A 55,438-nucleotide genomic window follows, 5' to 3' on the forward strand; every position below is an offset into this window, starting at 1 on the left:
TTCGATCTCGGAAATTTCGGTCAACAGGTGCATTTCGTCTTCTGCCGTCAATACACCCTGCGTCAGGTCTTCCTCGACCGGTTCATCGTCGGATTCAATTGCTAAGTCTTCAACGTTGAGGATGTTGGGGGCATCTTCTTCGTCGAAATCGTCTTCGGCAACGTCTTCAAGATCAGCGAACAAAGGCTCGGCAGCGGACTGATCCGCCACCGGCGCGTCTTCGATTTCGTCGATATGCAGGGGCTGGGGGGTCAGGGGCGCCTGCAAGTCAACGGTTTCTTCGATCTGAGTTTCAGAAGCTTCGGGGATCAGCGCTTCTGCTGTCTCAGCCGCTTGCGGTTCTTCAGCTTCCTGATCCTGCAACTCATCAATCGCAGGCGCTGCAGGCTCTTCGGTTTCCTGGGCTTCAGGCTCAGTGGGTTCGGCAAAGTCTTCTGCGCTGAGCGCACCGGCCTCAAACGCAGCGGCCACAGCATCTACCGGGGGGGCGGTATTGGCCAGCAGCGGCGACTCTTCGTCTTCGGAATACTCGGCAGCGGGCACGTCGGAATGAGAGACGACTGCGCGAATGCGTTGCAGTTTCGCCGCGATGCTGTCAGCAGCCGGGGGCGGGGTGTCCGCGACAGGTTCTGCCTCGGCGAACCCGGTCTGCGCGGGGGCCGTATGCGGCTGAACATGAGCGGGAGTTTCGGCAGCCTTGATAGCGGCCGTGTGCGGGGCCGGTTCTTTAGCAGCGACAGGAGTTTCGGTGGTCTGAGTGGCGCGCAGCAACAGGCCGGATTCGTTCTGACGGGCTTCGACGCGCTGTGATGCATCGCGCCGGGCGATGCGGGTCAGCATTTCGGCATCCGGTTGCGGGGGTTCTGAGCCGAAGTAGCGGTCATCCGCTGCGAGATCGCGGAAATACTCGGCGATGGCTTTCATCGTTTCAAAGGAATCATCAAATCCTTCCAAAGTGCAGGAGAAGGTTCCATATGAAACGGTTAATACCTTGTTATTCTGTACCATCAGACGCACGTCCTTTACAAACTACGAGAGCCCACTTACCCGGAATCGGGAGCACACGAAGGCTCTGAACTTTATGCATGAACCTATCATTTTGTGGTCTTAATGTGTCCAAATCCGGGAAAAATGGCCAATCTTAGGAAAATCAAGCCAATTGTACGCTCTGCCGATCCAATTGGGCTGTTCGGAGGTGGATTTATCGGATCTGGAGACCTGAATCTGGTGCTGAATCGCGTCAATTCGGTCGTTGCCGCCGATGGCGGAGCGGACGTTTTGACAGAATCAGGCCGGATTCCCGATGCGGTGATTGGTGACTTCGATTCTCTGAGCAAAGCGACGCAAGCGAAAATTCCCGCGGATCGCCTGTTTGCCATCCGCGAACAGGACAGCACCGATTTCGACAAGGCTCTTCGCAATCTGCACGCTCCGCTGGTTCTTGGGGCCGGGTTTCTTGGCGGGCGACTTGATCATCAACTGGCCGTTCTGAACGTTCTGGTCCGGCGGCAGGATCAGGCCTGCATATTGCTGGGCGAACGTGAACTGGTTTTTCACGCGCCGCCAGAGATCAAGCTGCCGGTTGCACCCGGCGATGTGGTCTCGCTGTTTCCGATGCAGCCCGTGACGGGGCGCAGTACCGGGCTGGAATGGCCGATTGACGATCTGGCTTTTCGACCGGACGGGCAGGTGGGAACATCCAACCGCGCATTGGCGCCTGTCGAGCTAAAGATGGATGGGCCGGGCCTGTTGGTGATGATCCCGCGCGCAGCGCTTGATCCGCTTATGCAGGTGTTTCTGTCGGGGCGGACCGGGCGCTGGCCCGCTCGCGCAGAATGACATACAGGCCTGCGGCAATGGTTATGACGATGCCAACCGCAGCCAATCCATCGGGCAGGTCGCTGAAAATCACCCATCCGATCAGGGTTGCAACCGGGATTTCCAGATACTGCATCGGGGCCAATGTGGCAGAGGGCGCATAGCGCAGCGACCACGTCATCAGCAGATGCGCGACCGTACCCAACACCCCGATCGCAATCAGCAGCCAGTTCAAATCGCTGGACGGCAGGGTCATCGAGAGCTCCTGAATGTTCATTTGCGTGCCAATCAGAAGGACCGGAGCCAGAAGGACTGTCGCAAATACGCCGGACACAGCCTGCAACGACACCGGGTCGGTCTCTTTCGCGACTTGCCGGGTGACCAGCATGAACAAGGCAAAGACCACGGCAACGATCAGTGGCAGCAACGCAGGTGCACCCACCTCGGCAAAGCTGGGTTGAATGACCAGCAACGTGCCAATGAACCCGACGATGCAGGCGGCAAGACGGCGGGAACCGACCTCTTCCTCCAGAACATATTTGCCCAGCAGCAGCATGATGAATGGCATGACAAAGGCAATTGCAACGGCATCCGCCAATGGCAGGAATTGCAGCGCGCTGAACATGGCCGAAATGCCGATGATATGCAGCAGCGTCCGTAGCAGGGTCAGCCGCAGGATGCGTCCGCGCATCCGCCAGGGTCGCCCGGTCACCGCAACCAGCGGGATCAGGATCACCGCTTGCACCGCGAAACGGACCATGACCAGCAGACCCAGCGGTGTGGTCTCGCCCAACAGCTTCGCCATCGCATCCCCCAAGGGCGCGAGCACGCAAAAACCAAACATCAAGAAGATGCCAAAGACGGGTCTGTCCTGAGTCATGAGCGCGACGCTAACTGTTTCGCGACGCGGAGGGAAGCGCTGTTGTCAGCGGTCGGGCAGGGGCTGAACCTTGGTGTAATCCGGCCCGTTGCAGGTAGGCAAAACATCCTCCAATTTCAGCCATTTCAGCTTTTCTTCATGCGCGACATGCAACGTTGGTTCCAGCGCTTCAGGAGCGCCCAGCGTCGCCACATATAGGTGCACCACATCCGACATGGCGGTTGACCGGAAGGACATCGGCGTGCCGCAATGCGGGCAGAAGCTGCGCTCGACACCGGGAGAGGAGTTAAAGCGCTTGGGCTCTTCACCGATCCACCGCCAATGACCATCGCGAACTCCGAAATACGTTGTCATCGGCGCTGCGCATTGGCGGCGGCAACTGTCGCAATGGCAGGTGACGCATGAAAGTACCGGAGGGTCGACCTCGAACCGGATCTTGCCGCACAGACAATGCCCACGCATGTCGCCCCTCGCTTTCTGTTTCAGCAGTTCGGTACGTTCACAGCCAGACCACCCAGCGAGGTTTCCTTGTATTTCTCATGCATGTCATGGCCGGTTTGGCGCATCGTCTCGATCACCGCGTCCAGCGGCACGAAATGCTGACCGTCCCCGCGCAAGGCCAGTGAGGCGGCTGAAACTGCTTTTATAGCGCCTAACCCGTTTCGTTCGATACAAGGAACCTGAACCAGCCCGGCAACGGGGTCGCAGGTCATGCCCAGATGATGCTCCAGCGCAATCTCGGCGGCATTTTCCACCTGTTCGGGGGTTCCGCCCATCACCGCGCAAAGCCCGGCTGCCGCCATGGCGGCGGCGCTGCCAACTTCGGCCTGGCATCCCGCTTCGGCACCCGAGATTGAGGCGTTGTACTTCACCAACCCGCCAATGGCCGCTGCGGTCAGCAGGAAATCCTCGATATGGCTTTCGGACGCGCCCGGTACATGGTCCAGATAGTAGCGCAGAACAGCGGGCAGAACACCTGCGGCCCCGTTGGTGGGCGCAGTGACAACTTGCCCGCCCGCCGCGTTTTCCTCGTTGACCGCCATGGCATAGACGCTCATCCAGTCGTTGATCGTGTGCGGCGCGGTCAGGTTCATGCCGCGTTCGGCCATCAGCGCATCATAGATGCCTTTCGCGCGGCGGCGCACTTTCAAACCGCCGGGAAGGATGCCGTCAGTGGTCAAGCCACGTTCGATACAGGCATTCATGACGTCCCACAAACGGGCCGATCCTTTCGCGAAACTGTCGGCGCAGCCCCGCGCGATCTCGTTTGCGCGCTTCATCCCGGCTATGGTCTTGCCACTGGATTTGGCCATCTCAAGCATTTCTGCGGCGGATTTGAATGGGAACGGGACCGGGTCGCCTTCATTGGTATCTTTCCCCTCGGCCAGTTCTTCCTCGGTCAGGACAAAACCGCCGCCGATCGAATAATACACCTGCCGCAGGATCACATCGCCCTGTGCGTCGGTGGCCATCAGGATCATCCCGTTGGCGTGCCCGGGCAAATTGTTGTCGTAGTCAAAGATCAGATCCGCCTTGGGATCGAACTGAAGCGTCGGCAGGCCTTCGGGCGTTACGGTGTGCGTGCGGGCGATATCGGCCAGCGCGGCCTCGGCCTTTTCGTTGTCATAGGTGTCGGGAACAAAGCCCGCCAGACCCAGAATGGTCGCCCGATCGGTCGCGTGGCCGACGCCGGTGAAGGCAAGCGAGCCGTGCAGCGATCCTTTCAGACCGGTAAATTCAAAGGGGGACGCGCGCATCATGTCCAGAAAGCGCGCCGCGGCCACCATCGGGCCCATTGTGTGCGATGAAGACGGGCCAATGCCCACTTTGAACATATCGAAGACAGATAGGAACATATCAGATAGCCGAGCCTTCCGGGGGATTAGCGTAAGTAGGGGATGTGAAGGGTGTAACGCCCAAACCTTCCGCAGCGATTGCCGAACGGGTGGCAGGGCGTGTCTCAAGGTGCAGAAGCATTTTCAGCAGATGCGGCGTGTCGGCCTGTTGATACCAGCTGCGGTCAGCACTTACTGGGTACAGGGCCATCCAGCGCATCATGCAGGCGACATAATAGGTCAGAACCGATGGGACACCTGCGCGAAACCACTCAGGTCCGCGTTGCGCCAGCGCATCCAGCAGCCGCAGGTGCTGCTGCAACCGGGGTCGGATGCCCGCGCGCAGCGTGTCGGCCTGTGAGGCGTCTATGTATTTTTCAGCGTAGAACAGGATGCGCAGATCCGCATGCAACGTGTTGGACGCGAAGAACAGCCATTTCAGAAATCCGGCGCGTTCAGGATCATCCGCCGCCGGGGCCAGTTGACCATGGCGCTCTGTCAGCCAAAGCAGGATCGCCGCGGTTTCAAAGATCGGGCCCTGCGGCGTTTCCAGTACCGGGATCAGCCCGTTGGGATTAAGCGACCGGTACGCGTCGCTGTCCTGCTCGTTCTGGCGGCGGTCCACCACCACGGTTTCATAAGCTACGCCCATCTCGTCCAGCGCCAGCCGGATCACCAGCGAGGCGTTGTCAGGGGCATAGTGCAGGCGGTACGGGGTCAACATGCGCGCAACTTACAGCGCAAAGATGTGGGTGTAAGACATGATTGCGACTTTTCCGACAGGAAACGCGTAGTCCTGAGACATCTTAACGCCTGTCGGATCGCAAAATGGGGTCGCAGTCGCCTGACGCATTCCCTATAACTCCGTCAGAATAAACTGGGAAAGCTGCTATGACCAGAGATCTGTCGCCAATCGACACCGCGAAATATGTTGCCGCGTACCGTGCCGCCGACATGGTCGAAGACGGGATGCGCGTGGGCCTTGGCACAGGATCGACAGCCGCCTGGCTGGTGCGCCGTCTGGGTGAACGGGTGCGCGAAGACGGCCTGCGGATTAAGGGTGTTCCAACCTCGACCCGCACGGCGCAGCTTGCCCGCGAGGTTGGTATTGACGTCATTTCACTGGATCAGGCCGGTTGGCTGGACATGACCATCGACGGCGCGGATGAGTTCGATCAGGACCTGAACCTGATCAAGGGGGGCGGCGGTGCGCATTTGCAGGAAAAGATTGTGGCCACGGCCAGCGATCAGATGATCGTCATCGCCGATGCAGGCAAAGAAGTTGAAACTCTGGGGGCCTTTCCACTGCCTGTCGAGGTCATTCCCTTTGGCTGGCAGACAACGCGCACATTGATCGAGGAAGCCCTGGATACAATGGATGTACTTGGAACGTCCTCGGCGCTGCGCATGAATGGTGAGGCCCCGTTTGTAACCGATGAGGGCAACCACATCCTTGACCTGCACCTCAAGCGCATCGGCAACCCGCGCCAGATGGCGCTGATCCTGAACCAGGTGCCCGGTGTTGTGGAAAATGGCCTGTTCATCGACATCTGCGACAAGGTCGTGATCGGCCATGGCGATGGCCGGGTCGAGCTGCGGGATATCAACGCGGGCACGGTCGAACTGGATCAGCTGCTCAGCGGGTCGCGCGACAATCTGTTCTCCGATTTTTCGGACTGAGTTTCGTGCAGTTCCGTTCGGCAAGTGGCTATGAAAGTTCGAATTTTCCGCGTCGGGGGTTGGCACAGGCTTTTTTACGCCCAGATATCCAGAGAATTTTGAAAGTTGAACGAAGGAACCCGGCATGAGCTTTGACTATGATCTTTTTGTCATCGGCGGAGGTTCGGGCGGGGTCCGCGCGGCGCGTGTTGCGGCGGGTGAAACCGGCGCCAAGGTCGCGCTGGCCGAAGAAGACCGGTATGGCGGCACTTGTGTGATCCGGGGTTGCGTGCCCAAGAAGCTGATGGTCTTTGCCAGCGAATACTCGGGCATGGTCGGGGATGCACAGGCCTATGGCTGGGACATTCAGCCCGGCGCGTTCAACTGGAACACCTTCCACGGCAAGCTGGTGGCCGAGCTTGATCGGTTGGAAGGGGTGTATCGCAATATCCTGAAGAACAACGGAGTCGAAAGCTTTGACCAGCGTGCGCGCCTTGTGGATGCCCACACGGTCGAGCTGGCCGATGGAACCCGCAAAACCGCCAAACACATTTTGATCGCTACTGGCGGTCGCCCGGTTGTTCCGGATTTTCCGGGCTCGGAATTGGCGATTACGTCGAACGAGATATTCCACCTGGACAAGCTGCCAGAAAGCATCCTGATCGTAGGGGGCGGTTATATCGCCTGTGAATTTGCCGGGATCATGAACGGGCTGGGGGTCAGGACGACTCAGTTCTATCGCGGCGCACAGATCCTTCGGGGTTTTGATGACGAGGCGCGTGGACTGATCAGCGAAGAAATGTGCCAGAACGGCATCGACCTGCATCTGGGCACCAATGTGCTTGAGATGAAAAAGCAGGGCGACAAGATCTGGGTCAAGGCCACCAACGGCTCCGAGCAGAGTTTTGATGTGGTGATGTATGCCACGGGCCGTGCGCCGAATGCCGATAACCTTGGGTTGGAGGCTTTGGGCGTTGAACGCGGCCGTAAGGGCGAGATCATCGTGGATGAATACAGCCAGACCGCCGTTCCCTCGATCTTTGCCATTGGCGATGTGACCGACCGGGTGAACCTGACCCCGGTCGCGATTCGCGAGGGGATGGCCTTTGTGGAAACCGTGTTCAAAGGCAATCCGACACCGGTAGATCACGACTTGATCCCGACTGCGATCTTCACTCAGCCCGAGATGGGAACTGTCGGCCTAAGCGAAGAAGAGGCAGCGGAACAGGAACCGATCGAGGTCTATGCCACATCTTTCAAGCCGATGCAGAAATCCTTTGCTGGCGGCACGCAGCGGGTACTGATGAAACTCATCGTCTCTCAGGCCACGCGCAAGGTGCTGGGTTGCCATATTGTCGCCCCCGGTGCCGGCGAGATGATCCAGCTGGCGGGAATCGCCGTAAAGATGGGCGCGACCAAGGAAGATTTTGACCGCACGGTTGCAGTTCACCCGGTCATGGCCGAAGAACTGGTGACAATGCGGCAACCTGTGCGCACGGCTTGATTTGCAAGCGCGCGCACACAGGTTACAAGGGAACCCGTGATCACACGGTCCAAAACGAAGGAAAAGATACATATGGCGGGCAACAGCGGCGGCCCCTGGGGGGGCGGAGGCTCATCCGGTGGCGGAGGAAATCAGGGTAACAACGGGAACGGGCGCAAGCCTCCCGAAAGCGATGGCCCGCATATTCCCGAGATCGATGAACTGATGAAAAAAGGCCAGGAACAGCTGCGCGTCCTCATGGGCGGCCGTGGCGGCGGTGGCCGTGGCGGTAGCGGTGGTCAGGGCGGTGGCGGTCCGGCCTTTACCAAGGGCACAGTTGCGATTGGCCTTGTTGCAGCTGCAGTAGTCTGGGGGCTTGCGAGCTTTTATACTGTCAAACCCGAAGAACAGTCTGTCGAACTGTTTCTGGGTGAATTCTCGGCCGTCGGCAATCCGGGCCTGAACTTTGCGCCATGGCCGTTTGTAACCGCCGAGGTTATTCCGGTGACCCGCGAACAGAACGAAGACATGGGTGGCGCGCGTGGTAGCGACGATGGCCTGATGCTGACCGGCGACGAGAATGTGGTCGACATAGATTATCAGGTTGTCTGGAACATCAACGACCCGGCCAAGTACCTGTTTAATCTGCGTGATCCGCGCCAGACGATCCGAGCCGTGTCCGAATCCGCGATGCGTGAGATCATTGCGCAAAGCGAGCTTGCACCGATCCTTAACCGTGATCGCGGTGTAATCGCCGACCGTTTGCAGGTGCTGATTCAGGATACAATGGACAGCTACGATTCGGGTGTGAACATCATTCGCGTCAACTTTGACAAAGCCGACCCGCCACAGGACGTGATCGCCTCCTTCCGCGATGTCCAGGCTGCCGCGCAAGAACGTGACCGGTTGCAGAACGTGGCAGACGCCTATGCCAACCGTGTGCTGGCCGAGGCACGTGGTGAAGCCGCACAGATTCTGGAAGAGGCTGAAGGGTACCGCGCCCAACAAATCAATAGTGCTCAGGGTGAGGCCAGCCGCTTTAGCGCGGTTCTGGAAGAATACTCCAAGGCACCGGACGTGACTCGCAAGCGTCTGTACTTGGAGCGGATGGAACAGATTTTGGGTGACGTCGACAAGATCATTCTAGACCCGAGTTCGAGTGGACAAGGGCAGGGCGTCGTGCCCTACCTGCCGCTGAATGAGCTGCGCCGTAGTCCTTCTGGGGAGAGCAACTGATGCGTAAGACGACATTTATTTTGCCGATCGTTTTCATCGCGGTAGTCGGTGTTCTTTCCTCGATTTTCATCGTGGACGAGCGCGAACGTGCTCTGGTTTTACAATTTGGCCGCGTTGTCGCGGTGAAGGAGGAGCCAGGTCTGGCGTTCAAGATACCGGTGATTCAAGAAGTAGTGCGCTATGACAACCGCATCCTGTCCATCGATGTCCACCCGCTGGAAGTTACTCCGCTGGATGATCGTCGTCTGGTGGTTGATGCGTTTGCGCGTTATCGAATTTCTGATCTGGAACAGTTCCGTCAGGCCGTTGGCGTCGGTGGTATCCCGGTGGCCGAGGATCGTCTGGACCGCATTCTGCGTGCTGAAACCCGCGAAGTACTGGGTTCGGTTTCCTCGCGTGACATCCTCAGCTCGGACCGTGCAGCCTTGATGCTGCGGATTCGAAATAGCGCGATTGCCGAAGCGCAGGCGTTAGGCGTCACCGTAATCGACGTGCGCCTGAAAGCGACCGACTTGCCGCAGGCCAACCTTGAGGCCACATTTGACAGGATGAAGGCCGAGCGGGAACGTGAAGCGACAGATGAACGCGCACGTGGTAACGAGGCGGCGCAACGTGTGCGCGCGCAGGCTGACCGGACTGTGGTTGAACTGGTGTCGGATGCGCGCCGTGAGGCTGAGATCACCCGCGGTGAAGCCGACGCCGAACGCAACGCGATCTTTGCCGAAGCTTATAGCGCCGATCCGGAGTTCTTTGAATTTTATCGCTCGTTGACGGCCTATCAGAATGCGCTGCAAGGCGGTAACAGCTCGCTGGTGTTGAGCCCGGATTCCGAGTTTTTCAATTACCTGGGTTCACCCACAGGGCGGAGTGTTCCGGCGGCTCCGGTCTCTGAATAATGGGCATGATCCTTCTGGCCTTCGGGCTGGTACTGATTGTCGAGGGGCTGGCCTATGCGCTGGCCCCTTCGCTTATCGAACGGATGCTGGAGGCGCTGCGCGCCATGCCCGTACAGGCCCGGCGTCTGGCCGGGTTGCTTTGTGTTGCCAGTGGTTTGATCCTGCTCTGGGGGGCATATCAACTGGGCTTTTGACGGGGCGGTTTCACGTGCGGGTGATTTCGCTGCGATCCCGAGTTGCTCACCGGGTTAAACTGACTACATTGGAAACTAAGAAAGGCCGATACAGGCCTTGGCAAGATTGTCGACAAGGAGAGCTCAAGTGCAGGCAAAAGCGCGCAGTTTATCCGTCCGATGGGACGACGTGAGTGTTTGGATGCGGCTAATGTGGCTGGCCTTTGCTGGTACACTGCTTGTGCTGGCGCAGTCGGTTTCCGCTCAGGCCAGAAGCGAAAGCCTTGCGCCCTTGGCGGAAAAGATCAGCCCGGCCGTGGTGAACATCACCACAAGCACCCTGATCGAAGGTCAGACAGGTCCGCAGGGCATCGTGCCCGAGGGGTCTCCGTTCGAGGATTTCTTTCGCGAGTTTCAGGATCGCAACGGCGGCAATGACAACGGCCCGCCCCGACGCAGCAACGCCCTTGGGTCGGGTTTTGTGATCTCCGAGGATGGCTTTATTGTCACCAACAATCACGTCATTGCGGAAGCTGATGAAATCCTCATAGAATTCTTCCCCGGCGACGGGCAGCCCAAAAAAGAACTGGTGGCCAAGGTCATCGGAACCGATGAGAAAACCGATATCGCGCTGCTCAAGGTCGAAGCGTCCGGCCCCTTGAAATACGTGCAATTCGGCGACAGCGACGTGGCGCGTGTGGGTGATTGGGTTATTGCCATGGGCAACCCGCTTGGTCAGGGCTTTTCTGTATCCGCTGGTATCGTATCCGCCCGCAACCGGGCGCTCAGCGGATCTTATGACGACTACATCCAGACGGATGCGGCGATCAACCGGGGCAACTCGGGCGGTCCGTTGTTCAACATGGACGGCGAAGTGATCGGCGTGAACACCGCCATCCTGTCGCCCAACGGTGGCTCGATCGGCATCGGCTTTTCGATGGCGTCGAACGTGGTAGTGAAGGTTGTCGATCAGCTGCGCGAGTTTGGTGAAACCCGGCGCGGCTGGCTGGGTGTCCGCATTCAGGACGTGACCGAGGACATGGCCGAGGCCATGGGGCTGGAAAAGCCCGGCGGCGCGCTGATCAGCGATGTTCCTGAAGGCCCCGCCCAGGAGGCCGGTCTGAAAGCAGGCGACGTGATCATCAGCTTTGACGGTGTCGAAGTCGAAGACACCCGTGGTCTGGTCCGTCAGGTTGGCGAAACAGAAGTCGGCAAAGCTGTCCGGGTCATTGTGCATCGCGATGGCGGCACGCAGACAATTCTGGTCACGCTGGGACGCCGCGAAGACGCAGAAAGCAAAGAAGATGACGAAGAAGAAACGCAAGATGCTCCGGTCGAAGAAAACGCCGATATTCTCGGGCTGACCATCTCCCCGCTCACAGATACGCTGCGCGCGGATATGGGATTGGATGCAGATGCCGAAGGTCTGGTGATTTCGAATGTCGACGAAGCGTCTGAAGCCTACGCGAAAGGGTTGCGCGCGGGTGACCTGATTACGGAAGCGGGTCAGCAAAAGGTGGAAACCATCGCGGATCTGGAGGCCCGAATGGACCAATCGCGAGAGGCTGGGCGGAAATCCCTGCTGCTTTTGGTCCGCAGGGGGGGCGAGCCGCGATTTGTGGCGCTAAGCCTGGAAGAGTGATTAGAAAAGGCCGGGACAAGCACCCGGCCTTTTTCATTGCCTGAACACCTGAAGAGGCATGCAGAAAGAAAATGAGCCATACGCGGTAATTGCGTATGGCTCAGATACAGGGAGAGATCAGTGGACAGATATCGGGGATGATTCTCTGACCTCCTACGGTAACAACTTCACCTTAGGTCAACGCCGACCTCTTCGTATGTGAACCAGATCACACTGGGTCAGATAAGTTCGGAATCGGCCAGTTCCCGCAAAGCGTCGAAATCCTGAATCAGCAATCCGCCGCGCGAGGATTCGACAATATTGTCGCGTTTCCAGATCGAGATCGTCTTGGAAACGGCCTCGCGTGTGGCCCCGACGAATTCGGCCAGTTCGCTCTGCGACAGGGTGATGCGCTGCGTTGGGTCGTCCTGCAATTCCGACAGATGCAACAGCTTTCGGGCCAATCGAATGGGCATGGGCAAAAAGACCTGCTCGTTCAGCTGCAACCCCATCCATCGCATACGCACCCCGGCCAACCGGATCAGATCCACGGCAAGATCAGGCTGTTTTCTGATCTGGTTCATGACGTCATTGCGACGTACGCGCAAAACGCGCGATGGCTCGGCCGCCGCAATAGTCGCCGTGCGCGGGCCGTTGTCAAACAGTGCAATTTCGCCAAAGACTTCGCCAGGGCGCATCAGGGTCAGCGTCAGCTTTCGCCCGCTCATCGCCAGAAAGGACACTTCAAGCGTGCCTTCCAGAATGGCGTAGAGCGAATCGCCTTCATCGCCCTGTTCGAATAGGGTTTCGCCTTGAGCCAGCGAGATGTCGGTCGCCTGCGCCGAAAGCATCTCTCTAAGCCCGTCGGAGGCCTCCGAAAGGAAGCCGCTGGTGGGAAAGGCCGTCATGTATACACCGATCTTGGGTAAGGTGTGAGTGTGGGTGGTGGCACAACTTCCCATAGCTCGGCGGCTAAGCCAAGAATTTTGTTTGTTTTGCAGGTATTGCGACGTCAGGACAGCTATTTCTGTTCCGGGTCGTCCATATAGCGTTGCAGGATGCTGAATTGCAGCATCAGGAAGGCCATCAGCGCGATGGGAAATCCGAAGGTTTCGATTTTGACCCAAAGGTCGGTCGACATGGTGCGCCAGACAAACTCGTTTGCGGCGGCCAGAACGGCGAAACAGGCGCAAAGGCGGCGCGTCAGAATCATCCACCCTTCGTGCTTCATCGGCAGCAATTCATCCAGTACGTAGGCCAGATAAGATTTCTTTTGCAGCAACCCGATGCCAAGGATCAGGGCGAACAGGCCATAGACAAGCGTGGTTTTCATCTTGAAAAACCGCTCGTCATTGAACCATGCGGTCAGGCCACCAAAGAAAATGACCATGAAGGCCGTGAAAATCTGCATCCGGCTAAGCTGGCCGGTCAGATACCACAGGATACCCATTGCCCCCAGCATCAAAGGGACGAAGATAATCGTGGCGATGATAAAGCCGGAATACTCGGTGCCACCGATCAGAAAACTGTCATCACGCAAGCGCAGGTAGATGAAGAAGAAGGCCAGCGGCGGGCCAAGCTCCAGCACCTGTTTCAGAAATGGGTTGATATCTTTTTTGCCTGTCATCGGTATGTCCTGCTGCTTACCCGCCCATTTCAACTATTACGGCGCCGAGTGCAATCAATGCCATCAATGCAATGCGTCTTGGGCCAACGGTCTCCTTCAGGACAAGCCAGCCAATCAGCGCCGCAAAGACGGTTGAGGTTTCGCGAAGCACGGCGGCTTCACCGACTTTGTCCAGCCGTGTGGCCAGCATGATCGACCCAAATGACAAAGGCGCGATGATGCCCCCAGCCAGACCCCGCAGCATCAGCGGGCCGGGTGCAGGGCGATGTGTCATCGCGCGCCATCTGAGGAAGGCGTAGACCGGCATCGCCGCGCCGTCGATCATGAAGAACCAGGCCAGAAATGTGAACGGGTCGGCGGTGGCGCGTATGCCATAAGCGTCATAGGTGGTGTAAAGCGCTACAAACAGGCCCGTAATGATCGCCAGGACCAGCGCAATCCCCAGTGTGTCCCGGTTGGTTTCGAGAAACCGGAAATTATAGGCGGCCAGGCCAAATATCCCGGCCAGCAGGGTTGCGACGCCCAGCCACTGCACGGTCGAGAATGTTTCACCGAACAGGAGATAGGCACCAATGACCGTAAACAGCGGGCCTGTCCCGCGCACGACGGGATAGACGACCGTGTAGGACCCCTTGGTGTACGCCGCGGCCTGCAGCGTCTTGTAGGCAATGTGGATCAGCCAGACGAGGGCGAAGATCGGCCACATATGTGGTTCAGGCCAAGGCACCACAAAAAAGGCAAACGGGGCGGCCATCAGGCCATAGCTGGCGTCAATGGCACCGCGGGACAGCCATGGATCATGGCGGCCTTTCTGCAGCGCCCCGAACGCGGCGTGCAGGAAGGCAGCCATCAACGCCAGTGCCAGCGCCAGTTGGTGACCGGTTTCGGTGCCTTCAAGTGAGATCAGCCAGTCGCTCAAATACGCAAACCTTTTGCCGGGCGGAAAGGGGTGGGGGCTGTCTGCCCCCACACCCCCGAGGATATTTAGGGCCAGATGAAGTGGCGGATCAGCCCTTGTCGAGCCCGGTCAGGGCGGCGGCGAATTCTTCGGGGTCGAAGGGGGCAAGGTCATCAATCTGCTCTCCCACCCCGATTGCATGGATCGGCAGGCCGAACTTGTCGGCCAGAGCGACCAGCACGCCGCCCTTGGCGGTTCCGTCCAGCTTGGTCATGATCAGGCCCGAGACATCGGCCAGCTTGCGGAAAGTTTCCACCTGGCTCAGCGCGTTCTGGCCTGTGGTGGCATCGAGGACCAGCAAGGTGTTGTGCGGCGCGGTCTCGTCAACCTTGCGGATGACGCGGACGATCTTGGCCAGCTCCTCCATCAGATCCGTGCGGTTTTGCAGGCGTCCGGCGGTGTCGATCATCAGCAGGTCCGCGCCTTCGGCCTGTGCCCGGGTCAGCGCGTCAAAGGCGAGGCTGGCGGGATCCGAGCCCTCGGGCGCGGTCAGAACCGGAACCCCGGCGCGGTCGCCCCAGACTTGCAGCTGTTCGACGGCCGCAGCACGAAAGGTATCACCGGCGGCGATGACGACTTTTTTTCCAGCCTGCTTGAACTGGCTGGCCAGTTTGCCGATGGTCGTGGTCTTGCCCGAGCCGTTGACACCGACGACCAGCACCACTTGCGGGCGTTTGGGGTAAATCGGCAGTGGCTTGGCCACGGGCTCCATCACACGGGACACTTCCTGCGCCAAAAGCTGTTTGATTTCCCGGGTCGAGAGTTTGCGCCCAAAGCGCCCCTCGGCCATGTTCGAGGTGACACGGAGGGCGGTGTCGACGCCCATGTCAGAAGCGATCAGCAGCTCTTCGAGCTGCTCGAGCATGTCGTCATCCAGCGTGCGGCGCATTTCAGTGGCGTCGCCGCCGCGGCTGAACAGGCGGTTCAGGATGCCTTTGGATTCGGGAATTTCCGGCGGTGGGGCAATGGGCTTGGGGTCTGCCGGCGCGGGGGCAGGTTGTTCAGACGGTTCCTGCGCCGGTTCAGGGGCCGGAATTTCCGGGACCGGTTGCGGCTCGGGCTCTGGTTCGGGGAGGACTGGGTCGGGTGCGGCGATTTCCTCGCCACCATCCTCGACGATGGCGTCCAGCCCCTGTTCGAGGCGGGATGAGGATTTGAACAGCTTGTCCTTTAGCTTTGAGAAAAACGCCATATTTGGTCTCCGCAGGTGTTCCTTTCACCTAATGCGGATTTGCGGCAGTTGCAAAGGGTCACGCAAAAGCGAAGACGAACCCAAATTGCGCGCCCCAGTAGAGCGGCCAGATCAGATAGGGAGTCAGCTTGTGGGCGGGATGGTTCGCAGGCAGCAGGAACTTTTCCGTTGCAAGGATCAGGTCGGACGCGATGAAGGCGATTGCAGCCGGAAACGCCCATCGCAGGGCACCTGTCTGGGGCAGCGCCAGCACGGTGATCCCCATGCCAAGGATGATCGGTATATAGGCCAGAACAGGGCCTTTGAGATCTCCGGCCCGTGAGGCAAGCAAGGTGGCCATGACAATGCCCAGAATGATCAGAGACCACACGATCGCGGGGGCGTCCCAGATCAGGCTGGCGGAACTGGCGGGATGCGAAAGAAACAAGGCGATATAGGCCAGATGCCCGGCGGCAAAAGCGGCAATACCAGCCATGAACGTGGCATCCGTTTCACGCGACAACAGCGCGTCCCCGGTCGCGCACAGTGCAAGCGCAACGGCCAGCATCCATGGGCCGCCCTGCAGAACCGCAATGACTGCCAACACGGCGACCGAGGCGGTTTTCAGCACAGTGCGCAAGGAACTGGCTGGTCGGACCGTCAGGGGCAGGTATCCCAATGCGCAGCCAAGGGCGATCCAGAAGAGAAAGGTTGTCATGTCACCTCACCGCGGTTTTCGAATACCATCATCCCGAGTGGGGCAAATAATCAAGCGCTTACGTGGAGTTAAGCGTGTTTCGCCAACCCTCGGCCAAAGGGTGAATGGCGTCGCCGGATCGCATCTGACACAATGGGCGTATGTTCCGAGCGCTAATGATTCTCGCCTGTTTTGCCGCACCGCCCGCTGTGGCCCAGACCCCTTTGTCCGGCCCCGAATTCGACACCTATACGCGGGGCAAGACCCTGTTTTACGGGTTCGAAGGGCAGGTCTACGGGGTCGAACGCTATTTGCCCAACCGCCGCGTGATCTGGTCTTTTCTGGATGGCGATTGCAAGGAAGGTGTCTGGTATCAGCAGGAAGAGCAGATTTGTTTCATCTACGAAGACCGGTTTGATCCGCAATGCTGGGTCTTTACGCGATCCGGCGGTGGCCTCGTCGCGCAGTTTGAAGGTGACCCGCAGGCGACCGAGCTGTACGAGGCGGAAGATATCGGTGAAGAAATGGTGTGTTATGGCCCCGACGTCGGTGTCTGACTAAATCACCCGAAGCTCATCATAGCTGAGCATGACATGCTCCTGATATGCAGGTCTTTCTGTCAGCTTTTCGTAATAGCGCCGCAGGTTGGGCAGGACCCTGCGAGATATGGCGATGTCGTAATAGCGATAAAGGATATGTCCCAGCTGAATATCGGCCAGCGTCAGATCGGACCCGCACAGGTAGGTGTTTTCTGATAGCCGGGTATCGGCAAGTGCCAGTTTGCTTTCCAGTGCGGCAACGGCCTGTTTAATCGCGTGTTGGTCCTGCTGCGCCGGAGCAGTTCGCACAACCTGCCAGAACACGGGTACCGTGAAATCCATCGCAATGTTGATCTTGGCCCATTCCGCCCATTTGTCGACTTCGGCCCGTTGGACTGGGTCGCGCGGCCAGAACGCATTCCCGCCATAGGCATTCGCCAGGTAGCGCAGGATTGCGCCGGTCTCCCACAGCGGTGGGTGATTACCATCCTGGAGTACTGGGATGGTGCCGTTCGGGTTCAGCTTGCGAAAGGCATCGGTGTCCAGCCCACCGAACCGGTGCCCTGCATCGTGGCGATGAAAGCGCAGCCCCAGCTCTCCGACGCACCACATCAGCGCCTGAACATTCGATGACGTTTTGCGGCCCCAGATTGTCAGCATGGCTTAGAACAACGATCCCTGACCTGGTGCATCCGGTTTGGTTTTCCGGTTGGGCTGCTTTGCGGCTGTCCCGGTGCCAAGAATGCCATCGGCGAATTCGATGTCCAGCGCCGTATGTTTCGCGGCATCGGCTTTGGTCGTGATGACATTCCCATCTGCGCGGACCACAGCATATCCGCGTTCCAGCGTGGCCTTGTAGCTGAGCGTTTCGCGCAGGCGGTCGGTGGCCTCAAGCTGATGTTTCAGACGATCCAGCCGCGTGGTCTGCGCCGCGTTCAGCCGGTCACCAAGCCGGGCAAGGTTTTGAGCATGCTGGCCGATCTCGCGTTGAATCGGTCGCAGGGACAGGCGCGAAGACAGGTTGCGCAGTGATTCCTGCCGGGCCGAGACCAGACCGCGCAGAGTTGACGGGCGCAGATGAGCCGACAGTTCCACCACTTGCAGGCGACGGTTTTGTACTCCTCGCGTCAAAGCCGGGGTCAGGCGATCTGCAATCAAATCAAGGCGTTGTCTGGGGGAGTTCAACAGACTGTCAGGGCGCGGCAGGGCGCGGGACAAATCGCGCAGCCTTTGCGAACGGCGCTGCACCGCGTCCGTTGCCGCGCGCGACAGACGGGCGCCTTGCTCTCCGGTCCAGGCGAGCAGTTCGATGCGGACCGGCACGGCCAGCTCTGCCGCAGCTGTGGGTGTAGGCGCGCGGCGGTCCGAGACGAAATCAATCAGGGTCGTGTCGGTTTCATGCCCGACGGCCGAAATCAGCGGTATTTCCGATGTGGCGGCGGCGCGCGCGACACTTTCTTCGTTGAAGCCCCAAAGATCTTCGATCGACCCACCGCCACGGGCCACGATGATCAGGTCAGGACGGGGCAGTGCGCCACCGGGTGTAAACTGGTTGAACCCGTCGATGGCGCGGGAAACCTCGGGGGCGCAGTTTGCGCCCTGCACGGCTACGGGCCAGATCAGCACCTTGCGCGGGAACCTGTCCCGAAGCCGGTGCAGAATGTCACGGATCACCGCGCCCGAAGGCGATGTCACAACGCCGATGATCTGCGGCAGATACGGCAGGGGCTTCTTACGCTCGGGCGCAAACAGACCTTCGGCCTCAAGCTGTTTCTTGCGCTTTTCCAGCAAGGCCATAAGCGCGCCCTGACCGGCAACGGCAACTTCATCGACATTCAGGTTGTATTTGGATTGCGCGCCAAAAGCGGTCAGGCGACCGGTGACGACAACCTCCAGCCCTTCCTCTGGCACGACCGAGAGGCTGGAAACCTGACCTTTCCATGTCGTGCAGGCCAAAACGTTCCGGTCGTCCTTGATGTCGTAGTACAGGTGCCCGGATCGGGCCTTGAACACGCGGCCAACTTCGCCGCGCACGCGGATTCGCCCGAACGCGCCTTCCAGCGTGCGTTTTACCTCGCCCGAGACCTCGGAAACCGTGTATTCAGGGGTGTTTTGGCCCGGAATCGGGTCATCAAGCAGGTCGGACATTTCAGCGCCTTGTTTCAAATGCTCACCCAGCTTAGAACGCCGCGCAGGCGAGGCCAAGCAGATCGGAGACGACCCCATGAACATCCTTATTCTCGGCAGCGGCGGGCGCGAACACAGTCTGGCCTGGGCGGTGATGCAAAACCCCAAATGCGACCGTCTGATCGTGGCGCCGGGCAATGCCGGGATCGCTCAGATCGCGGATTGTGCCGCTCTGGATATCGAAAACGGCGGGGCCGTCGTCAGCTTTGCCGAAGAAAACGCGATTGATTTCGTGATTGTCGGCCCCGAGGCTCCCTTGGCAGCAGGAGTGGCGGATCGCCTGCGCGAAGCCGGGGTGCTGGTTTTCGGACCGTCTGCCGAAGCGGCCCGGCTGGAAGCCTCGAAAAGCTTTACCAAGGAAATCTGCGACGCGGCACATGCCCCCACCGCCGCTTATGCGCGGTTCACCGCGCCCGAACCCGCCAAGGCTTATATCCGCGAACAGGGCGCGCCCATCGTGGTCAAGGCCGATGGTCTGGCCGCCGGCAAGGGCGTGATCGTGGCCATGGACGAAGACACGGCGCTTGACGCCATTGACGACATGTTCGGAGGTGCCTTTGGTGGCGCGGGGGCCGAGGTCGTGATCGAAGAGTTTATGGACGGCGAAGAAGCGTCTTTGTTTGTTCTGTGCGATGGCCAAGACATCCTGTCCATCGGCACGGCACAAGACCACAAGCGGGTGGGCGAAGGGGATACCGGCCTGAACACCGGGGGGATGGGTGCCTATTCTCCGGCGCCGGTTCTGAGCGCGGAAGTTGAAGCGCGCGCGATGGAAGAAATCGTGCGCCCTACCATTGCTGAAATGAAGCGCCGGGGCACACCGTTTCAGGGAATTCTCTATGCGGGGCTGATGATCAAGGACGGCCAGCCGCGCCTTGTGGAATACAACGTCCGTTTTGGGGACCCGGAATGTCAGGTCCTGATGATGCGTCTGGGTGCGCAGGCGATGGACCTGTTGCATGCCACCGCCGAAGGGCGGCTGGGCGAGATGCGAGTCAACTGGGCTGATGATCACGCGATGACGGTCGTGATGGCGGCTAAAGGTTATCCGGGAACCTACGAGAAGGGCACGGTCATCAAAGGATTGGACGGCATGCCCGAGGACAGCAGCAATATGGTGTTTCATGCCGGCACTAGCGAGGCTGCGGGGCAGGTGCAGGCCGTCGGCGGGCGCGTTCTGAACGTGACCGCGCGCGGAAAAACGCTGCAAGAGGCGCGCGACCGGGCGTATCAGATGGTTGATGCCGTGGATTGGCCCGAAGGGTTCTATCGTAGCGATATCGGCTGGCGCGCTTTGGAGGGATGATCGGGCAGGGGGCTTTGCCCCCTCGGCCTCGCGGCCTCCCGGCGCTGCGCGCGTTCGGGGTCGAAATCGTCCACTGGACGATTTCCTTTCAACCGCTCACCCCCAGGATATTTTTGGCCAGATGAAGAGGCGGATCAGCACTTCAGGGCTAATGTGAGACTGTCGCGGTGTTTGAGCGGGCCCAGGTCCGTCAGATGCCAGCCATCTTGATAAAAAACACGGATGATCTGCGACCAGTCGGCGCTGGCAAGGATCATCTCAGGGGGTTCACCACAGCTCCTCAGGCCGCCGGAAATGAAATCCTCACCGATCTTGTGGTTGGTCAGGCCGGGCAAAGCGGCGATTTCGGTCAGGCCGCCATCTTTGAAGCGCCAGATCCGCAGGGTTTTGGCCAGGTGGGGACGGTCGATATAGGCGATTTCGATATTGCCGTCACCATCCAGATCAGCAGCACCGACCGGGGCGAGCCAGCGGAAACGTGCGCCGATATGAGGTGTGGCCGCGATTTTTTCGCCAGCGGTGTTGTAGATCGCAAGCTGAGCGCCTGTTGTGTCCTGCGTTTCAACGACAATTGCTTCAACCGCGCCGTCCCTGTCGATGTCTGCCAGACGCGGCGCGAGGTCTTCGAATACACGGTCCTGTGGCAGGCGAACCGTTACGACTGTGTCATTGACCACAAGTTCTAGTGCGCCGTATTCGATGTTGTCGCCCAAAACACCATGCGCGTATCGCGTGGTTGGTTCCGTGAAGCGAGCGTCGGTGATGGTGTCCGCCGGGACAGCGATTGGCAGCGCGCACCACATGCCAAAAGGGAGCAAAGCGCTGCGCACCCGACATTGCCACAGGCGGGCGGGTTGACGCGGCGCTTTGGACAGCATCAGATCTGCTTTTCGGGCATCTGGACAATCAGACCGTCCAGCGCGTCGGTCACCTTGATCTGGCAGGTCAGGCGCGAGCGGGCCGGGTCGGGCTCATAGGCGAAATCCAGCATATCCTCTTCCATGTCGTCCTTGGCCGGGATCTTCTCGACCCAGTCGGGGTGGACATAGACATGGCAGGTCGAGCAGGCGCAGGCACCGCCGCAATCGGCCTCGATGCCGGGAATATTGTTGTCTCGGGCCCCTTCCATGACAGTCAGTCCGTTGGCGACCTCGACAGTGTGCTCGGTACCGCCATGCTCGACATAGGTGATCTTTGCCATTGCGTGCGTCTTCCTTTTGCGATGTTCGAAACCTTCCTTAGTGAAGGGAGTTAGGTGTTTCCAGCCTCATTTGCGACTCCTTGCGCCGTGTCTGGACTTTCCTGTATTTTGTTCTATTTTTGTTCTTATGTTTACTGCCCCTTTTCACCGCGCGATTTCAAACCGGGACTGGCCGCGACCGCCGTCCTGTCTGCCCTCCGCCCAGCTGGAGGCCCCGCCCGAAGGGGCGCGTGTGGCCGTGGCCGGGCTGGTGATCTTGCGGCAGCGGCCGGGGACAGCCAAAGGCGTGATCTTTCTGACGCTTGAGGATGAGACCGGGATCGTCAACGTGGTGGTCTGGCGCAAAATCTACGAACGCTTCCGCCGTGCGGTGATCTCGGGGCGGTTGCTGAAGGTGACGGGCCGGATGCAGCGGGCGCATTCGGTGACCCATGTGATCGCGGAAGAGATCGAGGATATCTCGGGCATGCTGGACCTGCTGGTGCAGGGGCAGGGTTAGGCCTGCTGTGCGGATCAATCCGACATTGTCCGTCGCAGTGCCGCAAACCCGCGCCTGAAGGGCGGGCGATATGTTTTCTATGCCCCAAATGCGCGATTAAGGCGCTTTTCCGCCACTTGAACGCGGGATGGTCGACTCTTTGGCACCGGGCGAGTAGTGACACGCATCTTTGCGCATCGGCTTGTGTCAAAGCTCGGGCCGGATTGCGCATCACTCAACGTCTTTTCAGAGTCAGTTCGGATGCCCAACGCAACACACCAAGGATCGCTCCAAAATACCGTCTCTCTGGACGAAAGCCGGATTTCCGACCGTCTGGCTGAGCTCTCGGAACTCACGCGTTCAGCGGGATATGTTCATACCGCCCGAATGATCGATGAGGCGTTGAGCGCTTATTCCTTTGAACGCAGGCAGGTTGAGACTGCAAAAAGGCTTCGGTCGGAGTTGCAGCAACTCAAGCGGATAGAGGCGTCGCGCTCGGCGGAGAAAGCGGATCGAAAGCCGCATTTGGTCCCGAGCTTTCGGTCCCGGCGGTCGGCAAAACCCGATGGGATGCTTTTCGAAAGGGCAGAGCGTTCTGACGGCGCAGCCCAGAAAGCCGGAGCGAACAAAGGGCAGGCCGCATTTGTCCTGACAACCCGGATGCGTGTTGACGGGCGGAACGTTGCAAGGCTGCGCAATGGGCACTGGACAGGCATATCCATGTCTTTCCCCGCGGAACCTGAATTCCAGTTTCGCTGACAGGTCGCCCCGCGCCAAGGATTCGCTGCCGGGGGTGCTGGTCGTGTTGGTGCGGGGCGGAGTAACCTGGTACGGGGACAAAGCGGGCCATAACTGCACCGCTGTAAAGGTCCGCTTCATTAGACAGCTAGGCTATCCGAGTGAACGCTTATCGAGCCAGAAGCACACCAAGATAGACAACGTAAGCGAGCACAAAGAGCCCGCCCTCGCGCCGACTGATTGACCAGCCGCTTCGGGCAAACCCGATAAGGACAAGCGTTGAGGCACACAGAACCCAGATATCGAGACGAATAATCTCGCCAGGAATGACCATAGGTTGCACCAGAACAGTTACGCCAAGGATACCCAAGATGTTGAAGATGTTGCTGCCCAAGACGTTCCCGAGTGCGACATCTCCCTCACCTTTCCGAACTGCGATGATTGAAGTGACGAGTTCCGGCATTGAGGTTCCGATTGCAACAATTGTCAGCCCAATTACCGTCTCCGAAAGCCCCGCTGTCTCAGCGAGAGACACGGCACCTGTCACCAAGAGCTTTGCCCCAAATATGGTGATCGCCAGCCCTGCAACGGTGATCAGTAACGACACGGCAAGTGATGTTACTGGGCCGACTACGGCTTCTGCTTCGTTCTCGTAGACAGCTGCGGCTGGCGTGCCTTCGGACCTATACTCAGACCACAGTGTGAAGCCCAGATAAGCCGCCAAGGTGACGACAAGCCCTGCGCCGATCAGCCGGCTGATTTCGCCGTATAGAACTACGCTTAAACAAAGGAGAGTTACTATCACGACCGCCGTACCGTCCCGGCGGAGTGCTCTCGGGTTCACGGCGATAGGCGCGATGAGTGCTGCGATGCCGAGTATTAGAAGAATGTTCCCAATGTTGCTGCCGACAACATTCCCAATTGAAATGCCTGAAGAACCGGAAAGCGCGGCTTGCAAGCTTGTAACCAGTTCCGGTGTTGACGTTCCGAAGCCAACCAGTGTCAGTCCAATGACCATCGGTGAAATACCGAACGACTTGGCAGCAGAAACCGATCCGCGCACCACCAATTCGCCACCGACCACTAAGCCAACAAGGCCAAAAACGACAAATAATGCCGCGTACATCTTGAGTGGGTCTTTCTGAAGGATTTCCGTCGCTCATGTAATGATTTGCCAAACCTATACAATAGCAAAGGCGGATATTCGCGCATCACGCAGCATACGTAAGATTGACCTCAAAACCGGCCATGGAACAAGCCTACCGCTTGAACAAAACGCTCTGCGCCTGCTTGTCCCGGTGATCCCCTCGCAACTCGGCATAAAGCGCGCGTCCGGCCTGAACAGCTGGGCGGGCGCTGACGGTCTCCAGCCAGCGGGCAAAGTGCGGCTTGTCCTCCAGCACCTGCTGCTGACCTTCCCACAGGCTGGCCCAGCCCCAGATCGACATGTCGGCGATGGAATAGAAATCGCCCGCGACATACTCGTTTTCGGCCAGCCGCCGGTCCAGTACGCCGTAAAGGCGCGCGACCTCGGCGCGGTAGCGGTCCTTGGCATAGGGCAGGTCCTGTGGCGGGTCCAGTTGCGGGGCGTATTTCAGGAAGTGATGCGCCTGACCCGCCATCGGGCCAACGCCTCCCATCTGCCACATCAGCCATTCCTCGACCGCGATCCGGTCGCGCTCGGTCCTGCCATAGAACCGCCCGGTCTTGCGGGCCAGATACATCAGGATCGCGCCGCTTTCGAAAACCGAAATAGGTGCGCCGTCCGGCCCGTCGGGATCGACGATGGCGGGCATCCGGTTGTTGGGCGCGATCTTCAGGAAACCGGGGTCGAACTGGTCACCCTTGCCGATATTGATCAGATGGGTGGTGTAGGGCAGCTCCATCTCTTCCAAGGCGATGGAAACTTTCCAGCCATTCGGTGTCGGCCAGAAATACAGATCAATCGGGTCAGCCATGTGTTCTCCTGATGTTGACGGGGATCATGCGGGTTTCTGCCGGTTCGGCAAGTACCGCTTACGAAAGCGTGACCGAACCGCAGGCCGGGCTTGACCGAGAACCGCCCGAGGCGTATTGCGATCCTGAAGCTACGTGGCGATTTGTTACCGGATTGCGGGCCACGCTAAACAACACCGCTAAAAGGTCAGGATGAAAGACCCCTTTCGCTTGGCCGCGTCTGGGGTTTTTTGTTTGCCTCCACCCGAGGCTGAAAGGATTGAGATGAGCGAGAACTGGAACAAACGCACCCAAGCCGTCCATGGCGGCATCCGTCGCAGCCAGTATAACGAGGTGAGCGAGGCGATTTTTCTGACGCAGGGTTTCGTCTACGAAAACGCTGAACAAGCCGAGGCCCGGTTTCTGGAATGTGGCCCGGACGAGTTCATCTATGCCCGTTACGGCAACCCGACCGTGTCCATGTTCGAGCAGCGCATCGCGGCGCTGGAAGGCGGCGAAGATGCGTTTGCGACGGCCTCGGGTATGGCCGCCGTCAACGGCGCGCTGACCTCGATGCTGAAGGCCGGGGACCATGTCGTTTCGGCCAAGGCGCTTTTCGGCTCGTGCCTCTATATCCTTGAAAACATCCTGAGCCGCTATGGCGTGGACGTGACCTTTGTTGACGGCACCGATCTGGAACAGTGGAAGGCTGCGATCCGCCCGGACACCAAGGCCGTTTTCTTTGAATCCATGTCGAACCCCACGCTTGAGGTGATCGATATCGCCGCCGTGGCCGATCTGGCCCATGCGGTCGGAGCCGTTGTCGTGGTGGACAACGTGTTCTCGACCCCGGTGTTCTCGCGCGCGATCCAGCAGGGTGCGGATGTGGTCGTCTATTCAGCGACCAAGCATATCGATGGGCAGGGCCGTGCGCTGGGCGGTGTGATCATCGGAACCAAGGACTTCATCCGAGGAACAGTTGAACCCTATCTTAAGCATACCGGCGGCGCGCTGAGCCCGTTCAATGCGTGGATCATGCTCAAGGGTCTTGAGACGATGGCGCTGCGGGTCAATGCTCAAGCCGAAAGCGCGCAAAAGATTGCCGAGGCGCTGGAAGGGCACCCGGCGCTGGAACGTACACTTTACCCCGGTCTGAAAACCCATGCCCAGAACGCGCTGGTTCAGACCCAGTTGGGCGGCAAGGGCGGAACCGTGCTGTCGCTGGACATCAAGGGCGGCAAGGATGCGGCGTTTGCCTTCCTGAACGCAATGACCATTCCTGTGATTTCGAACAATCTGGGCGATGCCAAATCCATCGCGACGCACCCGGCGACAACAACGCACCAGCGTCTCAGTGACGTGCAGAAGGACCAGCTGGGCATTACACCAGGTCTGATCCGCTTTTCCGTCGGGCTTGAGGATGCCGGTGACTTGCTGGCCGACCTTCAGCAAGCGTTGGAAGCCTCGCAGAAATAAACCAAAGCCCCCCGCGCGCCCTTTTCGTGCGTGGGGGCTGGCTGCCTGCCCATGCGGCCACTCTGTTTCGGGCGGCAGCCACGCGCACCACCCGCTGTTCCCGCCTTCAAAAGGCGCTAACTGTTGCCAGATGACGGTTTTGCGCCGGATTTTTCAATCCGGGCTGCTATTGCCGACGTATCGGGTTAGACTGGTATTAGACCATCAGTCATATATAGTCCGACGACCAACCAAGGAACTGCCGCTGATGAACGTTCACCCGCGCGACATTGATGAAAAACCGGATCGGGACAAGGCTGCCGAGGCTTTGAACGTTTTGCGGCAATGGGCAAAGTCCGCCTCGGAAGCCGAGATAAACCAGCTTGACCCGGCTGTGGCCCGGCTGCTGCCCGGTCTGGCGGCGGGCAACTATCCGCCCTTTTCGCGCGCTTACCCCGATGACTTTTCTGTCGATGCGGCGTACCGCGCATCCTTGCCGGATTTGCAGAACGGCCCGTCCAGCCTGATCCGTGGGGCCAAACAGCAGATTCAACATGTGGGTATTTCGAACTTCCGCCTGCCGATCCGCTTCCACCGGAAAGAGGGCGAAGACCTGACGCTGGAAACCTCGATCACCGGCACGGTCAGCCTCGAGGCCGAGAAAAAGGGCATCAATATGTCCCGGATAATGCGATCTTTCTACAAACATGCGGAACGGACGTTCAGCTTTGAGGTCATGGAATCCGCTCTGGACGATTACATGTCCGATCTGGACAGCTTCGACGCCCGTATCCAGATGCGCTTTTCCTACCCGGACAGGATCAAAAGCCTGCGCTCGGGCCTTGAAGGGTACCAGTATTACGATATAGCGCTGGAACTGGTCGAACAGAACGGTGTGCGTCTAAAGATCATGCACCTTGACTATGTCTATTCCTCGACCTGCCCATGTTCTTTGGAACTCAGCGAACATGCCCGGTCGATGCGTGGTCAGCTGGCGACGCCGCATTCGCAGCGCTCCGTCGCGCGGATCTCGGTTGTCGTGGACTGTGATGCGGATTGCCTGTGGTTTGAAGACCTGATTGCGCTGTGCCGCCGTGCGGTTCCGACGGAAACGCAGGTCATGGTGAAACGCGAAGATGAACAGGCATTTGCCGAGCTGAACGCAGCCAATCCGATCTTTGTCGAAGATGCCGCGCGCCTGTTCTGCGCCGAGCTTTTGGCAGATCATCACGTTGGCGATTTTCGCGTTGTCGCAAGCCATCAAGAGAGCCTGCACAGCCATGACGCCGTGTCGATTCTGACCGAAGGCCCAACCTTCACCGCGTCCAGCCTGGACCCGAAACTGTTTACGACCCTGTTTCACGTTGGCTGAACGTCTCGGGTAAGTGGCTAGAATTTAATCAGAGATTTATCTGATCGGCGCTCATTCGCCGCAGTGCAGCAAAAATGCTGCAATTGCGTGAAGACTTCCTGTATCCTGACGGGGAATGCAGCTTCGGCACACCGGCGCGCTCAATGGTGTGTCACCCGAAAGGAAGCCGAGACGTGAGACGCCTTGGACTGCAAGACCCCTACCTCCGCCCGGACCCTCCGAGCGGGCAGGGCGCTTTACCCTCACTCTTCGGGCTGCATCGTTTTCAGAGGAGATCTATGGAATGAATCCGATTACCCAACCGCTAGAGCTTCAGGCCGCAGCTATACGCATGGCTGGCTATGCGATCGTCAACCAGATCAAGATCGCACAGATCATGACCCGTTCGGCACTTGAACTGCCGATGGTGCCGGTCCACGCCCTGCACCTGGCAGCATCAGCACCGGTTCCTGCGGTGGAAACACCGGCGGAAAAACCGGTGGCCAATCCCAAACCCGCCGCGACCCGTGCGAAACGCGTACCGGTGAAATCGTCAACGCCCAAGAAAAAGCTGGCCCGCAAACCTGCACCGTCCAAGCCGGCGGCCACACCGGTTGAGTTCTCAGCCAGTCCGCGGCCCACGGCAGCACCCCCGGCGGCAGCCAAACCGACACCAGCGGTTAGTGATGAAATAGCAGTAAAACCTGTTGAATCTACGGTGACACCTGCGACCGCAACCGTGTCGCCCGTAACGCCCAAGCCCGCCCCTGCAAAACCGGCGCCTGTTCAGGCAACGCAGGTTAAGCCGACACCGGCCGATCCTGCCCCGGCTGAGGTGCAGGCGAAATCTGCCCCGGCCACAGAGCCGCGCAAACCGCAGGCGCGAAAAACTCGTGCCCCGTCCAAACCACCCGTGATGCCCGGAGCAGATGCCAAAAACTGACGGGTAAACCGGGATCATCTGCTTGACACGGTCGGGTTGGCACGCCAACCCTGCGCGTCATGATGGATCTTCGCCCGGTCGGATATGTGATTGGCTTGCTGGTCGCCATTCTTGGGGCGACCATGCTGCTGCCTATGCTCGCGGACCTGATCGAGGGGCGCGGGGAATGGCACGTGTTTCTGGAAAGCGCGATTATCACGACGCTGACCGGGTCCGTTCTGGCGATGAGCTGCTCGAACGGTGTGGGCGAAGGGCTGACCATCCGCCAGACCTTCCTGTTGACAACCGGTGTTTGGGCGGCGCTGCCCCTGTTTGGCGCAATTCCGTTTCTGTTCGGTGAAACCGAGCTGCGCTTTGTCGATGCGTATTTCGAGGCGATGTCCGGCCTGACAACAACAGGTTCAACAGTGATTTCCGGGTTGGACACCCTGCCGCAGGGGCTTTTGCTGTGGCGCGGTATCCTGCAATGGCTGGGGGGCATCGGGATCATCGTTGTCGCCATGGTATTCCTGCCCGAGCTGCGCGTTGGTGGCATGCAAATCTTCCGCTCGGAAGGCTTTGAAACAATGGGAAAAATCCTGCCTCGCGCGCAAGAGATCGCGGGTCAGATTTCGCTCATCTATGTCTTCCTGACACTTGTCTGCGCGCTGGTTTACGCCGGTTTGGGAATGAACTTTTTCGACGCCCTGGTACATGCGTTGACAACGCTTTCGACCGGCGGGTTCTCGAATTATGACGCCTCGTTCGGAACCTTCTCGGGGCCCGCCGAATATGCGGCGTCGGTCTTCATGATTTTGGCGGCGCTTCCTTTTGTGCGCTACGTCCAGCTGGCAAACGGCCATACAGCGTCCTTGTGGAAAGACAGTCAAGTTCGCGTGTTTCTGGCGACCATTCTGGTTCTGGTCATCATCATGTCGATTTTCCTGACATCGGTCTTTCCGCATCACTGGGAACAGGCGTTTCGGGAATCTTTGTTCAACATCACCTCGATCATCTCGGGCACCGGCTATGCCAGTGTCGATTACATGGGCTGGGGCAGCTTTCCGATCATGATGTTCTTCCTGATCGGCCTGATTGGCGGCTGCGCGGGATCGACCGCATGTTCGATCAAGATATTCCGCTATCAGCTGCTGTTTGCCTCGATCAAAAGTCAGATCAAACGGATCAGGTCTCCGCATGGCGTGTTCGTGCCGCTCTATGATGGGCGGCCTGTGGGGCAGGGTATTCTGACCTCGGTGATGAGCTTCTTCATGTTCTTTGTCCTATCGATGGGCGTGCTGTCCTGGGCGCTGGCGCTGACCGGTCTGGACTTTATCACAGCCGTTTCCGGGGCAGCGACCGCGCTGGCCAATGTCGGTCCCGGTCTGGGCGATCAGATCGGACCAGCGGGCAATTTCGCAAATCTCAACGACACGGCCAAATGGTTGCTGACAATCGGGATGCTGGTCGGGCGGCTCGAGCTGTTGGCCGTTTACGCGATCTTCACTGTTCAATTCTGGAGAGGCTGATGAAAAGACCCCTTGGCGCGCAGATTTCGCATATGCTCAAGGATCGTGGCGTGGACGTGATTTTCGGTATACCCGGCGTTCACAATCAGGAAATGTATCGCGGCATCGAAGAGGCTGGCATCCAACATGTTCTGGCCCGTCACGAACAGGGGGCGGGGTTTATGGCCGATGGGTATGCCCGCGCAACCGGCAAGCCGGGGGTTGCCTATGTGATCACCGGGCCCGGCCTGTGCAACATCATGACGCCGATCGGGCAGGCCTACAGCGACTCGGTGCCGATGCTGGTGGTGTCGTCCTGCCTTGATGAAACACAGGCGCTGCGCGGCCAGTTGCACCAGATGAAGGACCAGCGCCTTGCGGCCGGAACTGTTGCCGACTGGTCGGCACAGGCCAACACGGCCGAGGCCGCCTATGCGCTGGTCGAACGCGCCTTTGAAGAATTCGAGCTGTCGCGCCCGCGCCCCAAGCACATTCAGGTGCCAATCGCGCAGTTGCAGGCCGAGGCCGACCCGGCACCTTTCCCCAACCAGCCCGCGTTGCGCACCAAGGCGTTGCCGCCTGACGTATCGCCGGTTGTCTCGATGCTGAACCTTGCGCGCAGGCCGCTGTTCATTCTTGGGGGCGGTTGCAAGTCCAACGACTGGCGGCAGATTCTGACACAGCTTGGGGCTGCATGTTTTACTACATATGCAGGGCGCGGGCTGCCGGGCGCAAACTATCCGCTGGATTTCGGCGCGTCGCTGCCGCGCCCCGGCAGCGCCGAGGTTATCGCCTCGGCGGATCTGGTCATCGCGGTCGGCGCCGAATTGGGCGAGGTCGATCTGTGGCGCAGCGACCTTGGGCATTCGTCAACGCTGATCCGCGTTGACCTTGATCCCGAAGTCCTGTCCGACCACCATCGCGCCGCGATCAAATTGCAAACCGACAGCGAAAGCTTTGCCCGCGCCTTGTGGCAGGCGACCGAAAACCTGAAACCGGCAACCGGCTGGTCGCCCGACGAGATTTCCGGAACCCGTGCCCGGTGGCGGGCCGAGGTGGATGCCGAACGGCCCGGAATTGCAGCAGTGGCCGATGCGCTGCGCGCCGCGATGCCCGCTGATACCATGATTTATTCCGACATGACCCAATTCGCCTATGTCGCGAAAGAGGTGTGGGACATGGCCTATCCGCATCACTGGCACCATCCGACCGGGTTCGGAACGCTGGGCTATGGTCTACCGGCCGGAATTGGCGGCACGGTGGCGCGGCGCGGCAAACCAACGGCGGTTATCGCCGGGGATTACGGGTTCCACTATACGATGCAGGAACTGGGTGTTGCGGTCGAACTGGGTTTGTCGCTGCCGATCATCCTGTGGGACAATGGCAAACTGAAAGAAATCGAAGACAGCATGGTCCGCAGCCAGATCGCGCCCAATGCAGTGGTGGCGCATAACCCGGACTTCTGCAAGCTGGCCGAAGCTTTTGGCGCGCGCGCCTCAGCCCCTTCATCTCTGGCTGAGATGCAGAGCGCGGTTCGCGCGGCTTTCGATGCACCTGTCCCGACCTTGATCCACGTGACCCCGGACATTCTGTAACAAATAAAAGCGCCGCAGGTTCATGCGGCGCTTTGATGTTTCAATGTCTGGTTTCAATATCTGCGCGCGTTCAATCCCAGCAATGCACCAGAACCGTCATTCCGGTCGCGCGCCGGTTCAGCTCGTTGGGGGAAATCCGGGTGGTTTCCTCGCTCGACTGACCGGAAACACCGGCTTTCGTCAGGATTTCTGTCAACCGCTCGACCGTTGCCGCAAGGCTGACTGACGCGGGCAGGGTGCGCCCCTCGGACGGTGTGGGCAGCAGCATGCCAACCACGTTGCCGCTGTCGTTGAAGACCGGCCCGCCCGCATCGCCGGGCTGTGCGTTCAGCGCCAGCCGTTTGACACCCGTCTCGCCGTTCAGGCCACGGATATCCGCGATTTGGCCGTAGGTCAGCGTCGGTGCGCCCAAAGCCCCCTGGTAGGAAAAGCCGGATACGGCCACTTCGGACTGGATGCGCGGTTGGGTGGTGCTGAAAGCAGCAACACTCATGGGGGCAAGAGCTTTTGCAGGGCGCAAGACCGAAACACCAAGCTCCGGGTCCGTCAGCGCCAGCTGAACCTCCTGATCCCCCTCCAGAGTGATCCGGGTGCAGCTTTCGGCGGCTTCGGACACCGTCAGAACCGTGCCGTCCGTACCAGCGAAAAAGCCCGACCGCGACAGCCGGGGCTTGCGGATCTGAAGACCCGAGACCAGATCGATGCGCTGTTCCGCATCCGCACCGGCGGCGGCATCCAGAACCGCGCCGGTTGTGCTCAGGCTGGTCGCCATCGCAGCCAGAACACGCAGGCGGCGCGCTTCGTCCCCTTCGGGCCAGACGAGTGTAAAGCCCTTGATCTTTCCATCATCCAGCCGCGCCTGCGTGAATGACACGATCCCATTGCCGCGCCCTTCAAGGGTGAACTGGTCGCGGCCCAGCTCGCGCGGGCCATTCAGCGGAACAATCTCAAGCGACTGCATCACCTCGTAAAGGGCGCGCAGCGTGTTCTTGTCACCCTCCTGACTGATCAAAAGGGCCTGGGCGTTCAGATCCGAGGCGCTTTTGAAATGCACGAACGGTGCCTCATAGCGGTCAAAGCTGACTGTACCCAACGGCATGTCCAGCGCAATTCCGGCCGCGTCATCGGAATACCGGTCCATCCCGGCCGAGATCAGCGGCGCGTTGTATTCATCCATCAGGGCCTTGCGTTGCACCGTGGTCAGAACGCCCGTCGCCTCATACCCGTTGAACCGCTGCCAATCGCCCATCGACCGGCGGGTTCCCTGACCGAAAGCGCCATCGATGGTCGAATTATAGAAACCCGCCGCTTGCAGGGCTGTTTGCAGGTCTTTCCGTTCCTGCGCCGTCAAAAGGCGCTCGGATTGCAACGCCTGTTCGCGGGTTTCATCCGAATCCTGTGCGGTCGTAACCGCCACGGGTTCTTCCGCCCGTGCTGCCGGTTCTGTCAGCACGCTAACAACGTCGCGGTTCACCGCGTTTTCGCCGACCGGCCAGAACTGTTGCCCCAACGCGCTTGAAAACGCGACAAAGCTGTCACGCGGGATCTGCCCCTCGGCCCGGTATACGCGCAAAACCTGCTCGGCATCGCCGCGCGAATAGGGGCCAATGACGATGGCATACCAGCCGCTGTTCAGCCGAAACCCGTTCACATCGGGCAGGGTGCTGGCATAGGCTTGCGCCCGGTCCTGCGCTTCGCGCAGCGACGGCTGCGCCTCGACCTGAACCCAGACGCCGGGATCTTGTTGTGCGGTCGCGGCGCGCAGGCCGACCAGAAGAAACAAAAGAATTGCTGAAAATACGCGTGTCATAGTCTGCCCGTGTTATGCGGTGTTTGTACTGAGGTGCAGAATACGCGATTTCATTTGCCAAATACCATGCTGTGAATGCGGGGAATTTGTGGTGTGGCCGCGCAGATACAGCCACAGCCCAAAGCCCCGTTGACGCCCCTCGGCCCCTTGCATAGGAAGGGCCAAACCGACCGGAACCGGGCGCACGGGGCGCCCAGAGGGAATGTCATGACCGAACCGACCAGTGCACCGCGTTCATTTCAGGAAATCATCCTTAGGCTTCAGTCCTACTGGGCCTCGAAAGGCTGCGCGATTCTGCAACCCTATGACATGGAGGTCGGGGCAGGGACGTTCCATCCCGCTACCACTTTGCGGGCGCTGGGGTCCAAGGCATGGGCCGCAGCCTATGTTCAACCGTCGCGCCGTCCCACGGATGGGCGCTATGGCGAAAACCCCAACCGGCTTCAGCATTACTACCAGTATCAGGTGCTGATCAAACCCAGCCCTCCGGATTTGCAGGAGCTGTATCTGGGCAGCCTTCAGGCCATCGGCATCGACATGGACCTGCATGATATCCGCTTTGTCGAAGACGACTGGGAAAGCCCCACGCTGGGCGCTTGGGGGCTTGGCTGGGAAGTCTGGTGTGACGGAATGGAAGTCAGCCAGTTCACCTATTTCCAGCAGGTCGGCGGCCATGACTGCACGCCTGTCTCGGGCGAGCTGACTTATGGGCTCGAGCGTCTGGCGATGTATGTGCTGGGCATCGACCACGTGATGGACATGCCGTTCAACGATCCGCAATCGCCCAGCCCGCTGAAATACGGCGACATCTTCAAACAGACGGAAGAGGAATACGCCCGCTGGAACTTTGACGTGGCCAATACCGAGGTTCTGCTGCGCCATTTCGAAGAGGCCGAGGCTGAATGCGCCACTATCCTGGCGCAGGCACATGACGACCCGAAAACCGGCAAGCGTATTATCATGGCGCATCCGGCCTATGACCAATGCATCAAGGCGTCACACATCTTCAATCTGCTGGATGCACGGGGCGTGATCTCGGTCACCGAACGGCAGGCCTATATCGGGCGCGTGCGGGCGCTGGCCAAGCAATGCGCGGATGCCTTTGTGCAGACCGAGGCCGCCGGGTTCAGCGCCGGATGAGGCGATCAGGCCAGCCCCGGCAACAGGGCTTTCAGGCCGTCCGCGATCATGCTGACGGCGATAGCCGCCAGAATCATCCCCATAAAGCGGCTCATGATCACGCGCGCGGTGTCGGACAGGCGTTGGGCCAGCCAGGCCGCGTTCCAGAACGTGATCAGAAGCAGGCCAACAATGGCAAGGAATACACCAGCATAAACAATGGCTTCTACGGGCTTCTTGATCTGGTGTGCATACAGGATCAGCGTGGTGATCGTGCCGGGGCCGACCAAAACGGGAAAGGCCAGCGGATAAAAGGCGACGGTATCCGGTTCGGGGTAAGCGTCCTTTTCCCCCTTCGTCCCGTGATGAGAGGTGCTTTCGTGTCCGTTCAGCATGTTAAGGCCGATCATCATGACAACCAGACCACCGGCGACGCGCAGATGATTGACACTAATGCCAAAAAGGCCAAGCGCCTGACTACCGACCAAGGCAAAGGCGCCGCCAAGGATCAGGCAGTAAACCGCTGTTTTGACCGCAATCTTGCGTTGTTCGGCGGCGGACAGGTCCTGAGTGACGCTCAGAAACACCGGCAGGTTGGTGACCGGGTTCATGATCGCAAACAATGCGCCGAAAAATCCGACGGCAAGGGTGGATTCCATCGTGTTGACCTCGTTTCTGCCTGTCCCCGGATGAAACCTGTCCTATTTTACAAGAACTTGAAAGAGGCGGCCTGAAAGATGACGGGAAAACTGCTGACAATTCTTCTGCTGCTGTCGGCCATCGTGGCAGGCGTCGGCATGTATTATCTACAGGTCTACGGCTATTATTATGAGGTCGAACCGCAACCGGGGCAGGACGTTGCCCTGATTACGGATTCGGGCGGTGTGCCCGAGCCCATCGCCTATTCCGGGTTTCAGGCAATCGACGCCGACAGTTCGCCGATCCGGTATCGTGCCTGCTTCGAAACCGAATTGTCGCCGGACCAGATGGCTGGATACGTGCCTGTCGAAAACTCCGAACCCCTGACCGCACCGGGATGGTTTGAATGCTACGATGCGGTGTCTTTGGCGGATGCGCTTGAATCCGGGCAGGCGCGGGCGTTCATGGGGGTGAAGAACATCCATTTCGGCGTCGACCGGATTGTGGCGATCACCGCGGATGGCAAGGGCTATGTCTGGCACGCGTTGAACAATTGTGGTGAAAAAGCCTATGACGGTACCGTCGTGGGCGAGGAATGCCCGCCGCGCCCGGAAAACTGAAGGAGCAGATCGTGGGCCATGTCATAGAAATCCCCGATTTCCTGACGGCCACTCTGGGGTTTGCGGTCTATCTGATCGGGGCCGAGATCAACGCACGTGTGACAACCCTGCGCAATTTCAACATCCCCGAACCCGTAACAGGAGGCCTGCTGGCCTCGCTGGTGGTTCTGATGCTCTATCTGGTATTCAGGATCGAACTGTCCTTTGGCCTGACAGCCCGCGATTTCCTGCTGGTCCTGTTTTTTGCCGGGATCGGCCTGAACGCCCGCCTGTCTGACCTCATTGCGGGTGGTAAGCCGTTAATCTTGCTTTTGATTCTTACTCTGGCGACGATTGTCTTTCAGAATGTGATCGGCGCGGCTGGGGCGGCGATCTTCGGCTATCCCGCACAGGCCGGTGTGTTGTTCGGATCGGCTGCCCTGATCGGTGGGCACGGAACGGCAATTGCATGGGCGCCGGATGTGGCGCAGGCAACGGGCCTTGACGGCGCGACCGAACTGGGTGTGGCAGTCGCCACCCTTGGATTGGTCCTTGCTGCGCTGGTTGGCGGCCCGATTGCGCGCCTGTTGGTCGAACGGCGCGGCCTGACGCCTGACCGCCCTGACGAAGAACCCAGCGTCGGATTGCCGGATGAGCATGACGGGCACACCACAAGCATCGATCATCTGACCGTCATGCGCGTCCTGCTGCACCTGAACCTTGCGATCATCTCGGGGTATGCGCTGAATGAATCAATTGCCGCCGCCGGGCTGAAACTGCCGCTGTTCGTGCCCTGTCTGATCATGGGCATCGTGATCGCCAATCTGCGGGATGCGCTGTTTCCCGGTGCTCCGAAAGTGTCGCGCACTCCATCGCTGGCGTTGATTTCGGAATTTGCGCTGGGCGCGTTTCTCGCAATGTCGCTGATGAGCCTGCAACTCTGGACCATCGCGCAGCTGGGCATGGCCATTGCCGTGATCATGACAGCGCAGACGGTGTTCGCGGTGCTGTTCGTCCTTTGGGTGCTGTTCCCGGTCATGGGGTCCAACTATCGCGCCGCCGTACTGGCCGCCGGGTTTGGCGGCTTTGCGTTGGGGGCCACACCCACCGCTATCGCAAATATGACAGCCGTGACCAAGCGATATGGCCCATCGCCTATTGCCTTTATCGTGCTGCCCCTTGTATCCGCCTTTTTTGTGGATATCGCCAATGCCATCGTCATTCAGACGATCGTCAATTTCTAAGGACCGACAATGCCCGACCTGCTGATCGAACTGTTCTCCGAAGAGATCCCCGCACGGATGCAAGCCCGTGCCGGCGAGGATCTGAAAAAGCGGATTACCGATGGTCTGGTCGAGGCCGGTCTGACCTATGCAAGCGCGGCCGCCCTGACCACGCCCCGCCGCCTGACGCTGGCGGTCGAGGGGCTGCTGGCGAAAAGCCCCACCATCCGGGAAGAACGCAAGGGTCCAAAAGTAGGCGCACCCGACAAGGCAATCGAAGGGTTCCTGCGCGGCGCGGGCCTGACCCGTGATCAGCTGGAAGAACGCGAAACGCCCAAGGGGGCCATCTATTTCGCCACCATCGAAAAGGCCGGTCGCCCTGCGGCAGAGATCATTGCCGAAGTGCTCGAAACCACCATCCGCAATTTCCCTTGGCCTAAGTCCATGCGCTGGGGCGGTGGCAGCTTGCGCTGGGTGCGTCCGCTGCATTCGATCCTGTGCATTCTGACGGATGAGGCCGGGGCGCAGGTGGTTCCAATGGATGTCGACGGCATTTCGTCCGGCGACACCACAGCAGGCCACCGCTTTATGGCGCCCAACCGCTTTTCGGTCACGTCTTTCGACGATTACGCGGCCAAGCTGAAGCGGGCTTTCGTGGTTCTTTCCCCCGAGGAACGCGCCCGGCACATCTGGAACGACGCCCAGAACATGGCCTTTGCCGCCGGTCTTGAACTGGTCGAAGATCAGGGCCTGCTGGCCGAGGTCGCCGGTCTGGTCGAATGGCCGGTTGTCCTGATGGGGCGGATCGACGACGAATTCCTCGACCTGCCGCCCGAGGTGCTGCAAACCTCGATGAAAGAACACCAAAAGTTCTTCTCGGTCCGCAATCCCAAAACGGGCCGGATTGAACGGTTCGTCATTGTTGCGAACCGCGAAACCGCTGACAATGGCGCGACCATTCTGGCGGGCAATCAGAAAGTGCTGTCGGCCCGTCTGGCCGATGCCAAGTTCTTTTGGGAAAATGACCTGCGCATTGCCAAATCGGACATTGCACAATGGACCCGCGCGCTGGAAAACGTCACCTTCCACAACAAACTGGGAACGCAGGCCGACCGGATCGGTCGTATCGCCGCGTTGGCCCGCGAACTGGCACCAGTAACCGGTGCCGATGCCGATCAGGCTGAAAAAGCCGCGCGCCTGGCCAAGGCCGACCTCAGCTCGGAAATGGTCTACGAATTCCCCGAGCTTCAGGGCCTTATGGGGCGGTATTACATCGAAGCGGCAGGTGAAGATGCCGCCGTGGCCGCCGTCGCGCAAGAGCATTACTCGCCTTTGGGGCCGTCGGATGATGTCCCCACTGCTCCGCTGTCGGTGACCGTTGCATTGGCCGACAAGCTGGACACACTGACCGGGTTCTGGGCGATTGATGAAAAGCCTACTGGCTCGAAAGACCCGTTTGCCTTGCGCCGTGCGGCGCTGGGGGTTATCCGGTTGGTGCTCGACAATGACCTGCGTCTGCATCTGGATCAGTTTTTCGACAGACAGCTGCTGCGTGCTGAAAGCGCTGCAAACGAGGCGCTGGCGGCTGAAAATGTTGACGAACTGTTGGATGAAATCGCAGATCATGGCGTGTTTGGCGCAGCCTTCCAGACTGTCAAGGAAAAGCTGGGAGAATTGTCGGGTGCCGATTTCCTGAGCCTTGAAAAGAAGATCCCCGACGCATCCGACGATCTCCTTTCCTTCTTCCACGACCGTCTCAAGGTCTTCCTCCGCGACGAAGGTATCCGTCACGATGTCATTGACGCCTGTATCGCGATGGACGGCAATGATGATCTCAACCTGCTGGTCAAACGCGCCCGCGCGCTGAACGCGGTGATTGCGACCGAGGATGGCGAAAACCTCGTGCAGGGCTTCAAGCGCGCCAACAACATCCTGACCCAGGCCGAAGAAAAGGACGGGGTGGAATATTCCTACGGTGCGGATGTGAAATTCGCCGAGACCGACAGCGAAAAGGCATTGTTTGCCGCTTTGGATGCAGCACATGCGCAAATCCAACCCGCGCTGAAATCCGAAGATTTCCCCACGGCCATGGCCGCCATGGCGGGGCTGCGCGGGCCGGTGGATGCGTTCTTTGAGGATGTGCAGGTCAACACCGACAATGACATTGTTCGCCGCAACCGGCTGAACCTTCTCAGCCAGATCCGGCAGATCTGCTCCAGCGTGGCCGATCTGACCCGGATCGAAGGGTAAACGACTGGGCGCACTGGCAGGCGCGCCCACAACGCACTTGCGTGAAGGGCGCAAGCGCCTATGCTGCAGACAAACCAAAAGGTGCTGCAGTGCAGAATAATCCGAATACAACGCTCATTACATCCGACGCGCCTGTCACCGCCCATACACATGGCGGGCGGGCCAAATGTCTGCAACGTCTGGTCCGGCTGGACCTGCCGGTGCCCCGAACCGTTGCGCTGTCATTTGATGCCGTTCACCAGATTGCAGAAGGGGCGATCCCGGATATTGCGGCGATCCTCGAACAGTTCGACCCGACCTCGTTGCTATGCGTCCGACCCAGTTCCGAAGACCCCGATTGGGGCGGCCCCGGCGCGGTTCTCAATATCGGAATGAACGACGCGCGCTATGTCGACCTGTCCGACACCATGGGAGCCGAGGCCGCCGCAGCTCTGTATCTGCGGTTCGTTCAAAGCTATGCGATCCACGTGGCACGGCTGGATGCGGATGTGTTCGATGACATCGAAGCTGATGGCCGCGAGGGGTTGCGCCACTCGCTGCGCGCCTACGAGGATGAAACCGACGAGGTCTTTCCGCAGGACAGGGGCGAACAGCTGATCGGCGTTCTGCGCTCGATGGCGCGTGCATGGGACGGGACGTCCGCGCGCTTGCTGCGGCAGGCCAAGGGGGCACCCGCAGATGCCGGGCTTGGGTTGGTCATCCAAGAGATGATCCCCGGCGTCGGGAAAGGGGAATGCGGATCGGGTGTTCTGCAACTGGTTGATTCCACAACCGGAATGCCACAAATCACCGGCCGCTATCTAAGCCAGAGTCAGGGGCGCGATGCGCTGGGTGAAGATGTGGCAGCCCTGTTTCTGGAAAAAGACCCGCGCGGCCCGTCGCTGGAAGAGGTCGCACCAGATGCTTTCGCCGAGGTCAAGGCTCAGGCCGCGCTAATGCGCGAGAAACTGCGCGAAGAGATGCAGGTCGAATTCGTCATTCAGGACGGCACCGTGCATATTCTGGATGGTGTCCGGGTGCAGCGATCGGCCCGCGCGGCCATGCGCATTGCCGTACGTCTTGCCGAAGACGGTATCATACCGCCGCAAGAGGCGGTGATGCGTGTCGACCCGCACGCGCTGAACGAACTACTGCACCGTCAGGTCCACCCCGATGCGCAACGCGATGTGCTGACCACGGCCATTGGTGCCAGCCCCGGTGCCTCGACCGGCAAGATCGTGTTTACCTCGGCCGAAGCACAGGCCAGTGCCGCCCGTGGCGAGGCATGTGTTCTGGTGCGCCGGGAAACCTCGCCCGAGGATGTGCGCGGGATGCACGCCGCCGTTGCGGTTCTGACGGAAAAAGGCGGCATGACCAGCCACGCGGCCGTGATCGGGCGCGGATTGGGTCTGCCCTGTATCGTCGGGGCCTCGGAAATGCGGTTTCAGACGAAAGACAAGATGCTGACCGCACCGGATGGCCGGGTATTCAAAACCGGCGATATTGTCACCATTGATGGCAGCTCGGGTCAGGTGCTGGCCGGTCAGCCCGCCATGCTCGAGGCCGCGTTGGATGACTGTTTCCAGACACTGATGGGCTGGGCCGATGCCGAGCGTGACATCGAAATCCGCGCCAATGCCGACACACCGGCTGATGCGCAGACGGCCCGGAACTTTCAGGCCCAGGGGATCGGTCTGTGCCGGACCGAACACATGTTCTTTGACCCCGGCCGTCTGATCGTGATGCGCGAAATGATCTTTGCGCAAACCTCGGCGGGCAGGGCGGCGGTGCTGGAACGCCTGCTTCCGATGCAGCGCGAGGATTTCGTTCAGCTGTTCAGGATCATGGAAGGTCAGCCTGTCTGCATCCGCCTGTTCGATCCACCCTTGCATGAATTTCTGCCGACAACGCGCACCGGGCAACGGGAGTTGGCCGAGGCGCTGGATCTGCCCGTGTCCGACGTCGAACGCCGGGTTGAGGCGATGACCGAATACAACCCCATGCTGGGCCTGCGCGGCGTTCGTCTGGGTGTCACTGTGCCCGAGATCTACGACATGCAGGCGCGCGCGATTTTTGAAGCCACGCTTGACGCCCGAAAAAACGGTGCTCCGGTGGTGCCCGAAGTGATGATCCCGCTGGTATCCGCCAAGCGCGAGGTTGAACTGGTCAAATCCCGCATCGACTCGGTCGCCGCCGCCGTTGAATCGGAACGGGGGCAGAAGTTCGAATATCGGCTGGGCGTCATGGTCGAAACGCCACGCGCCTGTCTGCGCGCGGAAGAGATCGCGCCACAGACTGCTTTCATGAGTTTTGGAACGAACGACCTGACGCAGATGACCTACGGCCTGTCCCGCGACGATGCCGGTCGTTTCATGTCCGCTTACGTGCGGCAGGGGGTCTTTACCGAAGATCCGTTCCATGTCCTTGATCCGGACGGGGTGGGCGAGCTGCTGAAACTCGGGGCAGAACGCGGGCGTGCCGCGAAGCCGGATGTGACCCTTTCGGTCTGTGGCGAACACGGCGGGAACCCCGAATCAATCGCCATCTGTCGCGATCTTGGGTTCGACTATGTGTCATGCTCACCGTTCCGGGTTCCGGTCGCTCGGCTGGCTGCCGCTCAACTGGCGATTTCCTCCAGACTTGGGGGTTGACACCGCGCCGAACCCCAAGGAATAGTGGGTTATACGGTCACTCGTAGGCGAAAAATATTTTCGCTACGGGCGATTTTCCACTTGCTTTTTTCAAGATACTGGACCTTTGCGTCAGTCTGGGGTATCAGCCTCGTCGCGCCCGCCGGGGGAGGGTAAGGCGCGTGATGTGCCTGTGCGAGGTTATCTGATGCTACGTTACATATTGGCTGTTGCCGCAGTGGCGGCAACCGTTCTGCCGAGTGCATCCTTCGCTGAGAAGGAAGCGACTGATACTGCAAAACAAGAACTTGTCGCCCGCAGCGAGCTGCCAGCGCAAAGTTTTCGGGACTATTTCAAGCTGTTCCAGCCCCGCAAGGCGGCTGAACCTGTCGAAGTGTCCTTCTCCAAAGACTGGCTTGACCAGCAACCAAAGGCCTCCGGTGGTGAAAACTGGAAATGCCTGTCCGAAGCCCTGTACTTCGAGGCGCGCGGCGAAAGCGTGCGCGGCCAGTTCGCGGTTGCCGAGGTGATCCTGAACCGGGTCAAAAGCAGCCGTTTCCCGGATTCCCTGTGCGGCGTGATCCATCAGGGGACCGGCAAGAAATACCAGTGCCAGTTCACATACACCTGCGATGGCCGCAAGGAAGTAATCCACGAGAAAAAGGCGTATGAGCGTGTGGCGAAAGTCGCGCGGGCAGCCATTGATGGCGTGGCGGATGAGTTGACCGAAGGGGCAACACACTATCACACGACGTCGGTGCGCCCGTCCTGGTCGCGGGTCTATAAACAGACCGCGAAAATCGGCGTGCATGTTTTTTACCGTCACAACTACCGGACAGCGAGCAACTGATTGACGCACCCGCGCTGGAAGCTTGCTGGCGTGGGGCAGGTTGCACCCTATATTGCGGGCCAGGAGGCCCGTGATGATTTTGAACCGCAGACACCTTTTGCAATCCGCCGCCGCAGCATTGCTGATGCCGCGTGTGGCCAGCGCGGGTTTTGCACCGCTTAATGCGCGTGTAGCCAAACACCCGATCGCGCCAGCAAGTTATCCTGAAACGGAAGTCTGGACATATGACGGGTCTGTCCCGGGCGTTGAACTGCGTGTCAGGCAGGGCGACCGCATCCAGCGCACCCTGATGAACCAGCTTCCGCAAGCCACGTCGGTCCATTGGCACGGAATTCGCATCGAAAACGCCATGGACGGCGTGCCCGGCCTGACGCAGGACGCAGTCGAGACGGGCGCAAGCTTTGATTACTCCTTCGTCGTTCCAGACGCAGGGACTTATTGGTACCATGCGCATAACCAGTCGATGGAACAGGTTGCGCGCGGGCTTTACGGGCCGCTGATCGTCGAAGAAACTGCTGCCCCTGATGTGGATCAGGATCTGGTATTGATGCTGGACGACTGGCGGCTTGATCCGGAAACCGCTCAGATCACGGATGATTTCGACAATGGCCATGATCTCAGCCATGCTGGTCGGCTGGGGAATATCATCACTGTCAACGGATCCCTTGACCCGCGCGTTGAGGCGCGACAGAACGACCGTCTCCGGCTACGCCTGATCAACGCCTCCAACGCGCGGATTTTTGACCTGAATCTTGACGGGTTGTCTGGTTGGATCGTCGCTCTTGACGGTATGCCACTGGAAAAGCCGATCCCATTGTCTGGGGCTTTCCCAATCGCCCCCGCACAACGCATCGATCTTGTTGTGGATGTCGTGGCTGCGGGCGATACGGCAAGTCTGGTGAGTGTTGAGCGCGATGGTGCCTTTGGCATCGTTCGGTTTGATGTTGACGAACCTCTCGCACCTGCGCCGCGACAAGGCGTGTCAGCGTTGCCGCCCAACCCTTTGCCAGTCATCGAGGATGTCTCATCCGCACCATTGCACCGGATGTCCCTGCAAGGCGGGGCGATGCGCTGGCTGGATAGCGCCCGGATCGGGGACACAGAATTGCCAGGCCAGGAACTGGCGCAGTTGGGCCGGTTCTGGGCCCTGAACGGTTATGCGGAACGCCCGTCCGACCCGTTTCTGGATGCCCGGACCGGGGGTCTTCACAGGATCGAGTTCGTCAATGAAACAGTCTTTCCACATGCCATGCATTTGCACGGTCACCACTTCCGACTGATCCAGCCGGACGGATCGCTTGGCCCGTGGCGCGATACTGTTTTGGTTGATCGCGGACAAACCCGCCAGATCGCTCTGGTCGCGGATAATCCGGGGGACTGGCTGTTGCATTGCCATATGCTGGGACATGCCGCTTCGGGTATGATGAGCTGGTTTCGCGTTACCTGACGCCGCATTCGGCGGTTGGAATGGCGTTTGTTTGAATGTTATAGGCCCTTGCAACGCCTATAGAGGGCAAGCCCTGCAACAAGCCGAAAAGGCCGGACCCATGAGTTCTGAAATCCGACTGGCATTTGCGCACCCGACCGAACGGTCCGAGGCGACCTCGCCCCGAGGGCCGCTGGACCGCATTTCCCTGCGCGACCATATTGTCGAGGTTGAAATCGGTGCGTTTCAGGCCGAGCGGGGAACAACCCAGCGGATCTGTTTCAATATCGTGGTCGAAGTCCGGCCTCTGACCGACCCGATTGACGACGATGTGGATCGCATCCTGTCTTATGACCGGGTGACGGAATCCATTGCCTATGAACTCGCGGCCGAGCGTCTGAACCTGCTTGAAACCCTGGCCGAGCGTGTAGCCGAACGTATCTTGCATGAACCACAGGCTGTAAGGGTCTTTGTTCGCATCGAAAAACTGGATCGCGGCCCAGGCGCTCTCGGGGTCGAGATCGTGCGGGGGAAAGACTCGGTTCATCACGACGTGACCGAGGAAGATCGCCCGCATCCCCGTCTGGTCTACTTGTCGAATGACGCTATCGCGTCGGACAATCTGACCGGGTGGATCGACCAGTTGCAGAACCGACAGCGCCCGCTGATCCTGTGTGTGGGGGCGTCAGACCTGGCTGCGCCGCAAACCGGCCACGCAATGACACAGCGCCGGATTGACCTGCTGGCGATCGAGCAGAACGCGTGGGTTCTGGCCGCGCGCGATCACCGCTGCAAGGTGGTTTCAACCCGGACGGAACTGGACTGGGCCACGAAGAACGGCCAGATCTGTGTCTGGGCCCCGTCCAAGATCGTGCTGGACGCGGTGGATGGTCCGTCCGCCGCGCCCTCCGACGCCGTGGCTTTGGCCGCATGGTTTGCCGCGACCTTTGAAGCCAGCGAAATGATGGTCATCGGCGGCGAATTGCCGAAAACGCCCAAAACCCCCCTGCGGGCTGTGGCCGTGGATCAGGCCGAATTGTGAGCATCTATTTCAGACCGCTGGTTCAGCACGGCCAGACCCGGCCCGCTGGCGCGTATTCTCTGGCCGGTCAGCCCCTGTGGTTTACCCATGTCGAAGCGCTTGGGCGCGATACCGCACCGCAGATCATGGCAGCATCGGATATTCCCGGTGGGGCACTGGAGCGGTTGACCCGCCCGCGCGCACCCATCGCCAGGCTGGATATGCAGGTGCCGCACATCATGGGCATTCTCAACACCACGCCTGACAGTTTCTCGGACGGGGGTGTTCACAGTTCCGTCGAGGCCGCCCGCGATGCCGCTGCAAGGATGGTGGCGCATGGAGCCACCATTCTGGATATTGGCGGGGAATCAACGCGCCCGGGCGCGGATTTCATTCCGGCAGATCAGGAAATTGCCCGCACCCGCCCGGTGATCGAGCCGATTCGCGCACAAACGGATGCCCTGATTTCAATCGACACCCGCAAAGCCAGCGTCGCCAAAGCGGCGTGTGCGGCGGGCGCGGGGCTGGTCAACGATGTCTCGGGGTTCACTTTCGATCCCGAATTGGCACCGTTTTGCGCCGACAAGGGCACACCGGTCTGCGTCATGCATATGCAGGGTGATCCAGCCACGATGCAGGAAAACCCCAGCTACGACAACGTGTTGCTGGATGTTTATGACTTCCTCGAAACCCAGATCGCTCTGCTGGAAAACTTGGGGCTTCGGCGCGACCTGATCATCGTCGATCCAGGTATCGGTTTCGGCAAGACCGAGGATCACAACCTGACCTTGCTGCGCAATCTCAGCCTGTTTCACGGGCTTGGCTGCCCGATCCTGCTGGGCGTGTCCCGCAAGGGCTTTATCGGAACAATTGGACGGGAGCCTGACAAGACTGCCCGCGCGCCGGGTTCAATTGCTGTGGCTTTGGCCGGATTGTCTCAGGGCGTGCAGATCATTCGCGTTCACGACGTCGCCGAGACCGCTCAGGCCTTGCGTCTATGGGCCGCTGTCCGGTAATCCGGTCTCACGGAAAATCACGGAGTGACACCAATGCGCAAGCTGTTCGGAACCGACGGGGTGCGGGGCACGGCCAACACGCATCCGATGACGGCGGAAATGGCGTTGCGCATCGGGGCTGCGGTGGGGCGCTATTTCCGGCGTGATGCGACCGGTGTGCACCGGGTCGTCATCGGCAAGGACACACGCCTGTCCGGCTATATGCTGGAAAACGCGCTGACCGCCGGTCTGACGTCAACGGGAATGAATGTGCTGTTGTTAGGACCGGTTCCGACGCCTGCGGTGGGCCTGATGACGCGGTCGATGCGGGCCGATCTGGGTGTCATGATCTCGGCCAGCCACAACCCGGCAGAGGACAACGGCATCAAGTTCTTTGGCCCCGACGGTTATAAACTGTCCGATCAGGCCGAGATCGACATCGAAAAGCTGATCGACGAAGGTGTCCGGCCTGCTCAGGCCCAGAATATCGGACGGGCGCGTCGTGTTGATGACGCCCGGTTCAGATATGGCGAGCGTGTAAAATCCTCGCTGCCGCGCGATGTGCGTCTGGATGGTCTCAAGGTGGTGATCGACTGTGCCAATGGCGCCGCCCACCGCACCGCGCCCGAGGTTCTTTGGGAACTGGGTGCAGACGTGATCCCGATCGGGATTTCGCCCAATGGGAAGAACATCAACCTCAACTGCGGATCGACCAAGCCGCAACTGGCCGCCGAAACCGTCGTGGCGCATGGCGCTGACGTTGGTGTCTGTCTGGACGGCGACGCGGATCGGGTTGTTATCGTCGACGAGACCGGTCAGATCGCCGATGGCGATCAGCTTATGGCGCTGCTAGCGACGGCCTGGAAAAAATCCGGGCAGTTGAAAGGCGATGCCCTTGTGGCCACGGTGATGTCCAATCTGGGGCTCGAACGGCACCTCTCGTCACACGGCATGCGACTGGAACGCACGGCTGTCGGCGACCGCTATGTGGTCGAGCGCATGCGCGAAGGCGGCTTCAACCTGGGCGGTGAACAATCCGGTCATATCGTGATGAGCGATTATGCCACCACCGGTGACGGCCTGATGGCCGGCCTGCATTTCCTGGCCGAGATGGTTCTGTCTGGTCGCAAAGCCTCGGACCTGTCCAAGCAGTTCGAAACCGTGCCGCAGCTGTTGAAGAACGTCCGCTATGCCAACGGTCAAACTCCGCTTGAAGTTCAAAGCGTTAAAGCTGCCATTGCCGATGCCGAGGCGCGGCTGAACGGGCAGGGCCGGTTGCTGATCCGCAAATCCGGCACCGAGCCGCTGATCCGCGTTATGGCCGAATGCGAGGATGACGCGCTGCTGGTACAGGTCGTCGACAGTATCGTGGCCGAGGTCGAAGCCGCCGCAGGCTAGCGCCCGAACAGAACCCTGCGCAGGCTGAACCATTGGCTGATGGCCATGCCCGTCAAGATCAGGGCCAGGGCGACGTAGAACCGCAGGGGCAGGGCCTCGGACAGGATCCAGGCCCCGAACACCATCGACCAGATCGGCACCTGATAATTCACCAGCGTCAAAAACACCGATCCGGCGCTGCGGGTGATCGAAACCCGCAGCAAATTGGCGAAAGCTGTGGGGATCAGCCCAAGGACAATCAGGGCCAGCGATGGGCGGTTGCCCTGCCAAGTAGGGACACCTTCGACCAGCAGCATGATGGGCACCAGCAGAACAGCGCCGACCAGCAGGGTCAGCGCGGCCAGCGCCAGCGGCTCGACCGGCGGGCAGCGTCGTGTCAGAATCGATGTCGAGGCATAGCAGAGGGCGGCAGAGATACAGGCCAGCTGCGCCAGCGGCTCGGTCCCTTGACCCAGCTTTGCCAGACCGGGTCCGATCAGGACCAATGCGCCGGAAAACCCAAGGCATACGCCCAGAAACCGACGCAGGTTCAGCGGCTCATCGGAAAAGAAATGCGCCAGCGGCAGCACCATCAGCGGAATTGCGGCCATGGACAGCCCTGCAAAGGCCGAGGGTACATATTGCTGCCCCCAGCTGAGCAGCATGAAAGGCACCGCAGTCGACAACACGCCAATCAGCAGGATTGATGTTGTCAGCGCGGGTGTCAAAACCGGCATACGGCGCCCGGTGATCCGCATCAGGACAAGCAATGTCATCGCACCCAAAGTGGTGCGCGATGTCGCCACGGTAATCGGGCCATAGCCTTCCAAAGCCATCGCGACGACCATGAATGTGCCGCCCCAAATAAGCCCCAGCGTGAAAACGCCGCTCCAGTCCTGTTTCGTGGGTTGTTCAACCATTCCATCCCCTTATCCCGCGTGCGCGTCGGTGTCACGGGTCGATCTTGACTTTATGTTAGTTTCTACTTACCGTAAGCAATGACTTACGATATGACATTTTCAGCTTTGGGCGATGCGACCCGCAGGCAGGTGTTCGAAGCCGTTGCCAGCCAGCCTCAGGCAGTGGGCGAACTTGCGTCAAAGCTGCCGGTAAGCCGACCGGCCGTCTCACAACATCTCAAGGTGCTGTCTGATGCTGGGCTGGTGACATGCCACGCGAAAGGGACGCGCCGGATCTATGCGGTGCGCCCCGAGGGGCTGGCAGAGCTGCGCAGATGGCTCGACCGTTACTGGAGCGACGTGATGAACAGCTTTGCAGATGAGGTGAACAGAGCGGGAGAGAGGCCATGACAGACCCGATAGTCAAGACAATTGTCGTAAGTGCCTCTGCTGCGCGCGCTTTCGACATCTTCGTCAACCGCATCGGGACATGGTGGCCGCTGGACAGCCACGCGGTTTCCGCATCGCAGGGACAACCGGCAAGGGACGTGGTTATTGAACCCCGGATCGGTGGCGCGGTCTATGAGGTCATGTTCGACGGAACCCGTGCCGACTGGGGTCAGGTGCTGGCAATTGATCCCGGCCAATCCGTGGCATTCACCTGGCATCCGGGCACCAGCAGGGAGTCTCCAACGCGCGTCGATGTGCGTTTTGAGGATTGTGGTTCGGGGCAGGCCAAAGTCACCCTGACGCATTCCGGCTGGGACGTCTGGGCGGGGGAAGCGCCCGAAAAGCGCGGCGGCTACGATACGGGATGGGATATCGTTCTGGGTGAATGCTTTGCCAAAGCGGTCTTAAAATGAAAAAGGGCGACCGCCTGGGCCGCCCTTTGCCTGACATCGGTCAGGTTTAGTTCTTTTCTTTGTCGACCATCTTGCCGGCCGAGATCCACGGCATCATGCCGCGCAGCTTGGCGCCGGTCTCTTCGATCATATGCTCGTCATTGGCGCGGCGCGACGCTTTGATGGTCGGCTGGCCAACGGCGTTTTCCAGCATGAAGTCACGGACGAATTTGCCCTGCTGGATGTCGTCCAGAACCGCTTTCATGCGGGCTTTGGTCTCGTCGTATTTCAGGATGCGCGGACCGGTGACATACTGGCCATACTCGGCCGTGTTCGAGATCGAGTAATCCATGTTGGCGATGCCGCCTTCATAGATCAGGTCAACGATCAGCTTCACTTCGTGCAGACATTCGAAATAGGCCATCTCGGGTGCGTAACCGGCCTCGACCAGAGTTTCAAAGCCGCAGCGGATCAGTTCGACCAGACCACCGCACAGAACGGCCTGTTCGCCGAACAGGTCGGTTTCACATTCTTCGCGGAAGTTGGTCTCGATGATGCCGGAACGGCCGCCACCGATGGCCGAGCAGTAGGACAGGCCGATTTCCAGCGCCTTGCCGGTTGCATCGTTGTGAACCGCGACCAGGCAGGGCACGCCGCCGCCTTTGGTGTATTCGCCACGCACGGTGTGACCGGGGCCTTTGGGGGCCATCATGATGACGTCAACGCCGTCCTTCGGCTCGATCAGGCCGAAATGGACGTTCAGGCCGTGGGCAAAGGCGATGGCCGCGCCCGGCTTGATGTTGTCATGAACGTATTTCTTGTAGGTTTCGGCCTGCAATTCGTCGGGCATGGTGAACATGATGACGTCGCACCAGGCAGCCGCTTCGGCAATGCCCATCACTTCCAGACCTTCTGCTTCGGCTTTCTTGGCCGAGGGCGAGCCTTCGCGCAGGGCGATGACCAGGTTCTTGGCGCCCGAGTCGCGCAGGTTCAGCGCGTGGGCGTGACCCTGGCTGCCATAGCCCAGGATAGCCACTTTCTTGTCTTTGATCAGGTTGATGTCGCAATCGCGATCGTAATAGACGCGCATTTTGCCGGTCCTTTCTGGTTTGGTTGGGGCGGTTCTACCTGCCGGGCGTCCGATTGGCGATAGGGTTGGGCTTGAGTATTTGTGAAAAAGATGAAGAATAATTCTTGGAAACGGAAAATACCGAAAAAATCATGCTTGACGATATCGACCGGCGCATTTTGCGCCATTTTCAGGCCAACCCAAGCCTGACCACCGCGGAACTTGCCGATCTGTGCCGGATCAGCGCTGGCGTCTGTTGGCGCAGGCTGGAAAAGATGCAGGCGGCCGGGATCATCGAAGGGCAGGAGGCGGTGATCGACTGGGCCGCAATGGGCTATGCTGTCGAAGTGTCGCTTCGGATCACCTTGGACAAGACACAGGCCCGCGCCTTTGACGAGTTTATGGAAGAGGCCCGCAACGTGGCCGAGGTGATCGAAATCCAGACCTTTCTGGGCCGGGTGGATGTCCGCCTGTCGGTCATAGCGCGGGATATGAAGCACTATCAGCAGCTTTATCGGGACCGGATCCTGACCCTGCCGCATATCGCCGATATCGAAGCGCTGATGCATATCGCGCGAGTCAAGCGGGACGAGGTGTTGCCGGTATGATCGAGTTGGACGAGATTGACCGCCGTCTGCTGCGTGCGCTGCAACAGGACGCCACCCAAAGCGCGGGTGCCCTGGGTCGGAGGTTCAATCTGTCTCAACCCGCCACCTGGCGGCGTATCCGCAGGTTGGAGGACGCCGGGATCATCAAGGGCCGAAGGTTGCGCCTGAATGCCGAGGCGCTCGGCTTTGGCGTGACCGTGTTTCTGGGGGTCAAGCTGGCGCGCAAGGGCCAGATCAGCCTTGAGGATTTCGAACGCGCCGTCAGCGCCATCCCTGAAGTTCAGACTGTCGAGCATGTTCTGGGTCTGTACGACTACCGTTTGCGCGTCGTGGCGCGGGACCTGTCCGATTTCGAACGCGTGTTGCGGCGCCGGATCATGACGCTGCCCGGCGCAGGCGATGTCGAAGCGAATGTTCTGCTGAGCGAGGAACGGCTGCCGGGACCGATTGGGTGACCTGCCTTAGTATCTGGTGCGGATGTAATATCCGGGATGATGGGTCAGGCGGGCAAACGTAATCGGTTTGTCTTCTTTCCATGTGGTGCGCTCCATCTGGATCATCGGCGCGCCCGCCGTGGTTCCCATGAATTCCGCCAGCCTTGCATCAGCGGAAATCGCGCAGAACGCAACCTCGGCATCGTTGAACGGAGCGGCATTCAACAGCCACTCATGCGGTCCTTGCTGGGTCAGGTCGGCCTTTTCCACATCGGGGACGGTTCCGATATTGATCCAGCGCTCTTCAAGCTGGAACGGGCGGTTGTCCGCGTAATGCATGCAAACGACATGCAGAACCCGCGTCTCGGCGGGGACATCAAGCTGAGAGGACAGCCAGCGGGGGCAGGCCTCGACAGTCCGTTCCACCAGCGCATAGCGATAGGCGGCATTCTGGCTTTCGACCATCTGTCGCGCCAGCGAGAATTCCAGCTTGGCGTGTTTGCTGGGTTCTTTCTTGACCCGCGTACCGCTTTTGCGCTTGCGTTCGATGAAACCCTGATCGGCCAGTTCCCTGAGGGCGCGGTTCACCGTCGCGCGGGCGCAATTGAATTCTTCCGCCAGTTGCGTTTCGGTCGGTAGCAAAGATCCCTGAGGCCACACGCGGCTTTCAATACGTCGTTTTACTTCATCTCGAACGGACTGGAAGTTAATACGCTTATGAATCGTCACAGGAAAAATATCCCTTCAAGTAAAAAGTGTGCGCATCTGTTCAGAAGCAAGCAGAAGTGTAAAGGGGAAGTGACACTGGTTGGCGTCATTTTCTTGTGTTCCCAGCGTCCTACAGCACCAAACAGGCCGATTTTACCCGCATTCCGTGGCGTCACTATTTGTCGCGAAATGGCTTTACTGGCCAAGGTAAAGAGACCAAGACTGCACTGACGATATTGAAAGGACGCCATATGCCTGCCTTGCTGAAAAACGTTGACCCGAACGGGCTCGAAGAATTCTCGGTCGTATTCACCGATCGCTCGCTGAACCATATGTCCCAAAAGTTTCAGGGGGTAATGCGCGACATCTCTGCCATGCTGAAAGAGGTGTACAAGGCAGACGGGGTGGCCGTCATTCCGGGCGGTGGCACCTATGCGATGGAAGCGGTCGCCCGGCAATTCGCGCGCGGGGCGGAAGTCCTTGTGGTTCGGAACGGGTGGTTTTCATACCGCTGGAGCCAGATCATCGAAAGCGGCGCCCTGACCAGCTCGACCACCGTGATGAAGGCGCGCGAGACCGGCAATACCAGCCCGTCCCCCTTTGCGCCCGCACCGATTGACGAGGTCGTCGCAACGATTCGCGAACAGAAACCCGGTGTTGTGTTCGCACCGCATGTTGAAACGGCGGCAGGTGTCATCCTGCCGGATGACTATGTGACCGCCCTGGCCAGCGCGGCGCATGAGGTGGGTGCGTTGATGGTACTGGATTGCATCGCATCCGGGTGTGCCTGGGTGGATATGAAAGCCACCGGCGTCGACGTCCTGATCTCGGCCCCGCAAAAGGGCTGGAGCGCATCGCCTTGTGCCGGTCTGGTCATGCTGTCCGAACGGGGCGAGGCGCGTCTGGAACAGACAAGCTCGGACAGTTTCGCCATCGACCTGAAAAAGTGGCGCCAGATCATGCAGGCCTATGAAAATGGCGCTCACGCCTATCACGCCACGATGCCCACCGATGCGCTGCTGGCTTTCCGCGACACCATGGCAGAAACCAGGGGATACGGGTTCGAAAAGCTGCGCAAGGCGCAATGGGCATTGGGCGACGGCGTGCGGGCGATGTTGAAGGAGTATGGCATTGTCTCGGTGGCGGCTGACGGTTTCGGCGCACCCGGCGTTGTGGTCAGCTACACCTCGGACCCCGAAATCCAGAACGGCAAGAAATTTGCCGCTCTGGGGATGCAGATTGCCGCCGGGGTGCCGCTGCAATGTGACGAACCCGAAGGCTTCAGCACCTTCCGTCTGGGCCTGTTCGGATTGGACAAGCTTTATGATGTAGACGCCACCATCGCGCGCCTGAAACGCGTGCTGGATCAGGTTCTGTAAACAGGCCGGGCCTTAGCGAACGCCAAGGCCCATCTGCATCAGCGTCTTGCGCACAGGGGGCAGAGAATAAAGCGCGCTCAGCCCCATTGCGCGCGCATCCCGCAGCGGGCGCGCCTCGATCATCGAGGCGCGGTTCAGCAGGTCGATCCCTTTGACCCGCATCTCGATCTCGGTGTGGCGCGCCTTGTGATATGCGTCCAGCATCTGCGCGTCGCCCAGACCTTCGGGCTGGGATTGCGCCAGATCCAGCAGGCAGCGCAGATCGCCCAATGACATGTTCAGCCCCTGCGCGCCGATCGGCGGCACCACATGCGCGGCCTCGGCCATCAGGGCAATGCGCTCACCCGCCAGCCGTTCCGCGGACTGGCTGATGATCGGCCAGATGGTCCGGCGCGATGCCAGCTTCAAGGGGCCAAACAGGCCACAGGACCGTTCTGTCATCGCAGTCTCAAACGCTTCGGCATCAAGGGTCAAAAGGTCAACGGCATTTGGCCCGCGTTCCATCCAGACAATGGCGGACGAGGGCTGCCCCTGCCAATCGGGCAGCGGAACCAATGTGAACGGCCCGCCAGACCTGTGTATCTCGGTCGAGACATTCTCGTGCGGTACGGGATGCGTCACCGCGAACGCCAGCGCTTTCTGCCCATACCGCGTTGTATGCACTTTGATACCGGCGGCCGCGCGCATGGGAGAGTTGCACCCATCTGCGGCCAGCACCAGCTTGCAGCGGATGCGGCTGCCGTCGCTCAGGCCAACGCGGGCTTCGGCAGTGCGGGTGAACAGGCTGACGGTGCCGGTGCCGGGGCGGAAATCGACATTCGGCAGCTCTGCCAGCCGCGCGACCATTTCCCGGCGCAACAGCCAGTTGGGCAGGTTCCAGCCAAACGGTTGCTCGGAAATGTCAGCGGCGTTGAAATCGCGTACGACGCGGGGTTCGGGCACGTCCCCCCCGGCATCGACAATACGCATGATCTGCAAGGGGGCCGCATGGGCATCCAGCCGCGCCCACAGGCCGCATTGCTCCAGCAGGCCGCGCGCAGGTTGCAGAAAGGCGGTGGTGCGCAGGTCGGACCCGTCCACATCCCGTTCGGTGATCGGTGGCGCGGGATCTACGCACACCACGTCAAACCCGGCGGTTCCAAACGCCGCCGCTGCGGTCAGACCGGCGATTCCACCGCCGGAAATCAGGATGTCACAACTGTCAGTCATGGCGCCTCTCATCATCTCGGGCAGACCCTAGTTCGGTTCCACCCCCTGCGCCAAGTGACATCCTGTCCCGTATCTCAGCCGCGCGAGATCAGGATCAGGACCAGGAACATCACCGGCACCATCATCAGGGCAGGGATGTAAAGGCCGGGAAGACCAAACACCATGGCGGAACAGCCCCACATGCTGAGGACCGCGCCGACGGTGTAATACAGGTCCTCCGCCTTGCCGTTGGCCGCGTCGCGGGCCAGCCACCCGAAAACCGGAATTGCAAAGAAAAGGCGCTGCCAAACCGGCAGGCGTCCGGGCATATCGATCGCGCTCATGGGGCTTCTCCGTTCTGTTCGTCGCTCCAGCGCATATAGGGCTGCGCATGCGGGTGCAGAACGTACGGATCGTCGCAGTGTGACAGGCTACCGCAGGCGGGCCAGAAATGCGGTCAGATCGTCCGTGTGATGGTGGATGTGATCGGCCTCATGCGGGTCCGGGGCGACATGAACCGTGCGCATTCCCATCTCATGCGGGGCGGCCAGATTACGCGGGTCGTCCTCGAACATCGCGGCCTTGTCAGCCTGAATGCCATCCTGTGCAAAGATGGCTTCAAAGGCGGCTTTCTCGGGCTTGGGCCGATACCCGGCATGTTCGACGCCATAGATTGCATCAAACAGCCCCGAAAGCCCGCGCGCCTGCAAGACCCGCTCGGCGTAGGGCGCGCTGCCATTGGTGTAGACGATGCGCCGTCCGGGCAGGGCGCGAATGTGATCGGCCAGCTCTGCATCCGGGTCCATATGGCTCATGTCCACCTGATGCACCGCGTGCAGATAGGGCTCGGGGTCCAGATCATGTTCGGCCATCAACCCGGCCAGCGTGGTGCCGTATTGGCGCCAGTATTGCCCGCGCAGCCTGTCGGCCTCGGCCCGGTCCACGCCGATGGCTTGCACCACATAATCCGTCATCAGAACTTCGATCTGATCGAACAGCTGCATATGCGGCGGATACAGGGTGTTGTCCAGATCGAACACCCATTGCGTGACATGACTGAAGGACGGTTTGACCATGGCTTGGGTTTAGGGCGCGGGCCGGGTGATTTCAATGCCGTACTTGAT

Annotated in this window: 55 protein-coding genes and 1 riboswitch (1 of these 56 only partly in view); of the genes, 31 read left to right on the forward strand and 24 right to left on the reverse strand. The window is 59.8% G+C overall.

Annotated elements, in window-relative coordinates:
- Positions 1–924, reverse strand: partial view of a hypothetical protein gene (locus ACR0BK_RS10955; protein WP_480554656.1) — the 5' portion only. It extends 696 nt beyond the left edge of the window; 924 of the gene's 1,620 nt are visible here — the first part of the coding sequence; the start codon lies at positions 922–924; its stop codon lies off the left edge, out of view.
- A 207-nt stretch (positions 925–1,131) separates the two neighbouring features.
- Here ACR0BK_RS10955 and ACR0BK_RS10960 point away from each other — a divergent pair, with 207 nt between their 5' ends.
- The gene (locus tag ACR0BK_RS10960; protein WP_480554657.1) at positions 1,132–1,839 is read left to right on the forward strand and encodes a thiamine diphosphokinase; all 708 of its coding nucleotides are present in this window, start codon (positions 1,132–1,134) and stop codon (positions 1,837–1,839) included.
- Here ACR0BK_RS10960 and ACR0BK_RS10965 read toward each other — a convergent pair.
- Genes ACR0BK_RS10965 through ACR0BK_RS10980 form a run of 4 tightly spaced genes read right to left on the reverse strand, consistent with a single transcriptional unit; the run spans position 1,784 to position 5,257 of the window.
- Positions 1,784–2,698, reverse strand: a complete 915-nt coding sequence (locus ACR0BK_RS10965) for a DMT family transporter (protein ID WP_480554658.1) — start codon at positions 2,696–2,698, stop codon at positions 1,784–1,786. The two genes, ACR0BK_RS10960 and ACR0BK_RS10965, sit on opposite strands and share 56 nt — an antisense overlap.
- Before the next feature lie 45 nt (positions 2,699–2,743).
- Positions 2,744–3,160, reverse strand: a complete 417-nt coding sequence (locus tag ACR0BK_RS10970) for a GFA family protein (protein ID WP_480554659.1) — start codon at positions 3,158–3,160, stop codon at positions 2,744–2,746.
- 20 nt (positions 3,161–3,180) lie between these two features.
- The gene (locus ACR0BK_RS10975) at positions 3,181–4,554 is read right to left on the reverse strand and encodes an L-serine ammonia-lyase (protein WP_480554661.1); all 1,374 of its coding nucleotides are present in this window, start codon (positions 4,552–4,554) and stop codon (positions 3,181–3,183) included.
- Between the two features lies 1 nt (position 4,555).
- Positions 4,556–5,257: a glutathione S-transferase family protein gene (locus ACR0BK_RS10980; protein ID WP_480554662.1), complete on the reverse strand. Its 702-nt coding sequence runs from the start codon at positions 5,255–5,257 to the stop codon at positions 4,556–4,558.
- Positions 5,258–5,424: 167 nt separating this feature from the next.
- Here ACR0BK_RS10980 and rpiA point away from each other — a divergent pair, with 167 nt between their 5' ends.
- From rpiA to ACR0BK_RS11010, 6 genes are all read left to right on the forward strand, one after another.
- Complete coding sequence (gene rpiA / locus ACR0BK_RS10985) at positions 5,425–6,213, forward strand: ribose-5-phosphate isomerase RpiA (protein WP_209504279.1); 789 nt, start codon at positions 5,425–5,427, stop codon at positions 6,211–6,213.
- A gap of 124 nt (positions 6,214–6,337) precedes the next feature.
- The gene (gor, locus tag ACR0BK_RS10990) at positions 6,338–7,696 is read left to right on the forward strand and encodes a glutathione-disulfide reductase (protein WP_480554664.1); all 1,359 of its coding nucleotides are present in this window, start codon (positions 6,338–6,340) and stop codon (positions 7,694–7,696) included.
- 72 nt (positions 7,697–7,768) lie between these two features.
- The gene (gene hflK, locus ACR0BK_RS10995; protein ID WP_480476480.1) at positions 7,769–8,911 is read left to right on the forward strand and encodes an FtsH protease activity modulator HflK; all 1,143 of its coding nucleotides are present in this window, start codon (positions 7,769–7,771) and stop codon (positions 8,909–8,911) included.
- Positions 8,911–9,807, forward strand: coding sequence for a protease modulator HflC (gene hflC, locus ACR0BK_RS11000; protein WP_480476482.1), 897 nt, complete (start codon positions 8,911–8,913; stop codon positions 9,805–9,807). Before hflK ends, hflC begins: the two co-directional genes overlap by 1 nt.
- Positions 9,807–10,001: a DUF2065 domain-containing protein gene (locus tag ACR0BK_RS11005; protein WP_480554666.1), complete on the forward strand. Its 195-nt coding sequence runs from the start codon at positions 9,807–9,809 to the stop codon at positions 9,999–10,001. The genes hflC and ACR0BK_RS11005 overlap by 1 nt, the downstream gene beginning before the upstream one ends.
- A gap of 127 nt (positions 10,002–10,128) precedes the next feature.
- On the forward strand, positions 10,129–11,622 hold the full coding sequence (locus ACR0BK_RS11010) for a Do family serine endopeptidase (RefSeq protein WP_480554668.1): 1,494 nt from the start codon (positions 10,129–10,131) through the stop codon (positions 11,620–11,622).
- 218 nt (positions 11,623–11,840) lie between these two features.
- Here ACR0BK_RS11010 and ACR0BK_RS11015 read toward each other — a convergent pair whose 3' ends face one another.
- From ACR0BK_RS11015 to ACR0BK_RS11035, 5 genes are all read right to left on the reverse strand, one after another.
- Positions 11,841–12,509: a Crp/Fnr family transcriptional regulator gene (locus tag ACR0BK_RS11015; protein ID WP_480476488.1), complete on the reverse strand. Its 669-nt coding sequence runs from the start codon at positions 12,507–12,509 to the stop codon at positions 11,841–11,843.
- Positions 12,510–12,622: 113 nt separating this feature from the next.
- Positions 12,623–13,228 (reverse strand): inner membrane-spanning protein YciB, encoded by a 606-nt coding sequence (locus ACR0BK_RS11020; RefSeq protein ID WP_480476490.1) that lies wholly within the window; start codon positions 13,226–13,228, stop codon positions 12,623–12,625.
- Between the two features lie 16 nt (positions 13,229–13,244).
- Positions 13,245–14,147: an EamA family transporter gene (locus tag ACR0BK_RS11025; protein ID WP_480554669.1), complete on the reverse strand. Its 903-nt coding sequence runs from the start codon at positions 14,145–14,147 to the stop codon at positions 13,245–13,247.
- Positions 14,148–14,235: 88 nt separating this feature from the next.
- Positions 14,236–15,378 (reverse strand): signal recognition particle-docking protein FtsY, encoded by a 1,143-nt coding sequence (ftsY, locus tag ACR0BK_RS11030; protein ID WP_480554670.1) that lies wholly within the window; start codon positions 15,376–15,378, stop codon positions 14,236–14,238.
- Positions 15,379–15,436: 58 nt separating this feature from the next.
- Positions 15,437–16,075 (reverse strand): lysoplasmalogenase family protein, encoded by a 639-nt coding sequence (locus ACR0BK_RS11035; protein ID WP_480554672.1) that lies wholly within the window; start codon positions 16,073–16,075, stop codon positions 15,437–15,439.
- A gap of 155 nt (positions 16,076–16,230) precedes the next feature.
- Between ACR0BK_RS11035 and ACR0BK_RS11040 the strand changes: the two genes are divergently transcribed.
- Entirely contained in the window at positions 16,231–16,611 is a 381-nt protein-coding gene (locus ACR0BK_RS11040; RefSeq protein WP_480516600.1) for a hypothetical protein, read from the forward strand.
- Here the strand turns inward: ACR0BK_RS11040 and ACR0BK_RS11045 are convergent, their stop codons facing one another.
- Complete coding sequence (locus ACR0BK_RS11045) at positions 16,612–17,253, reverse strand: glutathione S-transferase family protein (protein ID WP_480554673.1); 642 nt, start codon at positions 17,251–17,253, stop codon at positions 16,612–16,614.
- A 3-nt stretch (positions 17,254–17,256) separates the two neighbouring features.
- Positions 17,257–18,741: an exodeoxyribonuclease VII large subunit gene (gene xseA, locus ACR0BK_RS11050; protein ID WP_480554674.1), complete on the reverse strand. Its 1,485-nt coding sequence runs from the start codon at positions 18,739–18,741 to the stop codon at positions 17,257–17,259.
- 76 nt (positions 18,742–18,817) lie between these two features.
- Here xseA and purD point away from each other — a divergent pair, with 76 nt between their 5' ends.
- Positions 18,818–20,086 (forward strand): phosphoribosylamine--glycine ligase, encoded by a 1,269-nt coding sequence (gene purD, locus ACR0BK_RS11055; RefSeq protein ID WP_480516606.1) that lies wholly within the window; start codon positions 18,818–18,820, stop codon positions 20,084–20,086.
- 134 nt (positions 20,087–20,220) lie between these two features.
- On the opposite strand, the gene ACR0BK_RS11060 is transcribed toward purD, so the two are convergent.
- Positions 20,221–20,964 carry an FG-GAP repeat domain-containing protein gene (locus ACR0BK_RS11060; protein ID WP_480554675.1) on the reverse strand — a complete coding sequence of 248 codons (744 nt, stop codon included), beginning with the start codon at positions 20,962–20,964 and terminating at the stop codon, positions 20,221–20,223.
- Positions 20,964–21,287 (reverse strand): 2Fe-2S iron-sulfur cluster-binding protein, encoded by a 324-nt coding sequence (locus ACR0BK_RS11065; protein WP_209504265.1) that lies wholly within the window; start codon positions 21,285–21,287, stop codon positions 20,964–20,966. The genes ACR0BK_RS11060 and ACR0BK_RS11065 overlap by 1 nt, the downstream gene beginning before the upstream one ends.
- 127 nt (positions 21,288–21,414) lie before the next feature.
- Between ACR0BK_RS11065 and ACR0BK_RS11070 the strand changes: the two genes are divergently transcribed.
- Complete coding sequence (locus ACR0BK_RS11070) at positions 21,415–21,786, forward strand: OB-fold nucleic acid binding domain-containing protein (RefSeq protein ID WP_480476508.1); 372 nt, start codon at positions 21,415–21,417, stop codon at positions 21,784–21,786.
- 240 nt (positions 21,787–22,026) lie between these two features.
- The gene (locus ACR0BK_RS11075) at positions 22,027–22,524 is read left to right on the forward strand and encodes a hypothetical protein (RefSeq protein WP_480554676.1); all 498 of its coding nucleotides are present in this window, start codon (positions 22,027–22,029) and stop codon (positions 22,522–22,524) included.
- A gap of 148 nt (positions 22,525–22,672) precedes the next feature.
- Here the strand turns inward: ACR0BK_RS11075 and ACR0BK_RS11080 are convergent, their stop codons facing one another.
- Positions 22,673–23,629 carry a calcium/sodium antiporter gene (locus ACR0BK_RS11080; RefSeq protein ID WP_480554677.1) on the reverse strand — a complete coding sequence of 319 codons (957 nt, stop codon included), beginning with the start codon at positions 23,627–23,629 and terminating at the stop codon, positions 22,673–22,675.
- A 133-nt stretch (positions 23,630–23,762) separates the two neighbouring features.
- Positions 23,763–24,461, reverse strand: a complete 699-nt coding sequence (locus tag ACR0BK_RS11085; RefSeq protein WP_480493443.1) for a glutathione S-transferase N-terminal domain-containing protein — start codon at positions 24,459–24,461, stop codon at positions 23,763–23,765.
- A gap of 123 nt (positions 24,462–24,584) precedes the next feature.
- Positions 24,585–24,662, forward strand: a riboswitch (SAM riboswitch).
- A 61-nt stretch (positions 24,663–24,723) separates the two neighbouring features.
- On the opposite strand from ACR0BK_RS11085, the gene metZ reads away from it, so the two are divergent.
- The 5 genes from metZ to ACR0BK_RS11110 all read left to right on the forward strand — a co-directional run bounded on the left by metZ (position 24,724) and on the right by ACR0BK_RS11110 (position 31,269).
- Complete coding sequence (metZ, locus tag ACR0BK_RS11090) at positions 24,724–25,914, forward strand: O-succinylhomoserine sulfhydrylase (protein WP_480476516.1); 1,191 nt, start codon at positions 24,724–24,726, stop codon at positions 25,912–25,914.
- 247 nt (positions 25,915–26,161) lie between these two features.
- Positions 26,162–27,265: a GTP cyclohydrolase FolE2 gene (gene folE2 / locus ACR0BK_RS11095; protein WP_480554679.1), complete on the forward strand. Its 1,104-nt coding sequence runs from the start codon at positions 26,162–26,164 to the stop codon at positions 27,263–27,265.
- 283 nt (positions 27,266–27,548) lie between these two features.
- Positions 27,549–28,187 (forward strand): hypothetical protein, encoded by a 639-nt coding sequence (locus tag ACR0BK_RS11100; protein WP_480493441.1) that lies wholly within the window; start codon positions 27,549–27,551, stop codon positions 28,185–28,187.
- Between the two features lie 59 nt (positions 28,188–28,246).
- A complete protein-coding gene (locus ACR0BK_RS11105; protein ID WP_480476522.1) occupies positions 28,247–29,695 on the forward strand; it encodes a TrkH family potassium uptake protein in 1,449 nt (482 codons plus the stop codon).
- Positions 29,695–31,269 (forward strand): 5-guanidino-2-oxopentanoate decarboxylase, encoded by a 1,575-nt coding sequence (locus tag ACR0BK_RS11110; protein ID WP_480554681.1) that lies wholly within the window; start codon positions 29,695–29,697, stop codon positions 31,267–31,269. The genes ACR0BK_RS11105 and ACR0BK_RS11110 overlap by 1 nt, the downstream gene beginning before the upstream one ends.
- A gap of 70 nt (positions 31,270–31,339) precedes the next feature.
- Here ACR0BK_RS11110 and ACR0BK_RS11115 read toward each other — a convergent pair whose 3' ends face one another.
- A complete protein-coding gene (locus ACR0BK_RS11115) occupies positions 31,340–33,079 on the reverse strand; it encodes a serine protease (protein WP_480554682.1) in 1,740 nt (579 codons plus the stop codon).
- Positions 33,080–33,286: 207 nt separating this feature from the next.
- Between ACR0BK_RS11115 and ACR0BK_RS11120 the strand changes: the two genes are divergently transcribed.
- A complete protein-coding gene (locus ACR0BK_RS11120) occupies positions 33,287–34,219 on the forward strand; it encodes a glycine--tRNA ligase subunit alpha (RefSeq protein ID WP_267363360.1) in 933 nt (310 codons plus the stop codon).
- 5 nt (positions 34,220–34,224) lie between these two features.
- Here ACR0BK_RS11120 and ACR0BK_RS11125 read toward each other — a convergent pair whose 3' ends face one another.
- Positions 34,225–34,857 carry a MarC family protein gene (locus tag ACR0BK_RS11125; protein WP_480476530.1) on the reverse strand — a complete coding sequence of 211 codons (633 nt, stop codon included), beginning with the start codon at positions 34,855–34,857 and terminating at the stop codon, positions 34,225–34,227.
- A gap of 78 nt (positions 34,858–34,935) precedes the next feature.
- On the opposite strand from ACR0BK_RS11125, the gene ACR0BK_RS11130 reads away from it, so the two are divergent.
- From ACR0BK_RS11130 to glmM, 9 genes are all read left to right on the forward strand, one after another.
- Positions 34,936–35,457, forward strand: coding sequence for a DUF6446 family protein (locus ACR0BK_RS11130; RefSeq protein WP_480554683.1), 522 nt, complete (start codon positions 34,936–34,938; stop codon positions 35,455–35,457).
- A complete protein-coding gene (gene gltS, locus ACR0BK_RS11135; protein WP_480554684.1) occupies positions 35,433–36,680 on the forward strand; it encodes a sodium/glutamate symporter in 1,248 nt (415 codons plus the stop codon). The genes ACR0BK_RS11130 and gltS overlap by 25 nt, the downstream gene beginning before the upstream one ends.
- 9 nt (positions 36,681–36,689) lie before the next feature.
- Complete coding sequence (gene glyS, locus ACR0BK_RS11140) at positions 36,690–38,909, forward strand: glycine--tRNA ligase subunit beta (RefSeq protein WP_480554686.1); 2,220 nt, start codon at positions 36,690–36,692, stop codon at positions 38,907–38,909.
- An 89-nt stretch (positions 38,910–38,998) separates the two neighbouring features.
- Positions 38,999–41,539 carry a putative PEP-binding protein gene (locus ACR0BK_RS11145; protein ID WP_480476946.1) on the forward strand — a complete coding sequence of 847 codons (2,541 nt, stop codon included), beginning with the start codon at positions 38,999–39,001 and terminating at the stop codon, positions 41,537–41,539.
- A 187-nt stretch (positions 41,540–41,726) separates the two neighbouring features.
- Positions 41,727–42,368 carry a cell wall hydrolase gene (locus ACR0BK_RS11150; RefSeq protein ID WP_480476538.1) on the forward strand — a complete coding sequence of 214 codons (642 nt, stop codon included), beginning with the start codon at positions 41,727–41,729 and terminating at the stop codon, positions 42,366–42,368.
- A 73-nt stretch (positions 42,369–42,441) separates the two neighbouring features.
- The gene (locus ACR0BK_RS11155; protein WP_480554688.1) at positions 42,442–43,815 is read left to right on the forward strand and encodes a multicopper oxidase family protein; all 1,374 of its coding nucleotides are present in this window, start codon (positions 42,442–42,444) and stop codon (positions 43,813–43,815) included.
- A gap of 100 nt (positions 43,816–43,915) precedes the next feature.
- Positions 43,916–44,836: a dihydroneopterin aldolase gene (locus ACR0BK_RS11160; RefSeq protein ID WP_480554690.1), complete on the forward strand. Its 921-nt coding sequence runs from the start codon at positions 43,916–43,918 to the stop codon at positions 44,834–44,836.
- Positions 44,833–45,831 carry a dihydropteroate synthase gene (gene folP / locus ACR0BK_RS11165; RefSeq protein WP_480554691.1) on the forward strand — a complete coding sequence of 333 codons (999 nt, stop codon included), beginning with the start codon at positions 44,833–44,835 and terminating at the stop codon, positions 45,829–45,831. Before ACR0BK_RS11160 ends, folP begins: the two co-directional genes overlap by 4 nt.
- A gap of 33 nt (positions 45,832–45,864) precedes the next feature.
- The gene (gene glmM / locus ACR0BK_RS11170; RefSeq protein ID WP_480554693.1) at positions 45,865–47,208 is read left to right on the forward strand and encodes a phosphoglucosamine mutase; all 1,344 of its coding nucleotides are present in this window, start codon (positions 45,865–45,867) and stop codon (positions 47,206–47,208) included.
- On the opposite strand, the gene ACR0BK_RS11175 is transcribed toward glmM, so the two are convergent.
- Positions 47,205–48,107 (reverse strand): DMT family transporter, encoded by a 903-nt coding sequence (locus ACR0BK_RS11175; RefSeq protein WP_480554694.1) that lies wholly within the window; start codon positions 48,105–48,107, stop codon positions 47,205–47,207. The genes glmM and ACR0BK_RS11175 overlap by 4 nt on opposite strands.
- Positions 48,108–48,185: 78 nt before the next feature.
- Between ACR0BK_RS11175 and ACR0BK_RS11180 the strand changes: the two genes are divergently transcribed.
- Together ACR0BK_RS11180 and ACR0BK_RS11185 are read left to right on the forward strand one after the other, a co-directional pair.
- Positions 48,186–48,497, forward strand: a complete 312-nt coding sequence (locus tag ACR0BK_RS11180; protein ID WP_480476548.1) for an ArsR/SmtB family transcription factor — start codon at positions 48,186–48,188, stop codon at positions 48,495–48,497.
- Positions 48,494–48,949 (forward strand): SRPBCC domain-containing protein, encoded by a 456-nt coding sequence (locus ACR0BK_RS11185; RefSeq protein WP_480481413.1) that lies wholly within the window; start codon positions 48,494–48,496, stop codon positions 48,947–48,949. The genes ACR0BK_RS11180 and ACR0BK_RS11185 overlap by 4 nt, the downstream gene beginning before the upstream one ends.
- A gap of 46 nt (positions 48,950–48,995) precedes the next feature.
- Here the strand turns inward: ACR0BK_RS11185 and ilvC are convergent, their stop codons facing one another.
- Positions 48,996–50,018: a ketol-acid reductoisomerase gene (gene ilvC, locus ACR0BK_RS11190; protein ID WP_480476552.1), complete on the reverse strand. Its 1,023-nt coding sequence runs from the start codon at positions 50,016–50,018 to the stop codon at positions 48,996–48,998.
- Positions 50,019–50,149: 131 nt separating this feature from the next.
- Here ilvC and ACR0BK_RS11195 point away from each other — a divergent pair, with 131 nt between their 5' ends.
- A complete protein-coding gene (locus tag ACR0BK_RS11195; protein WP_480476554.1) occupies positions 50,150–50,605 on the forward strand; it encodes an Lrp/AsnC family transcriptional regulator in 456 nt (151 codons plus the stop codon).
- Entirely contained in the window at positions 50,602–51,060 is a 459-nt protein-coding gene (locus ACR0BK_RS11200; RefSeq protein WP_209504239.1) for an Lrp/AsnC family transcriptional regulator, read from the forward strand. The genes ACR0BK_RS11195 and ACR0BK_RS11200 overlap by 4 nt, the downstream gene beginning before the upstream one ends.
- 6 nt (positions 51,061–51,066) lie before the next feature.
- Here the strand turns inward: ACR0BK_RS11200 and ACR0BK_RS11205 are convergent, their stop codons facing one another.
- Positions 51,067–51,681, reverse strand: a complete 615-nt coding sequence (locus ACR0BK_RS11205) for a GntR family transcriptional regulator (RefSeq protein WP_480476556.1) — start codon at positions 51,679–51,681, stop codon at positions 51,067–51,069.
- Positions 51,682–51,998: 317 nt separating this feature from the next.
- Here ACR0BK_RS11205 and ACR0BK_RS11210 point away from each other — a divergent pair, with 317 nt between their 5' ends.
- Positions 51,999–53,126, forward strand: coding sequence for an aminotransferase class V-fold PLP-dependent enzyme (locus tag ACR0BK_RS11210; protein ID WP_480554696.1), 1,128 nt, complete (start codon positions 51,999–52,001; stop codon positions 53,124–53,126).
- 12 nt (positions 53,127–53,138) lie between these two features.
- Here ACR0BK_RS11210 and ACR0BK_RS11215 read toward each other — a convergent pair whose 3' ends face one another.
- The 3 genes from ACR0BK_RS11215 to ACR0BK_RS11225 form a co-directional block, all read right to left on the reverse strand.
- Positions 53,139–54,335, reverse strand: coding sequence for a UbiH/UbiF family hydroxylase (locus ACR0BK_RS11215; protein WP_480554698.1), 1,197 nt, complete (start codon positions 54,333–54,335; stop codon positions 53,139–53,141).
- 74 nt (positions 54,336–54,409) lie between these two features.
- Positions 54,410–54,658 carry a hypothetical protein gene (locus ACR0BK_RS11220; RefSeq protein WP_480554699.1) on the reverse strand — a complete coding sequence of 83 codons (249 nt, stop codon included), beginning with the start codon at positions 54,656–54,658 and terminating at the stop codon, positions 54,410–54,412.
- Positions 54,659–54,745: 87 nt separating this feature from the next.
- Positions 54,746–55,390, reverse strand: coding sequence for a pyrimidine 5'-nucleotidase (locus tag ACR0BK_RS11225; RefSeq protein WP_480476564.1), 645 nt, complete (start codon positions 55,388–55,390; stop codon positions 54,746–54,748).
- Positions 55,391–55,438: the final 48 nt, after the last annotated feature.

Source organism: Ruegeria sp. AF1 (genome assembly GCF_056542125.1).

Bases quoted from the DNA above. Each gene is read 5' to 3' on its own strand.
- ACR0BK_RS10960 (WP_480554657.1), top strand. From the start codon at position 1,132: ATGGCCAATCTTAGGAAAATCAAGCCAATTGTACGCTCTGCCGATCCA.
- ACR0BK_RS10965 (WP_480554658.1), bottom strand. From the start codon at position 2,698: ATGACTCAGGACAGACCCGTCTTTGGCATCTTCTTGATGTTTGGTTTT.
- ACR0BK_RS10970 (WP_480554659.1), bottom strand. From the start codon at position 3,160: ATGCGTGGGCATTGTCTGTGCGGCAAGATCCGGTTCGAGGTCGACCCT.
- ACR0BK_RS10975 (WP_480554661.1), bottom strand. From the start codon at position 4,554: ATGTTCCTATCTGTCTTCGATATGTTCAAAGTGGGCATTGGCCCGTCT.
- ACR0BK_RS10980 (WP_480554662.1), bottom strand. From the start codon at position 5,257: ATGTTGACCCCGTACCGCCTGCACTATGCCCCTGACAACGCCTCGCTG.
- rpiA (WP_209504279.1), top strand. From the start codon at position 5,425: ATGACCAGAGATCTGTCGCCAATCGACACCGCGAAATATGTTGCCGCG.
- gor (WP_480554664.1), top strand. From the start codon at position 6,338: ATGAGCTTTGACTATGATCTTTTTGTCATCGGCGGAGGTTCGGGCGGG.
- hflK (WP_480476480.1), top strand. From the start codon at position 7,769: ATGGCGGGCAACAGCGGCGGCCCCTGGGGGGGCGGAGGCTCATCCGGT.
- hflC (WP_480476482.1), top strand. From the start codon at position 8,911: ATGCGTAAGACGACATTTATTTTGCCGATCGTTTTCATCGCGGTAGTC.
- ACR0BK_RS11005 (WP_480554666.1), top strand. From the start codon at position 9,807: ATGGGCATGATCCTTCTGGCCTTCGGGCTGGTACTGATTGTCGAGGGG.
- ACR0BK_RS11015 (WP_480476488.1), bottom strand. From the start codon at position 12,509: ATGACGGCCTTTCCCACCAGCGGCTTCCTTTCGGAGGCCTCCGACGGG.
- ACR0BK_RS11020 (WP_480476490.1), bottom strand. From the start codon at position 13,228: ATGACAGGCAAAAAAGATATCAACCCATTTCTGAAACAGGTGCTGGAG.
- ftsY (WP_480554670.1), bottom strand. From the start codon at position 15,378: ATGGCGTTTTTCTCAAAGCTAAAGGACAAGCTGTTCAAATCCTCATCC.
- ACR0BK_RS11035 (WP_480554672.1), bottom strand. From the start codon at position 16,075: ATGACAACCTTTCTCTTCTGGATCGCCCTTGGCTGCGCATTGGGATAC.
- ACR0BK_RS11040 (WP_480516600.1), top strand. From the start codon at position 16,231: ATGATTCTCGCCTGTTTTGCCGCACCGCCCGCTGTGGCCCAGACCCCT.
- ACR0BK_RS11045 (WP_480554673.1), bottom strand. From the start codon at position 17,253: ATGCTGACAATCTGGGGCCGCAAAACGTCATCGAATGTTCAGGCGCTG.
- xseA (WP_480554674.1), bottom strand. From the start codon at position 18,741: ATGTCCGACCTGCTTGATGACCCGATTCCGGGCCAAAACACCCCTGAA.
- purD (WP_480516606.1), top strand. From the start codon at position 18,818: ATGAACATCCTTATTCTCGGCAGCGGCGGGCGCGAACACAGTCTGGCC.
- ACR0BK_RS11060 (WP_480554675.1), bottom strand. From the start codon at position 20,964: ATGCTGTCCAAAGCGCCGCGTCAACCCGCCCGCCTGTGGCAATGTCGG.
- ACR0BK_RS11065 (WP_209504265.1), bottom strand. From the start codon at position 21,287: ATGGCAAAGATCACCTATGTCGAGCATGGCGGTACCGAGCACACTGTC.
- ACR0BK_RS11070 (WP_480476508.1), top strand. From the start codon at position 21,415: ATGTTTACTGCCCCTTTTCACCGCGCGATTTCAAACCGGGACTGGCCG.
- ACR0BK_RS11075 (WP_480554676.1), top strand. From the start codon at position 22,027: ATGCCCAACGCAACACACCAAGGATCGCTCCAAAATACCGTCTCTCTG.
- ACR0BK_RS11080 (WP_480554677.1), bottom strand. From the start codon at position 23,629: ATGTACGCGGCATTATTTGTCGTTTTTGGCCTTGTTGGCTTAGTGGTC.
- ACR0BK_RS11085 (WP_480493443.1), bottom strand. From the start codon at position 24,461: ATGGCTGACCCGATTGATCTGTATTTCTGGCCGACACCGAATGGCTGG.
- metZ (WP_480476516.1), top strand. From the start codon at position 24,724: ATGAGCGAGAACTGGAACAAACGCACCCAAGCCGTCCATGGCGGCATC.
- folE2 (WP_480554679.1), top strand. From the start codon at position 26,162: ATGAACGTTCACCCGCGCGACATTGATGAAAAACCGGATCGGGACAAG.
- ACR0BK_RS11100 (WP_480493441.1), top strand. From the start codon at position 27,549: ATGAATCCGATTACCCAACCGCTAGAGCTTCAGGCCGCAGCTATACGC.
- ACR0BK_RS11105 (WP_480476522.1), top strand. From the start codon at position 28,247: ATGATGGATCTTCGCCCGGTCGGATATGTGATTGGCTTGCTGGTCGCC.
- ACR0BK_RS11110 (WP_480554681.1), top strand. From the start codon at position 29,695: ATGAAAAGACCCCTTGGCGCGCAGATTTCGCATATGCTCAAGGATCGT.
- ACR0BK_RS11115 (WP_480554682.1), bottom strand. From the start codon at position 33,079: ATGACACGCGTATTTTCAGCAATTCTTTTGTTTCTTCTGGTCGGCCTG.
- ACR0BK_RS11120 (WP_267363360.1), top strand. From the start codon at position 33,287: ATGACCGAACCGACCAGTGCACCGCGTTCATTTCAGGAAATCATCCTT.
- ACR0BK_RS11125 (WP_480476530.1), bottom strand. From the start codon at position 34,857: ATGGAATCCACCCTTGCCGTCGGATTTTTCGGCGCATTGTTTGCGATC.
- ACR0BK_RS11130 (WP_480554683.1), top strand. From the start codon at position 34,936: ATGACGGGAAAACTGCTGACAATTCTTCTGCTGCTGTCGGCCATCGTG.
- gltS (WP_480554684.1), top strand. From the start codon at position 35,433: ATGCCCGCCGCGCCCGGAAAACTGAAGGAGCAGATCGTGGGCCATGTC.
- glyS (WP_480554686.1), top strand. From the start codon at position 36,690: ATGCCCGACCTGCTGATCGAACTGTTCTCCGAAGAGATCCCCGCACGG.
- ACR0BK_RS11150 (WP_480476538.1), top strand. From the start codon at position 41,727: ATGCTACGTTACATATTGGCTGTTGCCGCAGTGGCGGCAACCGTTCTG.
- ACR0BK_RS11155 (WP_480554688.1), top strand. From the start codon at position 42,442: ATGATTTTGAACCGCAGACACCTTTTGCAATCCGCCGCCGCAGCATTG.
- ACR0BK_RS11160 (WP_480554690.1), top strand. From the start codon at position 43,916: ATGAGTTCTGAAATCCGACTGGCATTTGCGCACCCGACCGAACGGTCC.
- glmM (WP_480554693.1), top strand. From the start codon at position 45,865: ATGCGCAAGCTGTTCGGAACCGACGGGGTGCGGGGCACGGCCAACACG.
- ACR0BK_RS11175 (WP_480554694.1), bottom strand. From the start codon at position 48,107: ATGGTTGAACAACCCACGAAACAGGACTGGAGCGGCGTTTTCACGCTG.
- ACR0BK_RS11180 (WP_480476548.1), top strand. From the start codon at position 48,186: ATGACTTACGATATGACATTTTCAGCTTTGGGCGATGCGACCCGCAGG.
- ACR0BK_RS11185 (WP_480481413.1), top strand. From the start codon at position 48,494: ATGACAGACCCGATAGTCAAGACAATTGTCGTAAGTGCCTCTGCTGCG.
- ilvC (WP_480476552.1), bottom strand. From the start codon at position 50,018: ATGCGCGTCTATTACGATCGCGATTGCGACATCAACCTGATCAAAGAC.
- ACR0BK_RS11195 (WP_480476554.1), top strand. From the start codon at position 50,150: ATGCTTGACGATATCGACCGGCGCATTTTGCGCCATTTTCAGGCCAAC.
- ACR0BK_RS11200 (WP_209504239.1), top strand. From the start codon at position 50,602: ATGATCGAGTTGGACGAGATTGACCGCCGTCTGCTGCGTGCGCTGCAA.
- ACR0BK_RS11210 (WP_480554696.1), top strand. From the start codon at position 51,999: ATGCCTGCCTTGCTGAAAAACGTTGACCCGAACGGGCTCGAAGAATTC.
- ACR0BK_RS11215 (WP_480554698.1), bottom strand. From the start codon at position 54,335: ATGACTGACAGTTGTGACATCCTGATTTCCGGCGGTGGAATCGCCGGT.
- ACR0BK_RS11220 (WP_480554699.1), bottom strand. From the start codon at position 54,658: ATGAGCGCGATCGATATGCCCGGACGCCTGCCGGTTTGGCAGCGCCTT.
- ACR0BK_RS11225 (WP_480476564.1), bottom strand. From the start codon at position 55,390: ATGGTCAAACCGTCCTTCAGTCATGTCACGCAATGGGTGTTCGATCTG.